General features: G+C 68.7%; 61 protein-coding genes and 1 pseudogene (2 of these 62 running past the window's edge). 15 read left to right on the top strand and 47 right to left on the bottom strand.

Annotated elements, in window-relative coordinates; genetic code table 11:
• The 4 genes from AB0L53_RS18825 to AB0L53_RS18810 form a co-directional block, all read right to left on the bottom strand.
• Window positions 1–427, bottom strand: partial view of a hypothetical protein gene (locus AB0L53_RS18825; protein WP_363995004.1) — the 5' portion only. It extends 284 nt beyond the left edge of the window; only the first 427 of its 711 coding nucleotides appear in the window; the start codon lies at window positions 425–427; the stop codon falls past the left edge of the window.
• 11 nt (window positions 428–438) lie between these two features.
• Window positions 439–1560 carry a glycosyltransferase gene (locus tag AB0L53_RS18820; RefSeq protein ID WP_363995001.1) on the bottom strand — a complete coding sequence of 374 codons (1122 nt, stop codon included), beginning with the start codon at window positions 1558–1560 and terminating at the stop codon, window positions 439–441.
• Between the two features lie 59 nt (window positions 1561–1619).
• The gene (locus AB0L53_RS18815; protein ID WP_363994998.1) at window positions 1620–2837 is read right to left on the bottom strand and encodes an FAD-dependent monooxygenase; all 1218 of its coding nucleotides are present in this window, start codon (window positions 2835–2837) and stop codon (window positions 1620–1622) included.
• 126 nt (window positions 2838–2963) lie between these two features.
• Window positions 2964–3419, bottom strand: coding sequence for a GyrI-like domain-containing protein (locus AB0L53_RS18810; RefSeq protein ID WP_357940082.1), 456 nt, complete (start codon window positions 3417–3419; stop codon window positions 2964–2966).
• Between the two features lie 94 nt (window positions 3420–3513).
• Here AB0L53_RS18810 and AB0L53_RS18805 point away from each other — a divergent pair, with 94 nt between their 5' ends.
• Window positions 3514–4953 carry a GuaB1 family IMP dehydrogenase-related protein gene (locus AB0L53_RS18805; protein WP_363994995.1) on the top strand — a complete coding sequence of 480 codons (1440 nt, stop codon included), beginning with the start codon at window positions 3514–3516 and terminating at the stop codon, window positions 4951–4953.
• A gap of 15 nt (window positions 4954–4968) precedes the next feature.
• On the opposite strand, the gene AB0L53_RS18800 is transcribed toward AB0L53_RS18805, so the two are convergent.
• The gene (locus AB0L53_RS18800) at window positions 4969–5724 is read right to left on the bottom strand and encodes an SDR family oxidoreductase (RefSeq protein WP_363994992.1); all 756 of its coding nucleotides are present in this window, start codon (window positions 5722–5724) and stop codon (window positions 4969–4971) included.
• A gap of 77 nt (window positions 5725–5801) precedes the next feature.
• Here AB0L53_RS18800 and AB0L53_RS18795 point away from each other — a divergent pair, with 77 nt between their 5' ends.
• From AB0L53_RS18795 to AB0L53_RS18780, 4 genes are all read left to right on the top strand, one after another.
• Entirely contained in the window at window positions 5802–6176 is a 375-nt protein-coding gene (locus AB0L53_RS18795) for an FKBP-type peptidyl-prolyl cis-trans isomerase (protein ID WP_363994989.1), read from the top strand.
• Window positions 6177–6287: 111 nt separating this feature from the next.
• Entirely contained in the window at window positions 6288–7814 is a 1527-nt protein-coding gene (locus tag AB0L53_RS18790; protein ID WP_363994986.1) for an ATP-dependent DNA ligase, read from the top strand.
• Between the two features lie 303 nt (window positions 7815–8117).
• Window positions 8118–8849, top strand: coding sequence for a septal ring lytic transglycosylase RlpA family protein (locus tag AB0L53_RS18785; protein ID WP_363994983.1), 732 nt, complete (start codon window positions 8118–8120; stop codon window positions 8847–8849).
• Between the two features lie 162 nt (window positions 8850–9011).
• Entirely contained in the window at window positions 9012–10256 is a 1245-nt protein-coding gene (locus AB0L53_RS18780; protein WP_363994980.1) for an MFS transporter, read from the top strand.
• Window positions 10257–10520: 264 nt separating this feature from the next.
• On the opposite strand, the gene AB0L53_RS18775 is transcribed toward AB0L53_RS18780, so the two are convergent.
• The 6 genes from AB0L53_RS18775 to AB0L53_RS18750 form a co-directional block, all read right to left on the bottom strand.
• Window positions 10521–11006 (bottom strand): Ohr family peroxiredoxin, encoded by a 486-nt coding sequence (locus tag AB0L53_RS18775; protein ID WP_363994977.1) that lies wholly within the window; start codon window positions 11004–11006, stop codon window positions 10521–10523.
• A 50-nt stretch (window positions 11007–11056) separates the two neighbouring features.
• Window positions 11057–11803, bottom strand: a complete 747-nt coding sequence (locus AB0L53_RS18770; RefSeq protein ID WP_363994974.1) for a hypothetical protein — start codon at window positions 11801–11803, stop codon at window positions 11057–11059.
• A 103-nt stretch (window positions 11804–11906) separates the two neighbouring features.
• A complete protein-coding gene (locus AB0L53_RS18765) occupies window positions 11907–12812 on the bottom strand; it encodes an RNA polymerase sigma-70 factor (RefSeq protein ID WP_363994971.1) in 906 nt (301 codons plus the stop codon).
• Between the two features lie 30 nt (window positions 12813–12842).
• The gene (locus tag AB0L53_RS18760; RefSeq protein WP_363994968.1) at window positions 12843–13076 is read right to left on the bottom strand and encodes a hypothetical protein; all 234 of its coding nucleotides are present in this window, start codon (window positions 13074–13076) and stop codon (window positions 12843–12845) included.
• Window positions 13077–13133: 57 nt separating this feature from the next.
• Window positions 13134–13886, bottom strand: a complete 753-nt coding sequence (locus AB0L53_RS18755) for an SDR family oxidoreductase (RefSeq protein WP_358557128.1) — start codon at window positions 13884–13886, stop codon at window positions 13134–13136.
• A gap of 135 nt (window positions 13887–14021) precedes the next feature.
• Window positions 14022–15752, bottom strand: a complete 1731-nt coding sequence (locus tag AB0L53_RS18750; RefSeq protein ID WP_363994965.1) for an FAD-dependent oxidoreductase — start codon at window positions 15750–15752, stop codon at window positions 14022–14024.
• Window positions 15753–15947: 195 nt separating this feature from the next.
• Here AB0L53_RS18750 and AB0L53_RS18745 point away from each other — a divergent pair, with 195 nt between their 5' ends.
• Window positions 15948–16745: a sigma-70 family RNA polymerase sigma factor gene (locus AB0L53_RS18745; protein WP_363994962.1), complete on the top strand. Its 798-nt coding sequence runs from the start codon at window positions 15948–15950 to the stop codon at window positions 16743–16745.
• Here the strand turns inward: AB0L53_RS18745 and AB0L53_RS18740 are convergent.
• The 4 genes and pseudogenes from AB0L53_RS18740 to AB0L53_RS18725 form a co-directional block, all read right to left on the bottom strand.
• Window positions 16737–17795 (bottom strand): annotated as a pseudogene (locus AB0L53_RS18740) (low temperature requirement protein A); the annotation flags it as partial. The gene AB0L53_RS18745 and the pseudogene AB0L53_RS18740 overlap by 9 nt on opposite strands.
• Before the next feature lie 194 nt (window positions 17796–17989).
• On the bottom strand, window positions 17990–18664 hold the full coding sequence (locus tag AB0L53_RS18735; protein WP_358557120.1) for a nitroreductase: 675 nt from the start codon (window positions 18662–18664) through the stop codon (window positions 17990–17992).
• Window positions 18665–18947: 283 nt separating this feature from the next.
• A complete protein-coding gene (locus tag AB0L53_RS18730; protein ID WP_363994959.1) occupies window positions 18948–19514 on the bottom strand; it encodes an NADPH-dependent FMN reductase in 567 nt (188 codons plus the stop codon).
• 116 nt (window positions 19515–19630) lie between these two features.
• Entirely contained in the window at window positions 19631–20296 is a 666-nt protein-coding gene (locus AB0L53_RS18725) for a nitroreductase (protein WP_363994956.1), read from the bottom strand.
• Between the two features lie 142 nt (window positions 20297–20438).
• On the opposite strand from AB0L53_RS18725, the gene AB0L53_RS18720 reads away from it, so the two are divergent.
• On the top strand, window positions 20439–20642 hold the full coding sequence (locus tag AB0L53_RS18720; protein WP_363994953.1) for a hypothetical protein: 204 nt from the start codon (window positions 20439–20441) through the stop codon (window positions 20640–20642).
• Window positions 20643–20659: 17 nt separating this feature from the next.
• Here AB0L53_RS18720 and AB0L53_RS18715 read toward each other — a convergent pair whose 3' ends face one another.
• The 3 genes from AB0L53_RS18715 to AB0L53_RS18705 form a co-directional block, all read right to left on the bottom strand.
• Window positions 20660–21064: a MarR family transcriptional regulator gene (locus AB0L53_RS18715; protein WP_363994950.1), complete on the bottom strand. Its 405-nt coding sequence runs from the start codon at window positions 21062–21064 to the stop codon at window positions 20660–20662.
• Between the two features lie 157 nt (window positions 21065–21221).
• The gene (locus tag AB0L53_RS18710; protein ID WP_363994947.1) at window positions 21222–21554 is read right to left on the bottom strand and encodes a putative quinol monooxygenase; all 333 of its coding nucleotides are present in this window, start codon (window positions 21552–21554) and stop codon (window positions 21222–21224) included.
• A 188-nt stretch (window positions 21555–21742) separates the two neighbouring features.
• Window positions 21743–22336, bottom strand: coding sequence for a DUF1707 and DUF4870 domain-containing protein (locus AB0L53_RS18705; RefSeq protein ID WP_363994944.1), 594 nt, complete (start codon window positions 22334–22336; stop codon window positions 21743–21745).
• 132 nt (window positions 22337–22468) lie between these two features.
• Here AB0L53_RS18705 and AB0L53_RS18700 point away from each other — a divergent pair, with 132 nt between their 5' ends.
• Window positions 22469–22810 (top strand): hypothetical protein, encoded by a 342-nt coding sequence (locus AB0L53_RS18700; RefSeq protein ID WP_357940043.1) that lies wholly within the window; start codon window positions 22469–22471, stop codon window positions 22808–22810.
• Window positions 22811–22829: 19 nt separating this feature from the next.
• Here AB0L53_RS18700 and AB0L53_RS18695 read toward each other — a convergent pair whose 3' ends face one another.
• The 6 genes from AB0L53_RS18695 to AB0L53_RS18670 all read right to left on the bottom strand — a co-directional run bounded on the left by AB0L53_RS18695 (window position 22830) and on the right by AB0L53_RS18670 (window position 28986).
• Complete coding sequence (locus AB0L53_RS18695) at window positions 22830–23960, bottom strand: Gfo/Idh/MocA family oxidoreductase (protein WP_363994941.1); 1131 nt, start codon at window positions 23958–23960, stop codon at window positions 22830–22832.
• Window positions 23957–24736 (bottom strand): ThuA domain-containing protein, encoded by a 780-nt coding sequence (locus AB0L53_RS18690; protein WP_363994938.1) that lies wholly within the window; start codon window positions 24734–24736, stop codon window positions 23957–23959. Before AB0L53_RS18690 ends, AB0L53_RS18695 begins: the two co-directional genes overlap by 4 nt.
• A gap of 24 nt (window positions 24737–24760) precedes the next feature.
• The gene (locus AB0L53_RS18685) at window positions 24761–25585 is read right to left on the bottom strand and encodes a carbohydrate ABC transporter permease (RefSeq protein WP_363994935.1); all 825 of its coding nucleotides are present in this window, start codon (window positions 25583–25585) and stop codon (window positions 24761–24763) included.
• 7 nt (window positions 25586–25592) lie between these two features.
• On the bottom strand, window positions 25593–26558 hold the full coding sequence (locus AB0L53_RS18680; protein WP_363994932.1) for a sugar ABC transporter permease: 966 nt from the start codon (window positions 26556–26558) through the stop codon (window positions 25593–25595).
• Window positions 26559–26577: 19 nt separating this feature from the next.
• Window positions 26578–27828 (bottom strand): sugar ABC transporter substrate-binding protein, encoded by a 1251-nt coding sequence (locus tag AB0L53_RS18675; RefSeq protein ID WP_363994930.1) that lies wholly within the window; start codon window positions 27826–27828, stop codon window positions 26578–26580.
• Window positions 27829–27960: 132 nt separating this feature from the next.
• On the bottom strand, window positions 27961–28986 hold the full coding sequence (locus tag AB0L53_RS18670; protein ID WP_363994927.1) for a LacI family DNA-binding transcriptional regulator: 1026 nt from the start codon (window positions 28984–28986) through the stop codon (window positions 27961–27963).
• A 965-nt stretch (window positions 28987–29951) separates the two neighbouring features.
• Here AB0L53_RS18670 and AB0L53_RS18665 point away from each other — a divergent pair.
• Complete coding sequence (locus AB0L53_RS18665) at window positions 29952–30365, top strand: GntR family transcriptional regulator (RefSeq protein ID WP_363994924.1); 414 nt, start codon at window positions 29952–29954, stop codon at window positions 30363–30365.
• A gap of 376 nt (window positions 30366–30741) precedes the next feature.
• Here the strand turns inward: AB0L53_RS18665 and AB0L53_RS18660 are convergent, their stop codons facing one another.
• Entirely contained in the window at window positions 30742–31170 is a 429-nt protein-coding gene (locus AB0L53_RS18660) for a hypothetical protein (RefSeq protein ID WP_363994921.1), read from the bottom strand.
• A gap of 32 nt (window positions 31171–31202) precedes the next feature.
• On the bottom strand, window positions 31203–31517 hold the full coding sequence (locus AB0L53_RS18655) for a hypothetical protein (RefSeq protein ID WP_363994918.1): 315 nt from the start codon (window positions 31515–31517) through the stop codon (window positions 31203–31205).
• A gap of 56 nt (window positions 31518–31573) precedes the next feature.
• On the opposite strand from AB0L53_RS18655, the gene AB0L53_RS18650 reads away from it, so the two are divergent.
• The gene (locus AB0L53_RS18650) at window positions 31574–31867 is read left to right on the top strand and encodes a hypothetical protein (RefSeq protein WP_363994915.1); all 294 of its coding nucleotides are present in this window, start codon (window positions 31574–31576) and stop codon (window positions 31865–31867) included.
• Between the two features lie 256 nt (window positions 31868–32123).
• Here the strand turns inward: AB0L53_RS18650 and AB0L53_RS18645 are convergent, their stop codons facing one another.
• From AB0L53_RS18645 to AB0L53_RS18610, 8 genes are all read right to left on the bottom strand, one after another.
• On the bottom strand, window positions 32124–32531 hold the full coding sequence (locus tag AB0L53_RS18645) for a PIN domain-containing protein (protein WP_358442050.1): 408 nt from the start codon (window positions 32529–32531) through the stop codon (window positions 32124–32126).
• On the bottom strand, window positions 32516–32776 hold the full coding sequence (locus tag AB0L53_RS18640; protein ID WP_358442051.1) for a type II toxin-antitoxin system prevent-host-death family antitoxin: 261 nt from the start codon (window positions 32774–32776) through the stop codon (window positions 32516–32518). The genes AB0L53_RS18645 and AB0L53_RS18640 overlap by 16 nt, the downstream gene beginning before the upstream one ends.
• Window positions 32777–32863: 87 nt before the next feature.
• The gene (locus AB0L53_RS18635; RefSeq protein ID WP_363994910.1) at window positions 32864–33934 is read right to left on the bottom strand and encodes a DUF4192 domain-containing protein; all 1071 of its coding nucleotides are present in this window, start codon (window positions 33932–33934) and stop codon (window positions 32864–32866) included.
• Window positions 33935–34004: 70 nt separating this feature from the next.
• Window positions 34005–34745, bottom strand: coding sequence for an EI24 domain-containing protein (locus tag AB0L53_RS18630; RefSeq protein WP_363994907.1), 741 nt, complete (start codon window positions 34743–34745; stop codon window positions 34005–34007).
• A 10-nt stretch (window positions 34746–34755) separates the two neighbouring features.
• Window positions 34756–35337: a nucleoside triphosphate pyrophosphatase gene (locus AB0L53_RS18625; protein WP_363994904.1), complete on the bottom strand. Its 582-nt coding sequence runs from the start codon at window positions 35335–35337 to the stop codon at window positions 34756–34758.
• Between the two features lie 16 nt (window positions 35338–35353).
• Window positions 35354–35896 carry a DUF937 domain-containing protein gene (locus AB0L53_RS18620; RefSeq protein ID WP_363994901.1) on the bottom strand — a complete coding sequence of 181 codons (543 nt, stop codon included), beginning with the start codon at window positions 35894–35896 and terminating at the stop codon, window positions 35354–35356.
• Between the two features lie 29 nt (window positions 35897–35925).
• The gene (gene ftsH, locus AB0L53_RS18615; protein WP_363994898.1) at window positions 35926–37887 is read right to left on the bottom strand and encodes an ATP-dependent zinc metalloprotease FtsH; all 1962 of its coding nucleotides are present in this window, start codon (window positions 37885–37887) and stop codon (window positions 35926–35928) included.
• 34 nt (window positions 37888–37921) lie between these two features.
• Window positions 37922–38713: a hypothetical protein gene (locus AB0L53_RS18610; RefSeq protein WP_363994895.1), complete on the bottom strand. Its 792-nt coding sequence runs from the start codon at window positions 38711–38713 to the stop codon at window positions 37922–37924.
• A 171-nt stretch (window positions 38714–38884) separates the two neighbouring features.
• Between AB0L53_RS18610 and AB0L53_RS18605 the strand changes: the two genes are divergently transcribed.
• Window positions 38885–39853, top strand: a complete 969-nt coding sequence (locus tag AB0L53_RS18605; RefSeq protein ID WP_363994893.1) for a DUF3616 domain-containing protein — start codon at window positions 38885–38887, stop codon at window positions 39851–39853.
• Between the two features lie 65 nt (window positions 39854–39918).
• On the opposite strand, the gene AB0L53_RS18600 is transcribed toward AB0L53_RS18605, so the two are convergent.
• Entirely contained in the window at window positions 39919–40578 is a 660-nt protein-coding gene (locus tag AB0L53_RS18600; RefSeq protein WP_363994890.1) for a peptidyl-tRNA hydrolase, read from the bottom strand.
• A complete protein-coding gene (locus AB0L53_RS18595) occupies window positions 40575–41837 on the bottom strand; it encodes an MFS transporter (protein WP_363994887.1) in 1263 nt (420 codons plus the stop codon). Before AB0L53_RS18595 ends, AB0L53_RS18600 begins: the two co-directional genes overlap by 4 nt.
• A 71-nt stretch (window positions 41838–41908) precedes the next feature.
• Between AB0L53_RS18595 and AB0L53_RS18590 the strand changes: the two genes are divergently transcribed.
• Window positions 41909–42856 carry a DJ-1/PfpI family protein gene (locus AB0L53_RS18590; protein WP_363994884.1) on the top strand — a complete coding sequence of 316 codons (948 nt, stop codon included), beginning with the start codon at window positions 41909–41911 and terminating at the stop codon, window positions 42854–42856.
• Window positions 42857–43148: 292 nt separating this feature from the next.
• On the opposite strand, the gene AB0L53_RS18585 is transcribed toward AB0L53_RS18590, so the two are convergent.
• From AB0L53_RS18585 to AB0L53_RS18575, 3 genes are read right to left on the bottom strand one after another with little or no spacing between them, the layout of a single operon-like run.
• A complete protein-coding gene (locus AB0L53_RS18585; RefSeq protein ID WP_363994881.1) occupies window positions 43149–43913 on the bottom strand; it encodes a class II aldolase/adducin family protein in 765 nt (254 codons plus the stop codon).
• A 27-nt stretch (window positions 43914–43940) separates the two neighbouring features.
• Window positions 43941–45425 carry an FAD-dependent monooxygenase gene (locus AB0L53_RS18580; RefSeq protein WP_363994878.1) on the bottom strand — a complete coding sequence of 495 codons (1485 nt, stop codon included), beginning with the start codon at window positions 45423–45425 and terminating at the stop codon, window positions 43941–43943.
• 11 nt (window positions 45426–45436) lie between these two features.
• The gene (locus AB0L53_RS18575; protein ID WP_363994875.1) at window positions 45437–46045 is read right to left on the bottom strand and encodes a TetR family transcriptional regulator; all 609 of its coding nucleotides are present in this window, start codon (window positions 46043–46045) and stop codon (window positions 45437–45439) included.
• Window positions 46046–46634: 589 nt separating this feature from the next.
• On the opposite strand from AB0L53_RS18575, the gene AB0L53_RS18570 reads away from it, so the two are divergent.
• A complete protein-coding gene (locus AB0L53_RS18570; RefSeq protein ID WP_363994872.1) occupies window positions 46635–47267 on the top strand; it encodes a hypothetical protein in 633 nt (210 codons plus the stop codon).
• A gap of 76 nt (window positions 47268–47343) precedes the next feature.
• On the opposite strand, the gene AB0L53_RS18565 is transcribed toward AB0L53_RS18570, so the two are convergent.
• The 5 genes from AB0L53_RS18565 to AB0L53_RS18545 all read right to left on the bottom strand — a co-directional run bounded on the left by AB0L53_RS18565 (window position 47344) and on the right by AB0L53_RS18545 (window position 50862).
• On the bottom strand, window positions 47344–47790 hold the full coding sequence (locus AB0L53_RS18565) for a group II truncated hemoglobin (RefSeq protein ID WP_363994869.1): 447 nt from the start codon (window positions 47788–47790) through the stop codon (window positions 47344–47346).
• A 65-nt stretch (window positions 47791–47855) separates the two neighbouring features.
• Entirely contained in the window at window positions 47856–48380 is a 525-nt protein-coding gene (locus AB0L53_RS18560; RefSeq protein ID WP_363994867.1) for a flavin reductase, read from the bottom strand.
• A gap of 117 nt (window positions 48381–48497) precedes the next feature.
• Window positions 48498–49244, bottom strand: a complete 747-nt coding sequence (locus tag AB0L53_RS18555; RefSeq protein WP_363994865.1) for an SDR family NAD(P)-dependent oxidoreductase — start codon at window positions 49242–49244, stop codon at window positions 48498–48500.
• A gap of 61 nt (window positions 49245–49305) precedes the next feature.
• Window positions 49306–49692, bottom strand: coding sequence for a hypothetical protein (locus tag AB0L53_RS18550; RefSeq protein WP_363994863.1), 387 nt, complete (start codon window positions 49690–49692; stop codon window positions 49306–49308).
• A 9-nt stretch (window positions 49693–49701) separates the two neighbouring features.
• Complete coding sequence (locus tag AB0L53_RS18545; RefSeq protein ID WP_363994861.1) at window positions 49702–50862, bottom strand: acyl-CoA dehydrogenase family protein; 1161 nt, start codon at window positions 50860–50862, stop codon at window positions 49702–49704.
• 268 nt (window positions 50863–51130) lie between these two features.
• On the opposite strand from AB0L53_RS18545, the gene AB0L53_RS18540 reads away from it, so the two are divergent.
• Entirely contained in the window at window positions 51131–51379 is a 249-nt protein-coding gene (locus AB0L53_RS18540) for a hypothetical protein (RefSeq protein WP_363994859.1), read from the top strand.
• An 18-nt stretch (window positions 51380–51397) separates the two neighbouring features.
• Window positions 51398–52357 (top strand): sigma-70 family RNA polymerase sigma factor, encoded by a 960-nt coding sequence (locus tag AB0L53_RS18535; RefSeq protein WP_363994857.1) that lies wholly within the window; start codon window positions 51398–51400, stop codon window positions 52355–52357.
• A 128-nt stretch (window positions 52358–52485) separates the two neighbouring features.
• Here AB0L53_RS18535 and AB0L53_RS18530 read toward each other — a convergent pair whose 3' ends face one another.
• The 3 genes from AB0L53_RS18530 to AB0L53_RS18520 all read right to left on the bottom strand — a co-directional run.
• Window positions 52486–52683 (bottom strand): (4Fe-4S)-binding protein, encoded by a 198-nt coding sequence (locus AB0L53_RS18530; protein ID WP_363994854.1) that lies wholly within the window; start codon window positions 52681–52683, stop codon window positions 52486–52488.
• Window positions 52684–52691: 8 nt separating this feature from the next.
• Window positions 52692–53915, bottom strand: coding sequence for a cytochrome P450 (locus tag AB0L53_RS18525; RefSeq protein WP_363994851.1), 1224 nt, complete (start codon window positions 53913–53915; stop codon window positions 52692–52694).
• A gap of 270 nt (window positions 53916–54185) precedes the next feature.
• Window positions 54186–54789, bottom strand: the final stretch of a protein-coding gene (locus tag AB0L53_RS18520; protein WP_363994848.1) for a PAS domain-containing protein. 893 nt of this gene lie beyond the right edge of the window; only the last 604 of its 1497 coding nucleotides appear in the window; its start codon lies off the right edge, out of view; its stop codon occupies window positions 54186–54188.

Raw genomic sequence — 54789 nt, 5'->3', positions numbered from 1 at the left:
GGCGCCTGACCAGGTCGGTGACAGCGAGCGTGAGCACGCTGCCGTCGCGTAACTCCGAGCGGACGCTGAGCCACGGATCGCGCACCCACCACTCCTCGGCCCGGCGCACGGGTCGTACGACCGGCAGGGACCGGCGCGGGCTCTCCTTGCCCGGGACGCCGTGGCCGCGCAGATCGGCGGTGATGCCGACCACGCCGCCGCCGACGTCTTCACAGAGCACCCTGATCAGCGGCACGAGCAGGCTCTCCGTACGCGCGGGCAGCCGCCACTTGGGCCGCCGGACGAGCCCGCGATGCCGGGAGAGGCTGGCCAGCAGCGCCGCCCATTCCGCCTTGGGCAGCGTGGCCGAGAGCGTGTGCTCCCAGATGAGGGTCTGGTGCAGCGGGTGGAACCCGGCGATCGCCGCCCGTGTCTTCCGCCAGAACATGGCTCGAAACACTACACACGGCGATAAACCTCGGCGAGCCTCGCCCGGGAATCAGCCCAGCTGGGCACCCTGCCCCTGGCCCGCTCCGCCATCACCCGCGCCTGTTCGGGGTACTCCAGGAGGGTCCGGATCGCGCGAGCCAGCTCGGCGGGCCGATCGGGCGCGACCAGCCGCCCGTCCTCCCCCAGGATCTCTCGTACGGCCGGCAGGTCCGAGGCCACCACCGGCGTGCCGGCCGCCATCGACTCCAGGATCTTGAGCGGGGCGCAGCCCTGGTCGAGGTTGCGCGGGCAGGCGGTGAGCGGGGCGGCGGACACGGCCGCGCCGGCCAGCCAGCCGGCCACCTCGTCGTGGGGCAGCGTGAACCGCCACACGATCCGCTCGGCCACCCCCAGGCGGTCGGCGAGGCGCTGGAGAGGTTTGGCGCGGCGTTCCGGGACGGAGGAGCAGACGACCAGCCGCAGCTCGGTCAGGTCGGCCAACCTGGCGAAGGCACGGAGCAGCACGTCCACGCCCTGCCAGCGCTGGAGGGCGCCTACGTAGATCAGGTAGTGCTCGGGCGCGGCGGTCGGTGCGGTCGGTGCCGGGGTGACGGGGTTGGCGGCGTTCGGAACGAGGAACACCTTTTCCGGATTTATCCCCATTTTGCGGATGGCGTCCCCGATGACGCTCGATGGCACGACAATCGCGTTCGCCTGTTCCAGGCAGTGCGCCTCCAGCCGCCGCAACTTGGCCACCGTGGCGGGGGCCGCCTGGGGCCAGGTGTGCGGCAGCTCGATGGACGGCAGCCCGTTCACCTCGTACACCACCTTGTGCCGGTGGCCGAGCACCGGCAGCGCGCTCCAGGGGTCGCGCACGTGGACCAGTTCCAGCGTCTCCAGGTGCGGCGCGAGGTGGCGGGCGACCCAGTGCGAGTACGCCTCGGCCCGGTCGATCAAGTTGGGGATCTGCTCGTCGAACCTGGCGATCTGGACATCGCCCTCGCGCTGGTAACGCGGCAGCCCGCCCCCGCCCAGCACCCCCAGCAGCCCGCCCCCGAACCGGTCGAACAACTCGGCGGCCATCTGTCCGATGTGCACCGCCGACCCCTTGCTCGAAGGGAACCGGTCAAAGGCGAAATAGGCGGCACGCACGGCGCGCAGTCTATTCGCGCCGTTTCCACTGGCGCACAGCTTCTACAGCCGCACGGTTTCTACTGCCGCACGCCCTCGTACGCCGAGTAGTCCTTCAACGCGATCGAGTCGTGCAGCCGCATGCCCTTGCTGCCCAGCTTGGTAGCGGCCTTGGTCACCGCGACCGGCAGGTGGCCGATCAGCCGCGCGGCCTGGGTGAGCGTCCACAGGTCGAACCGGTTGCCGGGCACGATCCGCTTGGCCGCCCCGACCGCGAACGTGCGGCTCCGCCGTACGTACTCACCGATCTCGGCCTCGTAGGCCGGGAAGGCGCGCTCGTGGTCGCCGTGTGCGGCGGCCAGCTCGCCCGCGAGGATGTACGCCCCGACGACGGCCAGGCTCGTGCTGCCGCCCACGGCCGGTCCCGGGCAGTAGCCCGCGTCGCCGACCAGCGTGACGCGGCCACGCGACCAGTTGTCGAGGTGCAGCTGGGTGATCGAGTCGAAGTAGAAGGCCGGGGTGCGGTCGAGCTCGGCCAGCAGCCGGGGAACCTGCCAGCCCATCCCCGCGAACCGCTCGCGCAGCAGCTCCTTCTGCCGGGCGACGTCGCGGTGGTGATACTGGAGCTGCTCCGGCGTCCTGAACAGGAACACCGCCCGCGCGTCGGACATGTGCGCCGCCCCGTACATACCGGCCATCCGCCCGATGCCGGACAGCCCCTCCATACGGCCGTCGAGGTCGAGGTAGTTGGGCACCGAGAAGACGGCCAGGTACGCGCCGATCCAGGTGGAGAAGCCCGACTCGGGGCCGAAGACCAGGCCGCGCACGTTCGAGTGCAGCCCGTCGGCGCCGACGACCAGGTCGAACCGCCTGGCCGCCCCGCGCTCGAAGGTCACCGTGCCGTCCTCGGCGATGGCGGTGATGGAGTCGTCGAAGACGTACTCGACGTCGGCGCGGGTGGCGTCGTAGAAGATCTCGCTGAGGTCGTCGCGCATGATCTCGACGTGCCGGTCCGACACGGCCGTGAAGACGCGCCGGAGGTCCAGCTCCACGGCCCCCTCCTGGCCTTCGCGATACATGGTGAGCCAGTTCGTGCCGGTCTTCTTGGCGGTGATCGGGTCGATCAGGCCCATCTTCTCGACGATGTCCATCGCGGGCCTGAACAGGTCGATCGCGTGGCCGCCCGTCTTGCGGAGCGACGGGGCGCGCTCCACGACGGTGACGTCGAAACCGTACCTGTTGAGCCAGTACGCCAGCGCGGGTCCGGCGACACTCGCGCCGGAGATCAGGATCTGCATGGTGACCCCCCTTACCTAACGGATGGTAAGCGATCCGGCGCGACATCCGCAAGAGATTACTTAACGATAGGTAAGGGAGATTCCATGAGGCCACGACCCGAGCCCGAACGGGCCCGGGTTCAGCGATCAGTAGACGGCGATGTAGAGGTCCGCGCCACCGGGGTGGTGCACCTCAAGGTCCGTCCTGAACGCCCGCGCGGGCGTGCCGCCCGACTCGGTGTGCTTCCACACCTGCTGCCAGGCGTCGACGATCGCCTGCGGCATCTGGCCGCGCGCCTCGACCCGCAGGGCCGGGCCCGCGGGCACCCGTACGGCGACCATGCCCTCGGGCAGCCTGGGAACCGTCCGCACGCCGATGCCGACGATCTGCGTGTAGGCGCCGTGATGGTCGCCCTCGTAGTCGGTCAGCACCGCGTAAAGGTTCTCGTCGACGCGTCCCGGAATGTGCGCGAACGCCCCGGGGGCGCCCGCCCGCTGCCACAGCACGGGCAGCTTCGCCCTGGCGGGGTCGATCTCGTCGGCGTTCGAGGTGCGTACGGCGATACCGACGACTGTCAGCTCGTTTCTCTCAGTGACCTCCACAGGCCCTCCATCCCCCTAAGTATCCCGGCCGATCATATGGCCATAACAATCGGGAAACTCCTCATTAGCCACCCAGCGCATAAGATGGACGAACGTGAAGTTCCTTAACGGCCTCGAGCCGCAATACGACCTGACGTACAGCGACGTGTTCATGGTCCCGTCGCGTTCCTCGGTCGGTTCCCGGCTCGCGGTCGATCTTTCGACGAACGACGGCACGGGCACCACCCTTCCGATCGTCGTGGCGAACATGACCGCGGTCGCCGGCCGGCGCATGGCCGAGACGATCGCCCGCCGGGGCGGCATCACCGTGATCCCCCAGGACATTCCCATCGACGTCGTGACGGAGGTCGTCGACTGGGTCAAGAAGCGCGACCTGGTCCACGACACTCCGCTCACGCTGACGCCGCACGACACGGTCGGCGAGGCCATGCAGCTGCTGCCCAAGCGCGCCCACGGCGCGGTCATCGTCGTCGACTGGGACAACCGGCCGACCGGCGTGGTGACCGAGGCCGACTGCCAGGGCGTCGACATGTACACGCAGCTGTCGCAGGTGATGTCGAGCGAGCTGCTGACGCTGCCGGCAGGTCTTGAGCCGCGCGCGGCGTTCGACCGGCTGCACGGGGGCCGTCACCGCCTGGCGCCCATCGTGGACGCCGAGGGCCGGCTGGTCGGCATCCTGACCCGCACGGGCGCCCTGCGCGCCACGCTCTACCAGCCCGCGCTCGACGCCGCCGGCCGGCTGCGCATCGCGGCCGCCGTCGGCGTGAACGGCGACGTCGCGGCCAAGGCCAAGGAGCTGCTCGATGCCGGGATCGACTGCCTGGTGGTCGACACCGCGCACGGGCATCAGGAGAAGATGGTCTCCGCCCTGCGCGCGGTCCGGGCCCTGGACCCGGGGGTGCCGGTGGCGGCGGGCAACGTGGTGACCGCCGAGGGCGTGCGCGACCTGGTGGACGCGGGCGCGGACATCCTCAAGGTGGGGGTCGGCCCCGGCGCCATGTGCACGACGCGGATGATGACCGGGGTGGGGCGGCCGCAGTTCTCGGCCGTGCTCGAATGCTCGGCGGAGGCGCGGCGGCTCGGGCGGCACGTGTGGGCCGACGGCGGTGTCCGGCACCCGCGTGACGTGGCGCTCGCCCTGGCCGCGGGCGCGGCCAACGTGATGATCGGCTCGTGGTTCGCCGGGACGTACGAGTCTCCCGGCGACGCGCGCACCGACGCCGACGGGCGCAGGTACAAGGAGAACTTCGGCATGGCGTCCGCGCGGGCCGTGCGGCTGCGCACGGCGGAGGACAGCCCGTTCGATCGGGCCAGGAAGGCGCTGTTCGAGGAGGGGATCTCGACCTCGCGCATGTACCTGGATCCGCGGCGGCCGAGCGTGGAGGACCAGATCGACGCGATCGTGGCCGGGCTGCGGTCCTCGTGCACGTACGCGGGGGCGGCGAACCTGGAGGAGCTGCACGAGCGCGCGGTGGTCGGCATCCAGAGCGCCTCCGGCTACACCGAGGGCATGCCACTGCACCAGAGCTGGTAGGGCGGGTAGGGCGGTTCAGGTTCGGCGCCAGCCGCCTGCCGCGTGGATCCCGCCGTCGACGTGCAGCGTCGTGCCGGTCACGAACCTGGCCAGCTCACTGGCCAGGAACACCGCCGCGCCCGCCGCGTCAGCCGGCTCCCCGAGGTGCCCGAGCGGCGGCAGGCGTACCGGCTCGAAGGGTCCGTCCGCCATCCGCTCCTGTACCTGTGTCTCGCCCTCGGTGGGGAGCCCGTCGGGCGCGATGGCGTTCACCCTGATGCCCAGGGGCGCGAACTCAAGCGCGAGCGACTTCGTCAGGCTCTCCAGCCCCGCCTTCATCGCCGCGTAGACCGCGAACCCCGGCGCCGCCTGGTGCGCCTCGCTGGAGGTCACGTTGATGATCGACGCCCCGGCGCCCATCATCGGCAGCATCCGGCGGATCATGCCGGTGACCTGCGTGAAGTTCTCCTCGATCAGGGTCCGCTCGCCGCGGGCCGTCGTGTCGGCGAACGCGGCGTGGAAGGTCCCGCCCGCGTTGTTCACCAGGATGTCCACACGCCCCCACCGCTCGTGCACGGCCTGCGCGAACACCTCCACGGCCACCGGATCCCGTACGTCCAGGGTCATCGCGAGCTCGCTGCTCTGCTGAGGCTTGTCGCGGTCGCAGATCGCGACATGAGCCCCGAATGCCGCGAACGTCTCCGCGATCGCCCGCCCGATCCCCCGCGCCGCCCCGGTGATCACGGCGACGCGCCCGGTGAGCAGGATCGCATCGGCGGAAAGGGCGGCCATGAACGATGACCATATCCCGACCGCATAGAGTCGTCGGGTCCATTCCTGATCGCCAATACTCGTAACAGGAGCAATTCGTGGCACTCGAGAAGCCGGAAATCGACTTCCCGGAGGGTAACCCGCCCACCGACCTGGAGATCGTCGACATCGTCGAGGGGAACGGCCCCGAGGCCAAGCCCGGCCAGAACGTCAGCGTCCACTACGTGGGTGTCGCGTTCTCGACCGGCGAGGAGTTCGACGCGTCGTGGAACCGCGGCGAGGCGTTCGAGTTCCCGCTCGGCGGCGGGCGTGTCATCGCCGGCTGGGACCAGGGCGTGGCCGGGATGAAGGTGGGCGGTCGCCGCAAGCTGGTGATCCCCGCGCACCTCGGCTACGGCAACCGCGGCGCCGGCGCCCGCATCAAGCCGGGAGAGACGCTCATCTTCGTCGTCGACCTCCTGGGCGTCAGCTAACACCCTGGGGCGGGCCGCACACCCGCCCCACCCCTCAGGGGGCCCATCGCCGGGCAAAATGCTGGTCTTGGCGCGGCGGATTTGTCGGCGAAGTACGGCAACATAGGGCATGTGCTGTTGATCGACGTGGTACGGGTTTCGGAGGCTGTGACGCGCACGTCCGCCCGGCTCGGCAAGGTCGGCCATCTGGCCGAACTGCTCGGCAGGGTCGGTGCCGACGAGGCGGAGATCGCCATCTCCTACCTGTCGGGTGAGCTCCCGCAGCGTCAAGTGGGCGTGGGCTGGCGGACCCTTCAGGATCCGCCTCCCGCCAAGCTCGCCGCCACCGCCACCCTGACCCACGTCGACGCCCTGCTGTCGAAGATCAAGTCCGTCTCCGGCCAGGGCTCGCAGGCGGCCCGCAAGGCGCTGGTCACCGAGCTGTTCGCCGGGCTGACCAGCCAGGAGCAGGCGTTCATGCTTCGGCTGCTCGGCGGCGAGCTGCGCCAGGGCGCCCTCGACGGCGTGATGATCGAGGCGATCGCCAAAGCGTCGGGCGCGCCGTCCGCCGACGTGCGGCGGGCGCTCACGCTGCGCGGCTGGCTGCCCGCCGTGGGCGCGGCGGCGCTGACCGGTGGCGTGGCGGCGTTGCACGCCTTCAAGCTGGAGGTGGGCCGGGCGGTCTCGCCCATGCTCGCCGGCAGCGCCCCGAACGTCGCCGCCGCGCTGGAGAAGGCGGGCACCCCGGCCGCGCTGGAGTGGAAGCTCGACGGCGTACGCGTGCAGGCGCACCGCTCCGGCGACCAGGTCCGCGTGTTCACCCGCACACTCGACGACATCACCGCGCAGGTGCCCGAACTCGTGGAAGCCGTGCTCGGCCTGGCCTGCGACGATCTCGTGCTCGACGGCGAGGTGATCGCGCTGCGGCCCGACGGGCGGCCGCACCCGTTCCAGGTGACGGCCAGCAGGGTGACCACCAAGACCGGCGTCCCGCGACTGCGGGAGGACACGCCGCTGAGCGTGTTCTTCTTCGACGCGCTGCGGGTGGACGGGGCCGACCTGCTCGACCTGCCCTACGCCCAGCGCCAGGAGGTCCTCGGCCGGACCGTCACGCCCGGTCTGCGCACGCCACGGCTCATCACGGGCGAGGTGCCGGAAGCGGAGAAGTACTTCATCGACGTGATCAAGGCCGGTCACGAGGGCCTGGTCGTCAAGTCGCTGGCCTCCCCCTACGCGGCCGGCCGCCGGGGCGCCGGGTGGATCAAGGTCAAGCCGCGGCACACGCTCGACTTGGTCGTCCTCGCGGCCGAATGGGGTCACGGCCGCCGCGAAGGCAAGCTGTCCAACCTCCACCTCGGCGCCCGCGACCCGGAGAGCGGCGGGTTCGTGATGCTGGGCAAGACGTTCAAGGGGCTGACCGACGAGCTGCTCGCCTGGCAGACCGAACGCTTCCTGGAGCTGGCCGAGGGGCCCACCGACGAGTGGACCGTCAGTCTGCGGCCCGAGCTGGTCGTGGAGATCGCCTTCGACGGGGTGCAGCGGTCGCCGCGCTATCCCGGGGGGATGGCACTGCGGTTCGCGCGGGTGCTGAGGTACCGACCCGACAAGCGGGCTGCGGACGCCGACACGGTGGAGACTGTCCGCTCGCTCATGCTCTGACCCTTTTGGTACGGCTCTACTCCTGTTGGGATGCCCTCACCTATCCCCAAGGTGACAGAGTCGGCGTTTTCCGGCTGCCCCAAGATCCCCGGCGTACGCTCAGCGTCCTGGTCGACTCGTGACCAAAGTGAGATATTTCACTGAATGTCCCATTAAGTTGTCTTTACTCGCTGTTTGTCGCATATGTTCGACCACGTTCGCGGGGCACCCGCCCCGAGCGAGGGATCGGCCGACGCGCGCCCCCATATCCGCCCCGACCTGGCCTTTCCCTGTCCTGTCCCCTAGCTAGGACTGTGGTTTACCTTGGGCCAGCACTCCTACAACCCGAGCCGTCCGAACCCGGAGAGCCAGAAGAAGGCTCCAGGCAAGCGCCGTTGGGTCACCGTCGCAGCCGGTGCGGCCGTCGTAGCCGCCGCCTCGACCACCGCCTGGGCGGCCGTCGCCAACGACGACGCCCCCAAGCCCACCGCCGCGCTGGACGTGTCGCCGTCCCCCACGTACACCAGGGCCGACACCCCTTCCCCCGCCCCCAAAACCCCCGAGCCGAACAAGCCCAGCACCAAGCCGGCCGCCCCCAAGCCCTCATCCAGCCCCAAGGCCACTTCTCTCCCGAAGGCCGAAGCCGCCCAGCCGCCGACCGCAAGGCCGGTCGACAAGCCAGTCGAGAAGGCGAAGACCGAGCCGGTTCGCAAGGTGCCGGTACGCAAGGCGGAGACCGAGGCCGCCAAGCTGAAGACCCGCGTCCTCAGTTCGGGCACCTGCGGCGCGTCCTACTACGACGAAGGGCAGATGACCGCCAGCGGCGAACGCTTCGACCCGTCGGCCATGACCGCCGCCCACAAGACGCTCCCGCTCGGCAGCAAGGTCCGCGTCACCAACCCGGCGAACGGCGACTCGGTCACGGTCCGCATCAACGACCGCGGTCCGTACGTGGGCGGACGCTGCCTAGACCTCTCGGCGGCCGCCTTCTCCGCCATCGGCGACACAGGGTCCGGGGTCATGAGGGTCAAGTACGAGGTCCTCGCCCGCTCCTGACGCCGAGCCCCGCGGTGCGTTAACCTCCACCCATGCCACACCTCTGTGACTGATCAGCAGCCGCCCGGCCCATGACCGGCCGGGCACCCCCGCGAAGCGATCCCCCTCTTCGCCCGTCCGGCCCAGGACCGGCCGGACGGCTTGGCTGCTTGGAGTCACCAGGTGTCATCCGTTCCTCCCCGCCTGCCCGGAAACTCGCTGCTCGCGCTGCTGCGCGGCAACCCCGACTTCCGCCGCCTCTTCCTCGCCTCCGCCCTCAGCCTGACCGGCGACTGGTTCACCTTCGTCGCCCTGAACGCCTTCGTCTACCACCGCACCGGCTCGGCCGGGCTGACGGCCCTGCTGTTCGCCGTCGAGTCGCTGCCCGGCATCCTGCTGATGCCGCTCATCGGCTCGCTGACCGACCGCCTGGACCGCCGCCGCCTGCGCATCGCCTGCGACCTGGCCGCCATCGTCCCCCTCGCGGGCCTGCTCGCCGCCTTCCACCTGGAGTCGGTCCCCATGGCGCTGGTCTCGCTGGCCGTGCTGTCGGTGTCGGCCGCGGTGTCGAGCCCGATCCCCGAGGTCGTACTCCCCAACCTCGTCGCCCCCGACCGGCTGCCCACCGCGCAGGCCGCGCTCGGCAGCCTCTACTCCTCCGGCCTGCTGCTCGGCGCCGGGCTGGGCGGCCTGGCCACGGCCGCCTGGGGCAGCACGGCCACGCTGCTGGTCGACGCCGCCTCCTTCGCCGCGTCCGCCGTCCTGATCGCCCGCATCCGCCGGCCCTTCTCCACGGCGACGGAGGCCCGCCGGACGCGCGTACGTACCGACACCGCCGAACTGTGGCGCTTCATCCGCGCCACTCCCACCGTGGCGGCCCTGCTCCTGCTGACGGCGGGCCTGCGGCTGTGCTACGGCGTGGTCGGTCTCCTGCCCGTCTACGCGCTCGAACGGTTCGGCACCACCGAAGCCGGAGTCGGCGTCCTCTACATGGCACAGGGGGTGGGCGCCGTGCTCGGGCCGTTCGTGGGCCGACGGCTGATCGGGGCGTCAGCACGGCGGCGGTTGATCGTGTCGGGTGGCGCTCTGGCGGTGTTCGGGCTCGGCTACCTCGCCCTGGCCCAGGCCGGTGGGCTGTGGTCGGGCGTACCCGCCGCCATGGCCGGCCATCTCGGGGTGGGCGCGTGCGCCATCCTGGCCATCAACGGGCTGCAACTGGCCAGCCCCGACCACATCCGCGGCCGCGTGATGGTCACCGCCTTCGGGCTGTCGTCGGGGCTGCAGGGGGTGTCGTCGCTGGCGGTGGCCCCGCTGACCGTCGCATTGGGCATGGCGGGGGCCACGCGCGCGCTCGGCGTACTCGCGGTCGGCTTCGCCCTGGTCTGGCTCTTGTACGCGCTTCGACTGCCTGAACCAGAGGCTCACTGATCGGCGACAGGGCGGAGGGTGGGCGTAAGGACATGCGTCCGCAAAGCATCGGCCCTATGCGCTCAAACCCGGCCTGACCAGCGTGTACGCGGGTAAACAGGCATTGGCCGCCAGGCCACGCTCCGCAGCGGACCCCGCGTCTTTACGTGGCGGCCGGAGAGCCGGACATCGGCTCTCCGGCCGCCGAGCTGTCGGACGTCCTGTGGATCGGTGATCAGGCGCGCACGCGGGTGCGTACGGACGGCAATGCCGTGGCACATGTGCTCAAGGGGCGAGGTTGATGGTGCCTGGGATGCCCTGGCGGGTCATCTTGGCGTACGGGGACAGCGCGGTCGCCTGGGCGAGCAGCGGGGTGGCCGTGTCACGTTCGACTCCGGGCCAGGTCACGACCAGGTCGGCGCGTAGCTCGTAGCCGCCGTCGGCGGGGTCGCGGCCGAACGCGACGGTCACCTCCACGTTGATCGATCCGGGGTCGAGGAGGTGCCGGCGGGCCAGCAGGCTGAGGGCGCCGTGGAAGCAGGCGGCGTACCCGGCGGCGAAGAGCTGCTCAGGGTTCGGGCCGGTGGCGTCGCCGCCCAGCTCCTCGGGCATCCGCACCTCCAGGTCGAGCACGCCGTCGGCGGAGCGGGCCCGGCCGGTGGCCCGGCCGTGGGCGGAACTGCCGCCGCTCACCGCGACGCGCGTGACGTAGAGCGGTTTGAACGCGGAGCCGCGGTAGTCGTGCTCCGTGGAGAATGTCGGTTCGTTCACCGGTACGCCTTTCAGCGGCACACGGGGCGCCTGCAGTCGGGGGAGGCTGGTCATGGGCGGTGCCAGCGCTGCAACTTGTCGGGGTTCAGCACGATCCACACTGCGGTGACCTCGGCTGCGGCGACGCTCACGTCGGCCACCGCCACGGCTCGGCCCGCCTGGCGCAGGACCAGGCCCGTCCGGCCGTTCACGGACTCGACGGCCACCTCGGTGCCGGGCTGGCCGGTCAGCAAGGCCGTGACGAACCGGGCTACCGCGTCCGCGCCGTAGGTGGGGCGTACGGCGGCGCGCAGTTTGCCGCCACCATCGCTCACGACCATCGCGTCGGCGGCCAGGACCGCCCGCAGGGCCGCCGGGTCCCCCGTGTCGCAGGCCGCGGCGAACCGGCGCGCGACACGATCGTGTCTGGCGAGCATCGCTCGGTCCGGCCTGGGCGGCTGGAGTACCGGACCGGTGCCGGGCTCGGGCCAGCGTGCCAGACCGGCAGCGGGCACGGGCCGGTGTGCCGGACCGGCGGTGGTGAACGCTCCGGGTCGCGGTGTGCCGCCGGGAGCGTGGCTCGGGGCGGGAGTGGCGAGCAATTCCAGGCAGAGACCTCCGGCGACCCGCGTCAGCCAGGCGCGCGGCACCGCGATGGCGGCGCGTTCTTCGTCGTCGAGGGCGTACCAGCGGCGATAGGTGTCTTGGACGATCCGGTCGGCCGTCATCTCCGAGCCGAACATCCACAAGGCGATCTCGAGGAGGTGCTGCCGTTCGTCGAGCATCTCCGCCAGCGTCCTGGCGCTCACTTCGGTCATGTCCTGCCGCCCTGTTCTTTTGGTGTCGGCAGTTAAGACCAGGCAGCCGGTCTTGTTGTGACACCACGAGAGGCGAACGTACTGGGCGGCGGCGGACGGTCTGTCAGATCAGGTGGTGTGACCGTTCGAAGGCGCCGAGTTTGGCCGGGTTGACGATCCACATGACGTGGTGGATGCCCTGCGGCGAGGCCTCGATGGTGAGCAGGACGACATCGGTGTGGTTGCGAGGGACGAGCACGCCGGCGCGCCCGTTCGCTTCGACCCACGTCATCTCGGCGCCCGGCCAGAAGCGTGGCGCGTACGCGGCCAGGAACTTCGCCACGCGGTTGCTGCCCAGCAGCGGGAATCGCGCCGCCCCTCTGATGCCGCCGCCGTCCGAGGAGCTGACGACGTCCGCGGCGAAGAGGTCTTCGAGAGCGGCGACGTTCCCCGTCTGGGCGGCGTCGAGGAAAACGGCCAGGAGACGCCGATGCTCCATCTTGTCGATGGGCTCGCGTCGGGCGGCGGTCAAGCGTTTGCGGGCGCGGCTCACGAGCTGACGGGCGTTGACCGGGGTGAGCTGAAGGATCTCCGCGATCTGCGCGTACGGGTAGACGAAGGCCTCGCGCAGCACATAGGCGGCCCGCTCGGTGGGGGCAAGCCTCTCCAGCAGCAGCAGGAAGGCGAGTTCGAGAGCTTCGCCCCGTTCAGCGCCCAGTGTGGGGTCGAGGCTGGTGTCGACCGGTTCGGGGAGCCAGGGCCCTATATAGGTTTCGCGTCGCGAATGAGCGGAGCGAGCGACGTTGATGGCCAGGCGAGTGGTGATCAACGCCAGGAAGGCCGAGGGGTTCTCGATGGTCACGCGGTCGGTGTTCTGCCAGCGCAGCCAGACTTCCTGAAGGATGTCCTCGGCTTCCACCGCGCTGCCGAGCATCCGATAGGCGATGCCGAACAGGCGCGGGCGCAACTCGACGAAATCGGATGCGGCCTGATCGAGTGCGCTCACCCGTTCCAGGGATTCCGCAGGCATACCTACCCCCGTTTCCGCGGCATCGGCGGCTCACGCACCCTGATCGCCGCGCCGGGAGTCGTCCTCCAGCGCCTCGACCGCGTCGAGCAGACCCCGCAGGCCGATCTCCTCACGCTCGGCGTCCGTCGGATCGAAGAGCCATTCGGTGACCGGCAGCTCGGCGGCCTCCTCCGGACGGCTCGTCTCGGCCAGGATCACCTCTTCCTCGACCTCGACCTGGAGTTCGTACAGGAAGCCGTCCTCACCGTTCGGAGCGCTCATCATTCCTCCCATGTATGGCTTGGGTGTGCGGTCAAGGCGATCTGGAGTGAAGACGCGCGGCTACTGGGCGGCGCTCTGCGCGAGCCAGTCGCGGTAGCGGATCTTGCCCAGGGTCGCGCCCTCACCCGGCACCAGTGTCCGCTCGCCCGGCACACTGCCGTAGTAGCGCGCCTGCGGGTCGGCGACCACCGTACGCGGGTCGCCCCAGGCGGCCAGGGCGTCGCGGAAGAACTCGTCCATCCGTGACTGCTCGGGCCCGGCCACCTCGGCCCGGCCGTTCAGCGGCTGCCCCACCGCGACCCGGCCGACCGCCTGCGCGACCTCTTCACCCGCGATGGGCTGGAACCGCACGGGCGCGATCCGTACCTGGTCGCCGTCCGTGGACTGGTCCGCGATGCTCCGGATGAACTGGAAGAACTGGGTCGCGTGCACGAGCGAGAACGGGATCCCCGACTTCTCGATCAGCTGCTCCTGAGCGATCTTCGCCGCGAAGTAGTCGTTCTCCGGCATCCGCTCCGTCCCCACCACCGACAGCGCGACATGATGCCCGACCCCGGCCGCCGCCTCGGCGGCGAGCAGGTTGCGGGTGGAGGTCTCGAAGAACTCCATCACCGCGGCGGCCTCGAACGACGGCGAGTTCGACACGTCGATCACCACCTGCGCGCCCGCCAGCACCTCCGCCAGCCCTTCACCGGTGAGCGTGTTGACGCCGGTGCTCGGCGCCGCCGCCACCGCCTCGTGACCGTGCTCACCCAGCTTCGCCACCACGTTCGATCCGATGAGGCCAGTACCGCCGACCACGACGACCTTCATGGCACAGCCCTTTCCGTCCGCCGGGGCACCCATGTGCCAGCCGGTCCGCCAGCTAAGACAGGGCAGCCTCCGGGCTTGTGACAGCTGCGGCGAAATTTCTTTTCTCGGGCCGCGGGTAACGCCGTCCGTACGTCGCTACTCCACGAGTTTTCCGACGCTGGAGACCTCGCGCATGAGCGCGGCGATCTCGGCGGGAATCAGCGGGATGGCCTCCCGATCCACCGATCCGGGACCGGACCACACCAGGTTGACCTGCAGCGAGGGGTCGAGTTCTGGGTAGTCGGAGCGGTTGTGGCAGCCGCGGGTCTCGCGACGCTCAAGTGCGGTCTCGACCGTCGCGCGGGCGGCGAGCGCGGCGGACTTCAGATCGAAGGCGTGGGCCAGGTCCTGGAAGCCGGCGATGTCCGGATGTACGCCGACGTCGGCGATGCGCGCCTCCACCGCGGCGAGTTCGGCGAGACCTTTGCGCAGGCCGCCCTCGTCGCGTACCACGCCGGCATGCTCCGTCATGATGTCGCGGAGGGCTCGCTGCAGCGCGCGTACGTTCTCGGGGCCGTCCGCGGCGAGGAGTTCGTCCACCTCCGCCCGTGCCGCGTCGAGCGCCTCGGCCGAGCGGCGCTGGGCGTCGAGGCCCGCTGAATACTCGGCTGCCTCCTGTCCGACGATGCGGCCGAAGACGAGGAGCTCGATGAGGGAGTTGCCACCGAGGCGGTTGGCGCCGTGCAGGCCGCTGGCCGCCTCCCCGATCGCGTAGAGGCCGTCGACGCCCGTACCGTGGTCTTCGGGTCGCACCCAGACCCCGCCCATCGAGTAGTGCGCGGTCGGCGCGATCTCGATCGGCTGCTTGGTGATGTCGAGCATCTGCAGCTCCAGAAGCGTCTGGTAGACGCGCGGCAACCGCGTCATGATCGTCTCGCGTGGCAGATGCGACACATCCAGCCAAACGCCGCCGTTCGGGGTCCCACGGCCTTCTTTGATCTCTGTGTATGCGGCCAATGCGACGCGGTCGCGCGTGGACAACTCCATCCGCTCCGGGTCGTACTTGGACATGAACCGCTCGCCGAGCTGGTTGCGCAGGATTCCGCCCTCGCCCCGGGCCGCTTCGGAGACGAGGGTGCCGGCCGCGTTCTCGGGGGCGATGAGACCGGATGGGTGGAACTGCACCAGCTCGGGGTCGCGAATGCGGCAGCCGGCCAGGACGGCGAGACGGAAGGAGTCGCCCGTGTTCTCGTCCCTCCGGGAGGAGGTGCGCCGCCAGATCCGGGTGTGGCCGCCGGCGGCCAGGATCACCGCGTCGGCATGGATGACGTAACGGCTGCCATCGGTCAGGTCGAACCCGTACGCGCCGAAGACCGCGTTGTCGCGGACGAGAAGGCGGGTGATGTACACGGAGTCGAGGATGGGGACATCGAGCTGCGCCGCGCGGTTGATCAGGGTGCGCTGGATCTCGAGTCCGGTGTAGTCGCCGGCGTAGGCGGTGCGCCGGTAGGTGTGGGCGCCGAAGAAGCGCTGCGAGATTCGCCCGTCCTGTTCGCGGGCGAACGGCATGCCGTAATGCTGGAGGTCCTCGATGCCGCGTGCCGCCCCCTCGGTGACGATTTTCACCGTCTCCGGATTGGCCAGGAGATAGCTCTCTTTGAGGGTGTCCGCCGCGTGCTGTTGCCAGGTGTCCTCGGGGTCCATCGTGGCGAGCGCCGCGTTGATGCCGCCCGCCGCGAGCGAGGTGTGCGCGTCCGCCTTCGGCCGTTTGCCCACTGCGAGGACGCCGACTCCGCGCTCGGCGAGTTCGATGGCGGCCCGCAGGCCGGCTCCTCCCGTTCCGATGACCAGGACGGACGTGGCGATCCGCTTCTCCGGCACGTGCATGGTGCTCCTTTGACCGCATGGATGAAAGCCGTTACGGGAGCAAGACCGGGTAGCGGCGTGATTTGTGACATCCATCGAGGTGCTTCCTCGTCCCTGGCCTGTCCCCCCGCTGCCCAAGAGATAGGCGGCAGGTAATATGCCAGAAATATCCCAAAGCTCGCATTAGCCGACAAAAGGGATGCCGGAGCGGGGGCGATGGCAGTGACTGATCCTGGAGATCTCGAACAGGCGGCGGCGGTGTTCGTCAGTGTGCGGCCGCGCCTGTTCGGGATCGCGTACCGGATGCTGGGCGCGACCGAAGCCGAGGACCTGGTGCAGGACGTCTGGCTGCGCTGGCAGGCCTACGATCGCGCCACGGTGGGCAGCCCGGGCGGGTTCCTGGCGACGGTGACCATGCGGCTGGCGATCAACGCCGCCCAGTCCGTACGCATGCGCCGCGAGACCTGCGCCGGCCCGTGGCTGCCCGAACCCGTCGACACCAGCGCGGACCCGTACCTCGGCGCCGAGCGCGGTGAGGTCCTGGAGTTCGCGGTGCTGCTGCTCCTGGAGCGGCTCACGCCCACCGAACGGGCGGCCTACGTGCTGCGCGAGGCCTTCGACTACCCCTACCGGCAGATCGCCGACATCGTCCGGCTCACCGAGCCGGCCGTACGCCAGCTGGTCAGCAGGGCCCGCAAACACCTGCTCGTCGAACGCAGCACCCCCGTGGCCAGGGCCGAACAACGCAGACTGCTGACCGCCTTCGTCACCGCCGCCCGCTCCGGCGACCTGACCGCGCTGGAAGCGCTCTTCACCGCGGCCTGGTCGAGCACGAACGGGGGGTCTGCTTCACGAGTCGCCAGAGCAGGAAGGCAGCGGGACCTGGCGACGCGCTCCAGCGCGGGCCCCGACGGCCGCGGCCATGATCGTGACGGCGACCAGCAGCACGCACCCGGCCGCGATGGCCGCGACCACAGCGGCCACGCCGATCCGCGGTGTCGCGAGCGGCAGTGACAAGATGAGGGCGACACAACCCAGGACCGCCGCGGGATGGATGACGGGCTCGGTGGTGACCAGCGCGTGGACCGCCCACAGCGCGGCGAGATACACAGCGGCGGGGATGGCGACCGCGTAGCCGAGTGCCAGCGGTGACGCCGCGACGCCGCGCCCGCTCTGCTCGACCGCCACTTCGAGCCCGGCGCCGAGGGCCGCCAGGGCCGCGAAGATGCCGTAGTGGCCGTACCCCCACAGGTACGACCGATGACGGCGGTCGCTGAGCCCCTCCCCGGCTTCCACGAGGAAGTAGAGCCACCAAAGAGCGAACAGCAGAACGAGGCCGCACCCGGCGATGACGACCAAGGGTGCCCTGATCTCGCCCGTTGCGAGCGCCCCTTCGACTCCCCGGCTCGCGGCCAGGACGCTCTCACCGAGCAGGATGATCGTGAACAGGCCGTAGCGCTCGGCGATGTGGTGCGGATGCCAGTTGGTGGCCCTGGCCCGCTCCGCCCACAGGGGCACCGAAAGTTCCAGGACATCCAGGAGGACGAAGGACAGCAGCCCGGAGAACCAGGGAAAGACTCCCGTCTCCGCGATCAGGAAGCGAAGCGCCCAGCCCAGTGTCACGAGACTGATGGCGGCGGCGTAGCGCAGCGCGGTGCGGCGGCGCGCCCGGTCCTCGAGACCGGCTCGCAGCCATTGGCCGACGAGCCCGATCCTCATGATGACGTAGCCGAGGGTGACGATCCCGTAGTCGGAGTGACCGGCCGCGGCGGGCACACCGGCGGCGAGGGTCAGCACGCCGGCCATCTGCACCATGGTCAGCAGCCGGTAGGCGACATCGTCGGTGTCGTAGGACGAGGCGAACCAGGTGAAGTTCATCCACGCCCACCAGATCGCGAAGAACACCTGGAGGAACGGGACCAGCCCGGCGAGGCCGTGACCGGCGGCGATGCTGTGCGCGAGCTGGGCGGTGACACTGGCGACCGCGATCACGAAGGTGAGGTCGAACAGCAGCTCGAGCTGGCTCGAAGTGCGGTGCGGCTCGTCGATGGGACGAGCGCTCATCCGGACTCGGACTCGGATGATGCTGCCGGGTGGTGGCAAGGTCTCGCTCCTGTTAGCCGCACGACGTCCTGGTACGTCGGAAAAGACAGGGCAGCCGTCCGATCTGTGACAACCGGCTCTGAACTGTCCGGGAATCCACTCCTGCGACGACGTTGGGACGGAGACACCCCGTCACGCCGGATGCGATCGCCGTACTACCCGTCGACGAACGTGACCGTCTCGTCCAGCGGCGCCCGGCCTGTACGGATGTAATCCACGGTGACGTCCTCGAACCCGATCGACATGCCACAGAAGAGAATGAGCCCCTCCGGAGGCGACACGACCTCAGCGACGGTCTTGCGGAACACCGACCACGCCATCTGCGGACAACTGTTCAACCCCTCGGCGCGCAACAGCAGCATGACGGTCTGCAAGAACATGCCGAGATCGGCCCACTGAGGCCGGCCCATGTCACGGTCGATGTAGCAGAACAACGCGGCCGGCGCACCGAACGCCTGCCAGTTGCCGGCGGCGGCCCTCTGCCGCGCCTCCCAATCCCCCCGTGGAATACCGAGCGCGCCGTACCGCTCCTCCCCAAAAGCCGAGCGGCGCTCATAGTATGGAGACTTCAGCGCAGGCGGATACATCTCGTACTCCCGCTCATCCCAAGCATCACCCGCCGCCACCCGCTCACCGGCACGCTTCTTCAGCTCGGCCAACGGCCCACCCGTCACCACGTAGGCCCGCCACGGCTGCAGATTAGACCCGGACGGCGCCCAAGCCGCAGCCGACAGCACCCGCTCCAGCACCTCCCGAGGAACAGGCCGATCGGTGAACCCCCGCACCGCCCGCCGACTCGTGACTGCCTCATAGACGTCCAAGATCGCCATCTCCGCTCCTGCCCAACGTGTCTACACAATTGACAGTAGAGGAGCGAAAAATGTGACAAGTAGCGGTCAGGCATAGCGCCCCGCGTCGGTGATCGTTTCCAGGCTCGATCCCCCAGGGGATCCGCCGGGGGATCCGCCGCGCGGTCGGCGGCTGTGGGCCGGGCCGCTCGACGGGGGCGCTCAGCGGCAAGCGCAGAATGAAGCTCGCTCCGCCGATCGCGGCCTGGTGGACGTGCGGGGTGCTGGGGCGGGCGGTGGCGATGTCCCTAACTGTCAGTGTGGTCTACAGGTCCGCGATGTCGTGGTGGTGGCGTCGGATGTGCGCCGCGAAGGCCCGCATGTATCCGGTCAGAAATTCGGCGGTGGCCGGCACCTGGATGTCGCCCTTGTCGTCGATCAGTTCCTTGCTGAAGTGGATGTAGGCCTCGGGCTGCCCCAGCACCGGGGAGTTGGTGAAGGACAGGATGGTCTTGAGGTGCTGCTGTGCGACCGCGGTGGAGATCGGGCCGGGTGAGGTTCCGATGATCGCGGACGGCTTGCCGTTCAGCACGTTGGATCCATAGGGCCGGGTCGCCCAGTCGATGGCGTTCTTCAGCGCGCCGGGGATGGACCGGTTGTACTCCGGGGTGACGAACAGGAGGGCGTCGCAGGCCTTGATCGCGTCCTTGAACTCCAGGGCCACGGCGGGGTAGTTCGGGTCGTGGTCGTGGCTGTACAGGGGCAACTCGCCGATGGGGATCTCCGTGAGGCGGAGTTCCGGCGGCGCGAGACGGCTCAAGGCCACAGCGAGCTTCCTGTTGATCGACTTCTGGGACAGGCTCCCGACGATGTAGCCCACGGTGTAGCTCATTGCGTTTCCTCTCGATCTATTAACGTGCCGCCGTCGACATCGACGGTCTGGCCGGTGATGAAGTCGGCCCCGGAAGAGGCGATGAAGAACGGCGTTCGTGATCCTGCTTCGGCGGACTAACCGTCGACGAACATGACCGTCTCGTCGAGCGGCGCCCGCCCCGTACGGACGTAATCCACCGTGACGTCCTCGAACCCGATCGACATGCCGCAGAAGAGAATGAGCCCCTCCGGAGGCGACACGACCTCAGCGACGGTCTTGCGATACATCGACCACGCCATCTGCGGGCAACTGCTCAGGCCCTCGGCACGCAACAGCAGCATGACCGTCTGCAAGAACATGCCGAGATCGGCCCACTGAGGCCGGCCCATGTCACGGTCGATGTAGCAGAACAGGGCCGCGGGAGCACCGAAACACTGCCAGTTGTCGGCAGCGGTCCTCTGCCGCGCCTCCCAGTCATCCCGCGAAATACCAAGAGCACCGTAACGCTCCGCCCCGAAGGCGGATCGGCGCTCATAGTAGGGAGACTTCAGCGCGGGCGGATACGTCTCGTACTCGCGCTCATCCCAGGGATCACCCGTGGCCACCCGCTCCCCCGCACGCTTCTTCAGCTCGGCCAACGGCTCACCCGTCACCACGTAGGCCCGCCACGGCTGAAGATTCGACGCGGAGGGGGCCCAAGCCGCCGCCGACAGCACCCGCTCCAGCACCTCCCGAGGAACAGGCCGATCGGTGAACCCCCGCACCGCCCGTCGACTCGTGACCGCCTCATAGACGTCCAAGATCCCCACCTCCCATCTTTGTCACGTTCACGACGGTATCATTCAATACTATTCGATGACAAACGCGTCCGACACAAGTCAAAGCTGGGGTCGCGTCCGGGAGGCCGCGCCTGTACAAGCCGCGACCACCCACAACAACGTCGTGGGCAGGCCCTGGTTCGGTCGGCCGTTGTGGGAGATGGAGTCGGCCGACGCCGACGTCTACTTCGAGATGGCGGTGCGCGGCACCGCGAAGGGCACGCGGCTGCCACGGGCCCAGGCGCTCAGGCTCTGGAGCCGCCGTACGAGGTCGAGATCCGGCAAATGGCGGACCGCGATCAGGTCACCTAAGCGGGATTTGTCGTGACTTGCCGCACGGCGCGCTTACGCCTCGCCACCCGCGGGATAGGCGAACCGGGTCAGCAGCTCCCTCAGCTGCTCGGACTCGTCAGACCCCAGGTCGGCGACCAGGCGCTCAGCCAGCGGCTCCGCCGCCACGTGGGCCGCGTCGAAAAGCTCGACGCCCTGAGGAGTGATCTCCACGGCCCGCACCCGCCGGTCCCCCGGAACGCTCTTGCGTACGGCCAGCCCCTTACGCTCCAGGTCGTCCACGACCCGCATGATCCCCGCTTTGTCCGTCCCCGTCGCCGCCGCCAGGTCCCGCTGCACCGTGGGTCCGCGGTCGACCAGAACGATCAGCACGGCGAAGTGCCGCAACTCGATGCCGAGCGGCCGGAGCGCCTCTGACATGACCGTGGCCGCGCGCCAGTGCGCCTGACGCAGCAGCAAACCCAGAGCGAAAGGCGAGGCATCCCCGGGGCGGTCGGTCGCACGCGAAGCGGTGGCCCTACGAGGAACATCGGCGCTCATGAGGCCATGTTACCGGCCATCCTTTCATTCGATACCGTAGCAAATGAAATTAATCACGTGCCGACGGTGTGGGCGCTCAGTCCCGTCCGGGTACGGCCATCTCACCGAGTAGAGACCAGTCGTCCTGAGGAACGGTCGCGTTCACGATGCGCGGCGTCTCGGCGAGGTACGGCGGCAGGGTCCGCTGCGCCTGCTTGAAATGCTCGGACTGGACGTGCGCCGCCCCGGCCTCGTCATCGCGAAACGCCTCGACCAGCACATACTCGGTCGGATCCGCCACACTGCGCGACCAGTCGAACCACAGGCAGCCAGGCTCGTCGCGGGTCGCCTGGGTGAAGTCGCCGACGATCTCAATGAACCGGTCGGCGTGCTCAGGCAGGGCGCGGAACTTCGCGGTAATGAAGATCATGGAGGCCATTTCCTTCGGTGAGCTGCGTACAGGTCGAGATTAGCGTCAGCCCGCGCCAAATCGACGTACCCACCAGTGCTCTACGGCAGGCATAAGGGCGAAGGCTCGTACAGTCGGCTGGCGTCAACGCACGCATTGACGCCAGCCGGCGGCACGAGCCTCAAGCGACGACCGCTCAGGAGCCTGACCTACTTCACCAGACGAACCGTCATCGGATAGCGGAACGGGTTCTCCGAGAGCGCCGAAATGCCACCGGCAATGGACAGCACGACCGCCGCCACCCAAATGACGGGAAGAAGCACGACCCCGATGATGGTGAACGGCAGCAGGAACGTCGCCCCCACCACCGTGAGCTGGAAGTTCAGGGCCTCCAACGCGTGCCGCCGGATGTAGGGCGAGGTCTTGCCGCCCGTCAGCAGCAGGATCAACGGCCCGATGACCGGGAACCCCACCAGCGTCAGCAGATGAGCCGCCGAAGCCCCGAGCCGTTCGTTGCTCTCCGGCGACGCCTCGGGCCGAACCGGCGCGGACATGGGGCGAATCCTGGGGATGGCACTCGTGCCGTACAGCTCCGCCATGATGGGCATCAGATCACCGTGCGTACGCGCGGTCATCGCGCGCTCCAGCCGGTCGTCGAACTCGAGCTTGTCGAAACGCCCCTCCGCGTAAGCCGCCTGAACGTGCTCGACCACGTGCTCACGGTCCTGGTTGGTGACGCGCAGGTGAGCCGGCGGCACCTGTCCCGGGCCCCGGTGTGTGGGTACCCCAGCCATAACAGCCATGCCTCTCCTTAGATTCGTGCAGTCTCCCTCCATACTGACCGCCGCACGTCACCATGGCCATCGGGAGAATCCCCGATGTGTCCCCTAGATCACCCCGACGCGCGTGACCGTTTGGCGGTATAAAAAGGACTCATGAGATGGCGAGACCGCTACGGCATTCGGCGGCTGCGCGGTTCCAAAATCGCGAAGTTCGACCGGGAAGCCACTGACGCCGATATCGAGGCTCTCATCGCCTTCGCCAAATCGCGGCGAGGCGTCGAGTTCTTCGTCGAACCCGAAACCTTCGCGACCGACACCACGGCCGTCGCCGTGGCCGATGACGGCGAGTGGACCCGCCGCCGGGTCGGCTCCCCCGCCGTGATCCACAAGGTCGCCCGCGACCTGGCCCTGCCGGTGTACGACGTTCAGATCATGGGCTACCCACCCCGGATGCGCGCGTACAACGAACGGCGGCGTCGCGAGGAGAACCAGTAGCCGTCACAGGCCCCCGTCATCACGTCTCCACCCGCTCGGCGCCGGCCAGCACGTCACGCACCGAGGACCATCCGGCGAGAGCGTCCCGTACGTCCGTCCGGGTCTCCTCCCGCAGCGCCTGCGCGTGGGCCCGCTCGAGCACATCGTCCAGGCGCTCGATCCGCCCGCTCGTCGCCGACCGCACCGCCGCCTCCACCATCGCCAGGCTCATCACGTTCTCGTGCACCTCGCCGGACGGCGGCTCCCCGGTCCGGAGCGCCCGCGTGAACACCTGCAAGGCGCCGGCGATCCCGGAGTACGGCGGGCCGGCCGGTTCAGCGGCGTCCACCTCGGCGTCGAGGACCGGGGCGTGGTCGCCGTCCCAGAGCGCGGTGCCCTTTTCACCGCTGACCCGCCAGCTCCCGTTCCACGAGGTGATGTCGCCGGGACTGCACCAGCTGCCGTTGTAGACGTACCGGGTCCCGCCTTCCATCTCGAACACCACGGTCGCGTTGGCGTCCCCCTCGAACCAGCTCCACGGCGGGTTGTACGACTGGCAGTACGCCGTCACCGGCTCGGCCCGGAGCAGGAAGCGCGCCGAGTCGAAAGCGTGGATCGCCATGTCGATGAGCAGCGGGTACGCCATCAGATCGCGAAACCCGCCGAACCGCTCGGACCGGAAGAACGCCGTGCTCACCGTCCCGATCGCGCCGAGCCGCGCGGTCATCCCCCGCAGCGCGGCGAGCTGCGGGTTCCAGCGGCGGGATTGGCTGACCATGAACAGTTCGCCGGTGACCTCGGCCGCGGCGGCCATGGACAGCGCCCGGCTCACGTTCTCCGCGACCGGTTTCTCACCGAGCACCGGCAGACCGGCGAACAACGCCTCGGTGGTCACCGGGTGGTGCGCCTCGGGAATGGTCACGTTGATCAGCGCCTGGGCACCGGTCTGCCGGGCGAGGGCGACGGCGTCGGCGCCGACCGGGAGGTCCGGCAGGCCGGCCGAGTCGGCGACCTCCCGGGCCAGCGCCACGTTCAGGTCGGCGATGCCGGTGAGCAGCACCTCGGGCGAGTCGGTGACGGTGGACAGCCAGGCCCGGCCCATGCCGCCGGCGCCGACGATGACCACGCGGAGCGGATCGGCCGGGCTGGAGGGGATCGTCCGGAAGCTCACTGCAGCGGTCCCGTGTAGCCCTGGCCCTGGAAGAACTCCTCGGTCGCGTACCGCAGGAGCACGGGATGGCTCCGTTCCGGCCGGTCGGTGCGGGCCCAGGCGACGCCGTTCGCGATGACCCGGCGCACGTCCTTGTGATGGTAGGTGGGGTAGGCCTGGTCCCCCGGCCGGAAGTAGAAGATCTTGCCGTGACCGCGGCGGAAGGTGCAACCGCTGCGGAACACCTCCCCGCCGCTGAACGAGCTGACGAACACGAGCTCGTCCGGTGCCGGGATGTCGAAGAACTCCCCGTACATCTCATCCTCTTCGATGATCAACGGGTGCGGAACGCCCTTGGCGATGGGGTGCGTGGGGTCGACCGTCCAGATGAGCTCACGGTCGTGCTCGTCGCGCCAGCGCAGGGTGCAACTCGTACCCATGAGCTTGGTGAAGATCTTCGACCAGTGCCCGGAGTGCAGCACGACGAGCCCCATCCCGGACAGCACATGCCGGTGGACACGCTCGACGACCTCATCGGCCACCTCGTCGTGCGCCGCGTGACCCCACCAGGTGAGCACATCGGTGTCGGCCAGCACCTCCTCGGTCAGCCCGTGCTCCGGATCGTCCAGGGTGGCGGTACGGACGACGCAGCCGTCGGCGAGGTTCTCCTCGATGCCCTCCGCGATCGTCGTGTGCATGCCCTTCGGATAGATCTTCGCCACGTGCTCCTCGATCTGCTCGTGACGGTTCTCGCCCCACACCGTCACACGCAGCGGGCCGGCAGTTCCGTTTGTCATGTCGAACCTTTTCTGCTGGGGGATTTACTTGACCGCGCCTGCCGTCGTGCCCGCGGCGACGTAGCGCTGGGCGACGACGAGCAGGACGATGGCCGGGATGGAGGCGAGCACGGCGGTGGCCATGACCGAGCTCCAGTCGTTCACATATGTCCCGATGTAGGTGTAGAGCCCGAGCGTCACCGGGCGCACGTCCTCGGTCGTGGTGAGGGTGAGGGCGAACAGGAAGTCCGCCCAGGAGAAGAGGAAGGTGAACAGGGCCGCGGTGATGAGCGCGTTGCGGCTCATCGGCAGCACGATGGAGACGAACGTCCGGACGTGACCGGCCCCGTCGACCCGGCCGGCCTCCAGGACCGCCCGCGGGATGTTGATCATGAAGGCGCGGACGATCAGGATCGCGAACGGGATTCCCGCGGTCGAGTCGGCGAGGATCAGGCCCGGGATCGAGTTGAGCAGTCCCAGGTCGTTGTAGGCGGTGTAGAGCGCGTTCGCGATGACGATCCCCGGGATCATCTGCGAGATCAGGATCCCGAAGAGGAACGCGCCCACGAAGCGGATCTTGAACTGCGCCAGGGCGTAGGCCGCCGGCATCGCGATCAGCAGGCTGAACACGACCGAGCCGAGGGCGACGACCAGGCTCGTGACCAGGTTGCGGCCCTGTTGGCCGAGCGCGGTGGCGTAGCCGTCGAAGCTGAAGTCGAACGGCAGCCACGGGGTGCCGACCGCCGAGCCGCCCGGCTGCAGCGAGACGTTGACCATCCAATAGATCGGGAACAGCAGAACGGCGAGGATGCCGATCCCGACGACGGTGCTGCCCCAGCCGGCCCGGGTACGCCTTGTGGTGGTGGTCATGACGGCCTCACTCGTCCACGGCACGCCGGTTCGCGCGCAGGTAGAAGATGGCGAACACCAAGGAGATCGCGATCAGGATGTTGCCGAGCGCGGCACCCTGACCGAAGTCGAACTGCTGGAACGACAGGTGGTACGACTGCGTCGCGATGGTCTGGCTGGCGTTGGCCGGCCCGCCGCCGGTCAGCGCCAGGATCACGTCCAGCACCTTGATCGTGTAGACCACGCCGAGCACCAGCACGACGCTCACCACCGGGCGCAGCAAGGGCCAGGTCACAAACCGGAACCGCTGCCAGCCGCCCGCCCCGTCCAGCGCGGCCGCCTCGTACAGGTCCTCCGGGATGTCCTGGAGCCCGCCGTAGAGAATGGTCAGGTTGAACGGGATGCCGATCCAGATGTTCACCAGCATCACCGCCACCAGGGCCAGCGAGGTGCTGGTCAGCCAGCCGGGGTGGTCGCTCGCCACTCCGATGGCGGCCAGGAACCGGTTGAGCGCGCCGTTGTCCTTGTCGAGGATCCACCGCCAGACCGCGCCGGAGGCGATCAGCGGGATCAGCCACGGCAGCAGGATCAACGACCGGAGCACACCGTTGAGCGGGAAACGGCGCCGGAAGAACATCGCCAGGGCCAGACCGATGACGAACTGCGCGGCGATCGAGCCGGCGGTGAACAGGACGGTGTTCAGCATGGCCTTGCCGAACACCGGGGAGGACACCACCGCGGCGTAGTTGGCGAACCCGACCCACGGCGCCTCGCCGGTGTAGAAGGTGCTCGTCGAGTACTCCTGGAAGGCCATCAAGAAGTTCTTGACGATCGGGTAGCCGAAGAACGCCACCATGTAGATCACGGCCGGGGCCAGGAACAGCACCTGCGCGGCGCGGTTCTGGAAGTGGAGCGAGTGCCAGAAGGGGGGCCGGGCATCGATTCCGTCGTCCGCCACGATGGCCGGCGGTGGTGGATCTGTCTGACGCACCATGGTGGACTGTTGTGGGTGCTCAACCATTCTGGGCCGTTTCCAGGGCCTTGGCCGGTGTGGCCTGGCCGGTCAGCGCGGACTGGAACGCGGTGTAGATCTTCGTGGCCGCCTTCGGCCAGTCCGCGCCGAGCTCACCGGTACGGGCCCGTGCGGTCGGAATCTGGTCCACGAAACCGGCCATGTTCGGGTTGCTGGAGCTGAACTTCTCCAGCAGCGACTTTTTGGTGGGGATGGTCTGGGTGTCCTTGGCGAGGCTGAGCTGGTTGTCGTCCGAGTTGAGACAGGCGACGACCTTGGCGGCCTTGGCCTGCTTGTCCTTGTTCCCGGTCTGCGGCACGGCCCACGTCTCACCGCCGAGCGGCGCGACGATCGGTTTGCCGGCGACCGGTGCCGGGATCGGCGCCACCGCGTACTTGACGCTCTTGCCCTCGGCCAACGCGGGGAACTGCCACGGCCCGTTGATCGCCATCGCGGCCTTGCCCGCCCGGAACTGGTCGTTGACGTCCGCCTGGGTCCAGTTGAGGGCGGACTTCGACACCGAGCCGTCGTTCATCAGATCGACCCACAACTGCACGGCCTGCGCGGTCTCCGGCGTCGCGATGTTCTTCTCGTCGCCACCGTTGGACCACATGAACGGCAGGAACTGCCAGGTGCCCTCATAGTTCGCCGGTGCCGAGAACGCCAGCCCGTACGTGCCGCCGGAGGTCAGCTTCTTGGCCGCCGTCTTCAGCTCCGCCCAGGTCGTCGGCGGCGTCACGCCCGCCTTGTCGAGCAGGTCCTTGTTGTAGAACAGCCCGATGGTGTTGGTGATCGGCTGCAGGCCGTAGAGCTTGTCCTTGTACGTCGAGGCGCTGACCACGCCCTCCACGTACCCGTCGGCCTTGAGCCCGAGGTCGTTCAGCGGAGTGAGGGCGCCGGTCTGGGCGATCTGCTGCAGATCGGGGTTGTCCAGCATCAGGACGTCCGGAAGGGTCCGCGAGGACGCCTGCTGGAGCACCTTCTGGATCAGGGTCGCGCCGGGCACCGACTCGCGCTGGATGGTGACACCGGCCTGCTTGCCGCAGGCGTCGATGGCCTTCTGCCAGACCGTCTTGCTCGGTTCGTTGTTGTAATAGTCGAGCACCCGCAGGGTCGAGGAGTCGCCGCCGCTGTTCGAGCCACCGCCGTTCGAGCCGCCGCCACAGGCGGTGAGGGCGAGGGGCAGGGTGAGCATCGAGGCGAGCGCGGCCTGGGCGCGGCGGGATCGGGGGGCGCGGGGGGAGCGGATCATGTCGTGTCCTTTCGGATACGGAGGGTTCCGGGGTGAATCCAGCCGTCGATACGTATCGACTGCAGTGGTACAGATGTCCGTCGATACGCATCGACGATGCTTATCGGGGCCCCTGACCGGGGCCGTCGGTGATCAGTTGGAGGGAGTAGGCATCACGGTCGTGCGACGGGTGAGTCGTGGCGCGACCAGGTCGATTGCGGGACGTTCCACCCCGGAACTCGGATCGAGTAACCAGAACAGCGTCTCCATCGCACGCCGGGAGACGTCGCGCGGTTCCACGGAGATATTCGTGTACGGCGGATCGGGCTGTACGGCCCAACGGTCGGAACTGAGTCCGATGAGGGAGATGTCACGGCCCGGCACGACGTCCTTCTTCCGCAGTGCGTTCAACAGCGGCATGATCGCGTCGCTGTGCGGCACCACCACTCCGAGACGCCCGCCGGTCCGCCGGGCGAGGAGCTGATCAGCCGCGGCGGCCTCCTGGCCATGGTCGACCGGTTCGATCACCGTCAACGGAAGGCCGCGCACCTGCGCCTGCCGCCGCGCCGATCGCAGAAAGCGGCCGACGTAGTTCAGGCCACGCTCCATCGCCGCGGCCGGGTAACCCACTACGACGATCTCGTCGTGCCCGGTGTCGGCCAGCTCCTCGACGGCCATCCGGGCCGCCGCCTCGAAGTCGAGGTCGACGCAGTGCAGCCCAGCCGGGTCGGCCGGCACACCGATGAGCACCACCGGAACGGACAGCGCGGCGGCCACCGGGACCCGCTCGTCCCGCTCCTCGATGTCCATCATGATGATCGCGTCGCACAGGGCCCGTCCGGCGAGGCGCCGCAGACCCGCGGAGCCCTCGTCCGCGGTCACGAGCAGAACCTCGTGATCGTGGGCGCGGGCCGAGCTGGCGATGGTCTCGATGAACGGCAGCAACCCGAAGGCATCGCCCCCGGCCCCGAAGCGCACCACCAGCCCGACCACCCGGGTGCGGCGCCCCGCGAGAGCCCGGGCGCCGGAGTGCGGCTCGTAGGTGAGCTGTGCCATCGCGTCCAGGACCCGCTGCCGCGTGCGCTCGGAGATGGGTCGCTTGCCGGTCATCACATAGGACACGGTGCTCTGCGAAACACCGGCGATACGCGCGACGTCCTTGCTGGTGAACGCCGCCATGACACCTCCTGGAGGGAATCGTCGATGCGTATCAATCGCCAGTGCCGATACGCTACGACGGCGGTCGTCCGAGCCACAAGACATCACCCCGCAATATTTCTGGAATCCCGCTGTATCGTCCGGATACGCGGGGAATCGTGGCCGCCGGAGGGCATGTGCCCTGGATCGACGAAGGGCCGGTCTCGCCGTGGGCACCGCTGCGCCGGCAGACGGCTCTCTGGTTGTGGATCGGCTCTGGTTATGGATCGGCTCTGGTTGTGGATCGGCTCTGGTTGTGGATCGGCGTAGTGATCAGCAGCGTCAGCGCGTGGGCGTAGACGGTGAGCACGCTGGCTATTTGTCCGCGATCCATCCGGACGCCGCCACCATCGTCAGGCTGGTACAGACCGCCGGGGTGCCGTTCGAAGCGTTCGACCGCGTGCAGGCGTACCTCGTGGCGGTCGCGGTCCTGCTCAGACCCGGCATGGAGCGAGGCGGTCTTACCTGCCGTTCTCGGTTTAATTGGGGCCAGGCTCCGCCATAGGGCGACCAACGGGCCAGTGCCATCAGCGAGCCTCGCCCGTGAGGATCATCGTCCAAACGCGCTCTGCCACGGCCCGTGGCCATGGCCCGGCGTAGAAGACCTTGGGAGACGTGGTCTGGTGCGTGCGACGGATCATGTAGTGGCCGCCGCAGCTCAGCAGCTCATAGACGAGTGCGCGGCAGGAGCAGGTGTAGTCCACTATCCGCAGGCGGACTGGTTCCTCCTTGGTCCAGTCGATGTGCGTCGTGGTGGCGGCCGTGCTGCGACCTGGCGGGTGGGCGGCGAGCCTCGGACAAGGCCAGGCATCTGCCTCTAGACCTAGAAGCTCAGGTATAGCGGCAACCTTCCCTACCTTGATGTGGCAACGTTCCTGCTGCTCGTTCCTTATGAGCATATACCTACAAGCCCATATGAGGTAGTGGGGTTGTGATGATGACCTGTTGTGATCGACTTCGGTTCCGATCGACCCGTGCACCGCCAGCTCGCCGACATCATCCGCGCGGACATCGCAGCGGGACGGCTCACGCCTGGCCAGGCACTCCCGTCAGAGGGCCGGCTGATGCAGGAGTACGAGCTTGGCCGCGTCGCCGTACGGCAGGCGCTCGGGGTGCTGCGCAGCGAGGGACTGATCGTCACCGTGAAGCGTGAAGGCTCCTACGTCCGCCCACAGGCCCCCGTCGAACGGGTGATCGTGGAGGGGCCCGCAGAGGTCACCGCTCGCATGCCCTCCCCAGACGAGCGGAGGGAACTGGACATCCCCGAGGGGGTCCCGGTATTCGTCCTCAGCCAGCCGCACAAGCGCAACCGCATCCTGCCCGCCGACCGGACAGCCCTCGTTTGGGGTGCAGAGAGATGACACACGGCCTGACGGTTCAGACAACGAGCAAGCAAGGCCGACGATGCTAGCGGCGGCCAAAGCCAAGAATGCCGCCCCGATGCGGTCGTAGACCTGGCACACGGGGGTGATCAATTGGGCCCATCCCCGCGTGCTGCGGACGTGCCGGCGCCGCAGAGGTTCGGGGTGCCTCAGAACCCACCGGCACATCCTCAAGCCATCGTGATCATCAGCTCGATAGCTTCTCAGCACGACGGCAGGCCGCCTCAACGACACCAGCCGAGGAGAACAAGGGGCAGGCCCGCGGCGGCCATATCACCCTCTCAACCAATTCCAGAGATCGCAAGCTGGCGCAAATTAACATAGAGCAGCGTGAAAGTTTGGACTTCTGATCGAGTTATCCGCCCTGATAAACGTTGACTCGGACGATGGCAAAGGCTTCCGCCCTGACCGATTTGCCCTGTAGTGCTTTCAGAATTTTGGGATGGTACCGGAGAGATGCGGGATAGAATGAATCCACGGACAAGGATGCGTCCCATTTAGCGGATTTCATTGCCGCCCCTGTTGGGCTCTTTCCTAGAATCTCCCATCCCCGCCCGCTGAGAAGGTCGGCAGTTTTGTCGATCGCTTCCTTGTTGCTCGTGCTTCCGACATCAATGACGAACGTATTAGTGATCTCTACATCATCGTCGTAACTGTCTTCGATGCCATCCTCCGCCTGCACTATGCCGATGCGGCGTACATCATCGAGAGCGGCGGGAGATACCTGAGGAATGGGCGCAGAAAACAACCCACTTCGGAAGGCAAGGATAATTCCGATAAGCACGACGCCTAAAAGACCCCCTGCCAAAACTGCTCTTATCCACATAATGCTTTCTTCCCTCCGTCTTCAACGCATGACCAGAATGCCCTAACGGCGCCGTCACCGCCGCCCATGCTCAGCATCGCATCCAAATCCTTCCGCCCCTGTTTTGCGTTAGTCACATTCTTTTGAGTCCCGTCGAGAACTCCGGTTTTCATCCACGTATCGAATCTGTCATGTTTCGGCACAGGATAATACCAGTTCGTCCCATCCCATACCGTGACTCCAGAGCATCCGCAATAAGCATATGCGGCTTCGATGTCATTGATGGGGCGTCCATCGATCGTTACATTCTGCTTCAGATGCTGCATCCAGGCCGCAGTCAACTGTATGGCCCTGGCGGGTGGCAGATTGCCGCGTCCCTGCTGTGCGAGTCGATTCCTATGGCGCGTGCCAGCGGGACGACAGCACGCTGATGATGCACGGCGACAGCGCGTTCTGCGCCGCCGAGACGGTGGCCACATGCCGCGAGCACGGTGCCCGTTTCGCCACCACCGCCGAACTGGACCCCAAGCTCAAGGCAGCAATCGCCGCGATGCCGCCTTGCGCGACGACCTCCGCCGGTTACCGGTGCCGCTCCAGCGCCCGCCCTGCCCCCGACCCACTACGCATGAACAAGCCGCGACCCGAACACGGCGGGTCACCCGCGCCTCGAAACTAGGCCTTCACCTGCAGGAGCGGCCCCCCTCAAGGGCCGGACCGAGAAACGATCACGAGAATTCAAGCCGTGGAGCCAAGCTCAGCCGAGGCCGACGTGATCCGACGCCTGGGCGCCGTGCTGACACACTGACGAGTCGCCATGCCCTCGCCCTGCCGGAGTATGACGTCCACTCCACATCTTGGGCCATCCGCCTCAGATACGCGTGTACGACGAACGACTGCGTCGCGAGGAGCACCACCAGGCCACGTGGTACAGCTCAATGAGGAACGACTTGCGCCCTGACACCGGGGAGATCGTCGAATGCAGCGGACGAGTCCATCGTAATCACCGTTCTCGCGGTGGTCGCGGCCGTCGCAGCGATCAGCAGATCGTACGCTCCCCGCTTCTTTCCCTCTCGCCGAACATGCGCCATGAGACGAGCATGAACCCTGGCAATGTCCGTCGTGTATTCCTCGACCGGAATCAGCGCAAGAACCTCATCCACAAAAGCCTGCCGATTGGGGCGACGCGCAGCATCGGCCAGCTCCACACCGACCAGCAACTCAGCCACGGTGATGGCGGCGATCGCCACATCGTCGGCGTCTCCGATCACCGTGTCCACAGACGCCTTGCCTCGCTCCGCGGCGATGAGCACACCCGTGTCGAGGATCAGGCGTCGGGCCACGTGTTCCTCATCTCGTCGTCGACCGTCTCGCGGGCGGCCGCCACATCGCCCTCGAAGTCGGCGTCCAGGGTCCCCGCGCTTCTGGCCAAGAAGGCCTTGACCATCCGTCCTGGCGCAGTGGGCGCGGGACCGATCACCGCAATCCGCTTTCCACCGCGAGTCACCATGATTGTTTCACCTCGTTCTGCTTCGTCGAGAACCGTCGCGAAGCTCCGAGACGCCTCGGTGGCAGTCATCACCTTCATAAAATCAGATTATCTGATCTCGTGCCTCCAAAGGCTACCTTTAGGAGTCCGGGCGGTTGGGCTCGGCGTGGGGTTGAGGTATGCAGATCAAGCCGCCGTTTCGTGGTCTTCGTCGAGGATGTTGATCAGGGGGATCAGCCAGCCCGCGTGAACGGGGCCCATTGCGGAGTCCAGTTCGGCTGGGGTGGGGAGGCGGTCGAGCAGGGTCGCCGGGGACAGGAGTTGCTGAAGGGCGTGCATGAGAAGGTTGGCCATCGAGTAGGTCGGGTCGGTGGTCAGGGCGCGTTCGAGGGCGATGGTGGCCAGGACGCTGTCGCCGGTGCGCCAGGAGGCCATGGCCAGCAGGGACGCGGCCGGTGGGGTGAAGCGTGGCTCCAGGCGGCGGGTGAGGTCTTTCCAGAGGGCGGCGTGGGAGTCGCCGGCGAGGGTCCAGGCTTCGTCGCGGATTCTGATCACTGCCAGGTCGAGGCCGAGCCTGGCCGCTTCGGCGTCGTCCAGGCGGCCACCGGCGGCGTGGGTGGCCAGGGCGGCGCGGACTCTTACCAGGCCCCGGGTGACGAACTGCTGGGCGAACGCGTTCACGTCCGTCGCCTCCATCAGCCGGGTGCGGAACTCGGCGACGGCCTCCGTCGTGGCGCGGCGCATCGACACCCGGACGGGGCCGGTGAGCGGGGCGATGGTGCGTTCCAGGCTCTGGCGGTTGGGCAGGGCCACCAGGCCGTGCACGGTGGCCTCGGCGGCGATCTGGCTGGTCGAGGTGTCGTACGGAGTGCCTTCGGGAGGGCAGCACTGGGGCACGTCGCACACGTACGACCAGTAGCGGCCGCCCTCGGCTCTCAGGGCCTCGTCCACGCCGACACCTACCCGGGCGGCCAGTCGACGGGCCTCGTCCACGGCGGGGGTGACCCGCTCTCCAGGGCCGTAGCCGATCAGGATGATGTGGGTGATGGCCTCACGATCGAACAGCGCCGACAAAGGCTCCAGCGTGCCCGGCGGAAACGGTAGTGGCCAGCGGGTCGCCAGCTTGGCCTGTCCTCGGGCGAGGCCGAGCACGATGAGGCTGTCGACGGGGTGGAACCCCACGAGGTAGGGCACCGCGGCGAGGACGTCGGTGGGGCTGGTCAGGGTCAGGCAGGGCTCGGAGGCGTTGGTCGTCATGAGGCATGAGGGTGCCTGGACGGAGGGGGTCCCCGATGCGCCGAACCACGTTCTGGGGATAAAGGGAACGTCAGGGGGCGGGAGTTGGGGCCAGGCGGTTGCGGACGAACAGGGCCGCCCCCGCCACCCCCGCCGGCATCGCCACGACCGCCACAAAAGGCACCAAGAACAGCAAGAACACCACCACCCCGAACCCCAAGGCCCCCGCCTTGTTCCCCCGCAGCAGCGCGAACCGCTCCTTACGCCCCATCCCCCGCCGTTCCAGCGCCAGCGTGGTCAGCTCCACCGTCAGGAAGAACCCGGAGACCATGGCCCCCAGCACCGGCACCACCGTCTGCCCGACCACCGGCACGAATCCCAGGAAGAACAGCGGCACGGTGAAAAGCAGCACATAGCCCAGCGTCACCAGACTGTCCCGTAGAGACCGGGGCAGGGTCCGCCACCACGGCTGCTCCTCCACCCCCGGCAACGGATCCACCGTGGCGGACAGTTTCTCGTAGAACGGCTCCCCGATCGCCAGCGTGAGCGCCGTGAAGGTCAGCACCGCCAGCGCCAGCCCGCCGAGGACCAGCGCGATCCCGATCAGCGTACGGAAGAGGTCCCGCCACCCCCACGTGTCGGCGAACGGCGTAAGAAATTCCGCCATATCCGACGCGTTCGTGCCGAGGAAGACCAACGCCACCACGTACACGACAAAGGCCAGCAGCGCCGGGATCAACCCGAACAGCCACCATCGGCCATTCTTGGCGACCCAGCCCACACCCTGAAGGAAGAAGCCGACGCCCGCCAAGAAGTCGCGTACTGATCGCATGCCCGGCACGCTAGCGCCAGAACGACGTCACCGCGTAGCCCAGTTCGCCGAAAAGGTTGCGGATCAGCGGCAGCGAGATGCCGAGCACGTTGCCGTGGTCGCCCTCGATGCCCTCGACGAACCAGCCGCCCCGCCCCTCGATGCTGAACGCCCCGGCCAGGCCCAGCGGCTCGCCGGTGTCGGCGTAGGCGGCTATCTCCTCGTCGGACGGCATGCCGAAGCGGATCACGGTGCTGGCCACCTCGGCCACCTGCCGGTCGGCGGATACGTCGATGACGCAGTGACCGGTCACCAGACGTCCGGTCCGGCCACGCATGATCCGCCACCGCTCGACGACCTCCTCAGCCGTGGCCGGCTTGCCGTATGGCCTGCCGTCGAGCTCCAGGATCGAGTCGCAGCCGATGACCAGGCCCTCGTCGAGCCCGCTCGCGACCGCCGACGCCTTGGCCTTGGCGAGCTCAAGGGCGAGCGCGGCGGGCGAGTAGGCGGTGTATGACTCCTCGTCGACGCCGCTGACGATCACCTTGGGGTCGAGTCCGGCGCTGCGGAGCAGGGCCAGCCGGGCAGGGGACGCTGAAGCCAGGATGATCACCGCACCAGCTTACCGTTCAGCGGTCGAAGTTCGGCTGGCCGGGTACGTCCATGGAGTCCCCATCGAAGATCGCGCCGAGCAGCTCGGCCAGCTCGGCGGGGAGGGTGGCGCTCTCCTGGTTCAGGGCGTCGGCGACGGCCCCGGCCTCCATCCGCCCGCGAGTCGCCCGCCCGGCCAGCAACGACATGATCATGGGCGCGATCAGCGGCAGCAACCTCATGATTGTGCGGCCGTCGACCCCCACCAGCCGTGACAACCCGTCGGCCGCCTGCTCGGTGCCCTGCCCGCCGAGTACGTGCCCCAGGATGCTCTGCCCGTCGCGCGACAGCGACGCCACGTCGCCGTTGAACGGGTCGGCGTCCACGTGATCATCGAGAGCAGCGCGCAGCGCCTCCGCACCTTCAGGGTGCGTGGCGTTGCGCGCCAGGCCGCCGATGATGGTGCCGGACACCGTCGTGAGCACGATGCGGGCCGTTTCGGTGTCCGTGCCGAGCAGCCCGGCGACCTCCTCCAGCCCGGCATCGCCGAGCTCTGCGAGAAGCTCGTCGTTGAGTGTCACATCGGAGACCTGCCCGGCGCGGCCTCAATTTACGTTACGGGCTTGCCCAAGTCCCCGGAAAGCCCGGCGGCGGCGTAGGCGCTCGCCTCGTCCAGCGTCTCGTGCTCCAGCAGGGCCGCGACGATGGCGTCGAGCTTGTCGCGGTTCTCGCTGAGGACGCGCAGCGCGCGCTCGTAGCACTCGTCCACGATCCGCCGCGCCTCCTCGTCGACGGTGGCGAGCATGGCGGGCGAGGCCTGCGGCGGCTGACCGTCGCTGGGCAGGATGGTCAGCGGCCCGACCTTCTCCGACATGCCCCAGCGCCCGACCATGCCGCGGGCGATCATCGTGACCTGCTCCAGGTCGTTCTCGGCGCCGGTGGTGATCACGCCGAACACCACCTGCTCGGCCGCCATCCCGCCGAGCGCGCCGGTGATGCGCCCGCGGAGATACTGCTCGTCGTACGCGTAACGATCGGTGTCAGGCGTGGACAGTGTGACGCCCAGCGCCCGCCCGCGCGGGATGATCGAGATCTTCCTGACCGGGTCGGCGCCCGGCTGCAGCATGCCGAGCAGCGCGTGGCCGGCCTCGTGGAAGGCGGTCCTGGTGCGCTCCTCCTCCGGCATCACGATGCTGCGCGCCGCGCCGAGCTGCAGCTTCTCCAGCGCGTCGGCGAAGTCGGCGATGCCGACCTTCTCCTTGCCGCGCTTGGCGGCCAGGAGCGCGCCCTCGTTGACCAGGTTCGCCAGGTCGGCGCCGGTCATGCCGGGCGTGGTCTTGGCGATCTGGTCGAGGCTGACCTCGCCGTCCAGCGGCACGCTCCTGCTGTGTACGGCCAGGATCGCGGTACGGCCGGCCGCGTCGGGCAACCCCACCTGGACCGTACGGTCGAACCGGCCGGGCCGCAGCAACGCCGGGTCGAGGATCTCCGGCCGGTTCGTGGCCCCGATGACGATGACGCCCTCGACGCCGGAGAAGCCGTCCATCTCGGTGAGGATCTGGTTGAGCGTCTGCTCGCGCTCGTCGTGCCCGCCGATGCCGCCGGCGCCGCCCCTGGCCCGGCCGATGGCGTCGATCTCGTCGATGAACACGATCGAGGGGGCGACCTTGCGCGCCTCCTCGAACAGGTCGCGTACCCGTGACGCGCCCACGCCGACGATCATCTCGATGAACTCCGACGCGCTGGCGGAGAAGAACGGCACGTTGGCCTCACCGGCCACGGCGCGGGCCAGCAGCGTCTTGCCGGTGCCGGGCGGCCCGGCGAGCAGGACGCCCTTGGGCAGCTTGGCGCCGAGCCTGCGGTATTTGTCGGGGTCCTTCAGGTAGTCGACGACCTCGACGAGTTCGTTCTCGACCTCGTCGATGCCCGCCACGTCCGCGAACGTGGCCCGCATCTGACCCGCTTCGACCGGCTTGGCCGCCTTGGACCGGCCGAGGCCGCTCAGCCCGCCGCCGCCCATCATGCTGGCGCCGCGCCGCATGACCCAGATCCAGAGCCCGGCCAGCAGCAGAACGGGGAGCAGGGAGAGCAGCAGGTTGAGGAAGAAGCCGCGCCCGCCGTTGATCGGGTCGGCCTTGATGTTGACCCCGGAGCTCTCCAACTGCTGGTAGAGCTGGTCGTTGTTGGCGAAGGCGGGGATCTCCGTCTTGAACTTCGTGTACGACTTGTTGCCGCTGTCGGGGTCCTTGGCCGCGGCCCGCAGATCGCCCTCGACCGACAGGCCCGTGGCGTAGATGTCCTTGACGTTCTTCGAGGTCACCTGCTTGGTGAACTCGGTGTAGGACACCGTCTCGACCGAGCCGGAGTCGAAGAAGGACGAGACCAGGAAGAACGCCGCGTACACGACGAGCAGCGTGACGACGAAGCGCCACCAGTTGATCTTCGGGCGACCACCGCCGGACGAGCCGGGCAGCCCTTCCGCGCGCCAGGGCGGCTTGGGCTTGTCTCTGTCAGGCGCCTGCGGCTGTCCTGAGCGTTTGTCAGGCGCCTTCGGCTGACCTGGGCGTTCCACGGCGTCACTCCCCCATATCGCCGTACATGATCTTCTAGCCTAGAACACGCACCCCGGAAACCACGCGCGTGATGTCACGCCACCTGGCCCGCTGCGACTCCGGCACTGTCACGAACGCCAGCCCCGGCTTGGCCATTCCCCCGTCGAGCACGACCACGGCCGCCCGCGAGACGTGCTTGCCGTACCTGACCTGGTAGGCGAGCAGCCAGCCGCGCTTGATCGGCTGGGAGACCAGCCAGCGGATCCGGGCGCCCTTGGGGTGGTGGTTGAGCGTCCAGCGGGCGGCGAGCAGCGCGGTGTCACGCGCCGACTTCTGCTCCTCGATCGGGAGCGGGCAGGTGACGAGCATGCCCCGCTGGTTCGAGCCGCGCTTGAGCGGGAGCACCTGCTTGCTGGTGAACGGCGCCGCGCGATGCGCCTTCCACGGCTTGCCGAGCCTGGGCACGACCAGGCCGGTCCGCCGGTCCTTGATCACTCCCTTGCCGGGCTTGGTCATCTTCAGCCGCGCGACCTTCTTCGGCAGCTTGGGGACCCGGGGGTCGGCGTACAGGGCCTCCATGGCGGTGTATCCGGGCGCGATGGTCGAGCCGGGAGTCGGCGTGGCGCGGGGAGCGGCCGCCTCGGCGGAGTCCACCGGCGAGGGGGACACCGACGGCTCGGACGACACTGTGGCAGAGGGCGGCGCGGACGAGGTCGGCACGGTCGATGGCGCGGCAACCGGCCGTGCGGCGACCTCGTCCGGCCGCGACGGGAGCAGCATGACCAGCGTGACAGTGACGACCGCCACCGCGGTCACGACTGCGAGCCCCCGGTATACATCCCGCATCCGCAGATCGCCGATACGGGATCGCCTGGGTGAAGAAACAGGGGTTCCCGGCCTGGCAGCAGTTCTCACACGGGAACCTTCGGTCCCATCATCCCCATCGAGCACGATCGGGAGCGTACGACAAATCCCGCCATTCCGCTTATGAAGCGGCCGAAGTGTCATCATGGCTTCGTGGAACAGGTGGAGCTCCGATTCGACCCGGCCTCGCAAGCCTCCCAAACGCACACGAACCTCTCCGCGTTACGGCACGACGGCAGCGGCCTGTGGGTGGCCGGGGACGAGACCGCCACCATCGAGCATCTGGCCTGGACCGGCATGAACTACGCGGGTCAGCGCACCTTCCGGCTGGCCGACTACGTACCGCTGCCCGCGGGCCCCGACGACGAGGCGGACATCGAGGGCCTGGCCAGGGCCGACGGCCACCTGTGGGCCGTCGGCTCGCACAGTCTCAAGCGCCGCCGGATCAAGTCGGCCAAGGACCCGGCCAAGGCCGTCAAACGGCTCGCGACCGTGGTCCGCGAGGAGAACCGTTTCATCCTGGTACGCCTGCCGCTCGACCCCGCCACCAACGCCCCGCTGCCGGGCGCGATCCTCTCGGGCCGGGACAACATCGCCGCCCATCTGGAGGACGACCCGCACCTCGCGCCGTTCCTCGCGCTGCCCGGCAAGGACAACGGCCTCGACATCGAGGGCATCGCGGTGCTGGACGAGCGGGTCTACCTGGGACTCCGCGGCCCGGTGCTGCGCGGCTGGGCGGTGGTCCTGGAGATCAGGCCCGTCGAGGCCCACCCGGGCCGGCTGCGGCTGCGCGAGCCGTACCGCAAGCACTTCCTGGACCTGGGCGGGCTGGGCGTGCGGGACCTGTGCCCGTACGGCCGTGACGTGCTGCTGCTGGCCGGGCCGAGCATGAGCCTCGACGGGCCGGTGCGCGTGCTGCGCTGGCGGGTCCACAGGGCGGGCGAGGTGGTCGCGGCGGACGAGCTGGAGACGGTCGCCGAGCTGCCGTACGGCATCGGCTGCGACCACCCCGAAGGGCTGGCCGTGCTGGCGGACGGCAGGCTGATGATCGTCTACGACAGCCCGTCGCCCGCCCGGATCACCCCGGCGGGCGGCGTCCTGGCCGACGTGATCGAGATCTAGCACCCGTCACGACCGACTGAGATCTGGCGTCCGTCGCGACCGACCTGATCGAGATCTAGCACCGGTCACGACTGGGCGACCCGCCCGTACAGCCACGGCGCGTCGGCGACGAACGTACACGAACCCGGCTCGATCTCGGTGAACCCGGCGTCCCGCACCACGGGCAGCCCCGCGGCCACCTTCGCCTGGAAGTCGCCCGCCGCCGCGGTGCGCACCGTCACGGCCAGCCCGGCCGCCCGCCACGCGGCGCGTTCGGCCTCGTCGCTGGCCCACCAGGCGAGCTGGGCGGCGTGCCCGGCCTGGGCCATGGCCTTGCCCGCCGACATGGCGAGCCCGGGGTTGGCCCACAGGATCGGCGGCTCGGCGGGCGCGAGGTCGCCGGTGTCGGTCAGCTCGGTGCCCGACACCTGCAACCGGGCGAGGTCTCGGGGCCAGTCGTCGAGCGGCACGGGCGGGTGCACGCGCACCTCGGCCGTACGGTGCTCGATGGTACGGCCGGGCAGCGCCAGCGCCCTGCGCCATTCGGCGCCCCTGGCCCGGCGCACGACCTTGCGGATCTTGCCGGTGGACTGCCAGGCGTGCAGTTCCTCGCCCCACTCGCCGGGGTCGTCGAGCAGGCTCAGCACCGCCATCGCGGCCGCCTCCAAAGCGTCGGTACGCTCCGGCGGCGTCGCTCTCTCGATCCTGACCACCAGCGGCAGGACCATCAACTCTGCGTCACTCATCGCCCTTTAGCATGCCCGATGGCCAGGGACATGCCGGCGGCCAGGAGGCAGAGGGCGCCCGAGACGTACCAGGCCAGGTCGTAAGCGCCCAGGTGGTCGCGGGTGAGCCCGGCGCCCACGGCGGCGAACGCGGCGCCGATCTGGTGCGAGCCGAACACCCAGCCGAACACGACCGCGCCGTCCGCCCCGTAGATCCGCCGGCACAGCGCGACGGTCGGCGGCACGGTCGCCACCCAGTCGAGCCCGTAGAACACGATGAAGATCAGCATGCTGGGCTGGGTCGTGGCCGCGAACAGCCCCGGCAGCACCATCAACGACAGCCCGCGCAGCCCGTAGTAGACGCCGAGCAGGATCTTCGGATCCACCTTGTCGCTGAGCCAGCCGGAGGCGACCGTACCCGCGATGTCGAAGATCCCGATGACCGCGAGCAGCCCCGCCGCGACCGGCTCGGCCATCCCGTGGTCGTGCGCGGCGGGAATGAAGTGGGTGCCGACCAGGCCGTTCGTGCTGGCGCCGCAGATGGCGAAGCCGCCCGCCAGGAACCAGAACGCCCGGGTCCGCGCCGCCGACCTGAGCACCGTGAGCGCCCGCACGGCGGCGTTCTGCTGGACGGGCAGGGTACGGACCGTGCCGGGCTCCGCCCCCAGCGCCGTGGTGCCCACGTCCTCCGGATGGTCGCGCAGCAGCCACCACACGAACGGCACCACCGCCAGCGCGGCCCCCGCCACGGTCAGCGAGGCCACCCGCCACCCCGGTCCCTCGGCCAGCCGGGCGAGCACCGGCAGGAAGATCAACTGACCGGTGGCGCCGGCCGCGGTGAGCAGGCCGGTGACGACACCACGGTGCTTGACGAACCACCGGTCGGTCACCGTCGCCACGAACACCAGCGCCATGGACCCCGTGCCAAGCCCGACGAACACGCCCCAGAACAGCAGCAACTGCCAGCTCGCCGTCATCAGCACCGTGAGCCCGCTGCCGATGGCCACCAGCAGCAGCGCGAGCGACACCACCCGCCGCATCCCGAACCGGTCCATCAGGGCGGCCGCGAACGGCGCGGTCAGGCCGTAGAGCACCAGGTTGACCGACACCGCGAGCGAGATCGTGCCCTTGGTCCAGCCGAACTCCTCCTGGAGCGGCGTGATCAACACGCCGGGAGTGGCACGGAACCCGGCCGCGCCGAGAATGGCCACGAACGCGACGGCCGCGACGAACCAGGCCCGATGCAGCCGCCTGGACCGGGTGGTGGTGCTTATGGTCATCCGCTAATCCTGATTTATCCGCACCTATGGCCGCGAGTGGCCGGATAGCCAATATGTGAAAGAATTCGGCCATGGCCCATCGCGTCGCGGTCCTCGTTCTCGACCACTTCGCCCCTCTCGACCTGGGCGTTCCCGGCCAGGTCTTCTGGTCGGCGGAGTCAGCGACCGGCGAGAAGCTCTACGAGGTCGTCACCTGCTCCCCCGGCCGCCGGCCCGTGCGCTGCTCGGCCGGATACAGCGTCCTGCCCGACCACGACCTGGACGTCCTGGACACGGCCGACACGGTCCTGGTCCCCGGCATCCACGCGGGCCGCACGATGAAGGACGGCACGATCCAGCCCTACCTGCGCGACGCCCTGCACGGCCACAAGCGGATCATGTCGATCTGTACGGGGGCGTTCGTCCTGGCCGCCGCGGGCCTGCTGGACGGCCGCCCCGCCACCACGCACTGGCGCGAGGCCGCCCACTTCGCCGAACTGTTCCCCAAGGTCGACCTGGATCCCTCGGTGCTGTTCATCGACGACGGCGACGTTCTCACCTCGGCGGGCGTGGCGGCCGGACTGGACCTCTGCCTCCACGTGATCAGACGCGACTACGGCACCGAGGTGGCCAATCGGGCGGCCCGCCGCTGCGTCATGCCTCCCTGGCGCGACGGCGGCCAAGCCCAGTACATCGACCGCCCCTTCCCCGACCCGACGGGCACCAGCACCGCCCCGACCCGCACATGGATGCTCTCCCACCTGGACGAGCCACTCGACCTGGACGCCCTGGCCGGGCACGCGAAGATGAGCGTCCGCACCTTCACCAGACGCTTCCGCGAGGAGACCGGCCTGAGCCCGTCACGCTGGCTGACCAAGCAACGAGTCGACCACGCCAGACACCTCTTGGAGACAACGGACGCGGGAGTGGAGGAGGTAGCCCGCCGGGCGGGCTTCACCACCACGGTCTCCCTCCGCCAACACCTCCACGCCGCAGTCGGCGTCGCCCCACTGACCTATCGCCACACTTTCCGCCGCTAGGGCGGCGCCCGTTCTGGGCCCCTTCATTGGGCCCCAGCCACCACGGACGCGTTCTTCCCCATCCCCCGAAGGGGGTATCTCCCCAAGGACCCCAGCCACCACGGACCGTCACAGAGGCCGAGACGGCTGCCCGCAACGGAAGCCACAGCCAACAAGACGCACGTATCGGCGCCCGGCCCTGTGCGGGATCAGCGGGCGTTTTCCTGGAGGCCCTCAGCCACGTGCGGCGGGTGGCGGTGGGTGCGGCTTGCCGTAACGGATGGAAGGGTTTGTCCGGACCGCAAAAAGCGGGTCAGTCGAACAGGTCCGGTTGCTCGCGGGTGATCTGGTCGTGGAGGGGCTGGTAGTTGATCCAGCCGACCAGGTCGTTGCCGATCTGCTGGTGGGTCAGGGCCGCGTTGTCCGGCGAGATGGGCACCACCTGCCCGGCCGCCTGCGCGACGAGCTGCACCTGCGCCGAGCGTTCCATCGTGATGAACCACCACGCCGCCGCGTCCACGGTTTCACCCACCGTCAGCAGCCCGTGGTTGCGCAGCACGACGGCTTTGTTGCCGCCCAGCGCGGCGGCGATGCGCTTGCCCTCCTCCAGGTCCGTCACCACGCCCGTGTAGTCGTCGAAGAGCGAGACGTCCTCATAGAAGGCGCAGGCGTCCTGCGTGATCGGCTCGATGACCCGTCCGAGCGCCGACAGCGCGCGCCCGTAGACCGAGTGGCTGTGCGCGGCCGCCACCACGCCGGGCCGCGCCTGGTGCACCTGCGAGTGGATCGCGAAGGCCGCCTCGTTGACGGGGTAGCGGCCCTCGACCACCTTGCCCTCGTGGTTGACGAGGATCAGGTCGCTCACGCGCACGTGCTTGAACGACATGCCGAACGGGTTGACCCAGAAATGGTCGGTCAGCTCGGGGTCGCGGGCTGTGATGTGCCCCGCGACGCCCTCCTCGAAGCCCAGCTTGCCGAAGATACGCAGCGCGGCGGCGAGCCGCTCCTTGCGATGGCGCCGTTCCTCCTCGACCGTCTCGAACGTCGGCGGCAGGCGAAAGATCAGGTTCTCCGGCATGAGCCCTCCTCAGAGTCCGGGATCAGGTTAGCCGAACCAGGTTCTGACAGCCTCGTCCAGCGAGTCGTCCGGGGTGCCCGCCCAGGCCACGTACCCGTCCGGGCGGATCAGCAACGCATCGGCGGGCGGCGCCACGCACGTGGCCGTGACCACGTCGATCCGGCCGTCCCACACGTCCTTCCGAACGCTGCCCGCGAGGTCGAGCAGCAGCGGCCGCCCCTCCCGCATGAGCGTGGCGAGAGGCACCGGCTCCAGCTCCAGGTCGGGTACGAAGTGGCCGGTCAGCGGATGTGCCGGGGCGGCCATGGGATAGACGACATCCGCGCCCGACATGAGAGCAGATATCCGGCCACGTGCGCTCTTGTCGTGGAGCAACTCGCCGAACACCTCGCGCAGCGCCGTCACCTCCGGCCCCGGCGACATGAGCGCGAGCTGAGCCTTGCTGTGCATGGTGACCCGCTCGGCGGCCAGCCGGCGCTCCCGGTCGTAGCTGTCGAGCAGGCCGGGCGGCGCCGTGCCGCGTATCGTGGCCGCCAGCTTCCAGCCGAGGTTGGCCGCGTCCTGGAGACCCAGGTTCAGCCCAGGCGCCCCGACCGCGGAGTGCACGTGGGCGGCGTCCCCGGCCAGCAGCACCCGGCCCGCCCGGAAGCGGTCGGCCATCCGGGTGTTGCGCCCGCTGAGGCGGCGCAGCAGGTGCGGCCCCGGACCGGGCGGGGTGGCCAGCGCGATGTCGACGCCCAGCACTCTGGACAGGCTCTCGCGCAGCTCGCCGAGCGTCATCTCGACGTCCTCACCGGGATCGTCGCTGTCCCACTCGACGCAGCTGATCGTCAGGACCTCGGGGCTCACGGGCAGCAGGGCGTACGCGCCGCGCTCGGTGCGGTGCCAGGCGTAGAGTGCGGTCGTGCCCACGCCGGGCAGCTCCAGCTCGGCCCGGTCCATCCGGATCGTCGCCTCAGGTAGGACGACGTGGGCGGCCCGCGAGATGACGGAGAAGGCGTTCACACCGGGGAAGCCGATGCCGGCCTGCTTCCTGACCGTGCTGTGGGCTCCGTCGCAGCCGACCAGGTAGCGGGTGCGCAGTTGCTCGCCGCCATCCAGTCTGAGCGTCACGCCCGCCTCGTCCTGGGTGAACGAGGTCAGCTCCCGCCCCCGTCTGATCTCCACGCCCAGCTCGCGGGCCCGATCCTCGAACAGCTCCTCCAGGCGGGCCTGCTTGATGCCCATGGCGTACAGCGTGTTGCCCTCGATCTCGGCCAGGTCGAGCGGCAGCGCGCCGAACAGGAACATCGGGATCGGCCGCGGCGGCTCGGCGACATCCAGAAAGCGCCGGTAGAGGCCACGCTGGTCGAGCAGCCTGACGACCTGCCCGACGATGCCGTTGGCCTTGGGCGCCTGGCTCCGCTCCGGCAGCCGCTCCAGCACGATCGGCCGGACTCCGGCCAGGGCCAGCTCACTGGCCAGCATCAGCCCGTTGGGGCCACCACCGGCGATGACGACGTCTGCGGTCATTGGGGCTCTCCTTACGCGGTTGGGTCGGGCAGGCCGGTGGCGAGTTGTCGCATCGCCTCTTCGATCAGGGGGAGGAGCGGCACTGCGGGCTCGACGAGCAGCCAGTGGCGGACGGCGGTCTGCGTGGCCGTGATCACCGCCGTGGCGACCAGCTGCGGGTAGAGGTCGCGTTCGTGGTCGGTGCCGGTGCGCTCGGCGACGGCCGCGGCCAGCTCGGCGTCGGCGGAGAAGAGCACCCGCAGCGACTCACCCTCCATGGCGGGCGCGCTGGTCAGCAGCCGCAGGGCGGCCCGCATCTCGGGGCTGGGCGCCTGCGTGGTCCGCTCCGCGTTCTCCCACGGCGCCAGCATGGCCCGCGTCACCGCCTCCCACAGCGGCTCGCCCGGCGGCCTGTCGCGCAGCACCTGTGCCGAGTGCCTGGTCCGGTCGACGTGGCGGGCGGCGAGGGCCTCCCACTTGCTGGAGAAGTAGTTGTTGAACGTCCGCGGCGACACCCCCGCCGCCTCGGCGATGTCCTCGACCCGCACGTTGTCCAGGCCGCGCTCCATGGCGAGCTGGAGCGCGGCGGCCATCAGAGCGTCGCGGGTCGCCTGCTTCTTTCGTTCGCGTAGCCCGGTCATGCCCCCAGACTACAGAATTTTGCCGACTCAGCAAGTTTTCGCGCTCCGCAATTTTCTGTCGCCCCTCCAGCACGGCGGAGTGCCTGCCGATCAACACCCCAAGCCCTGAGCCAAAGGCCCATCTTCCGCCACAAAGGATTCGGGAAAGGGCCTTCCCGAACACCAACGTGAATAAATCTCACCGCCACCGTCCATGTCACACTCGGCACTCCCGGCATTCCCAAGGACATAACCACCCACCTACCTCGTCCTTTGGCAAACGCGAAGAGAACACGCAATACTCTTGCGATCTTCAGCTAGGATCAGGTGACGGTTCATTAAACCGCCCCGAGTTACGCTTTATAAGCACATGGGCGAACTATGCACACATTGCCTTGATGTCCATTTTGTTCGCATGTGCAGGCGATCGACAGAAGAATGAGACAGGCGCGCTAACCAGCTCGGCCGCTTCGGAGTTGGCGCCTGGGGCCCGAACAGCCAGTCAGTACCACTACGAAGATCGAAAGGCAGCCTAGTGGCCATCACCCCCCGATGCCTTGGGACACCAAGGAAAGAGAATCTCGGGCCGACAAAGCTCCACCGCGAGCAGTTGACGCAGCTCGCCAAGATATTCGAGCAGACCGGCGTCTATTTCAGCATCTGGACCGACAGCAACTACCTCGTGTACGAGTCCGACTCGTCAGCGGACATCGCCGACCTCGGCTCGAAGATGACCCCGACGCTGAAGATGGTGCGAATGGTCCGGCGCGACCCCGTGAACAGCGACAAGATCATGGAGTTGACCCTCTCCTCGGGGACGGCTCTGCTGCTCCGCTACCGAGTGGACGAGACGGCGAACGACGCGGCCAGGATCAGGGAGATCTGCAACGAGAAGAAGCGGACCTGGGCACAGTTCGCCCATATCCCCGGCCTGGCCGTCGGCACCCTCGCGGCCATCGTCGGCGCGGCCATCGCGGGCCGCTTCCTCGGCTCGTTCTCGGGCCCGGTGTGGTGGAGTCTGCTCCCGGTCACGATGGTCCCGCTGGTCCTCGGCCTGGGCTTCAAGTACCTGTGGAAACGGCTCGGCGCCGGCCTGACTCAGGCGGTCATCGTCAACGTTCCGGAGGGCTCGCAGGGCGGGCTGCTGTCACGGAAGCGCGATGACCTGATCGTCGCGGTGACCATGTTCGCGCTCAGTACGACCACCAACGTGCTGTTCACCCTGCTGTTGCAGCACAAGTAGGGCTCCCGGAACTTCCCGCCCGGGCGAGGGCCCTGGGCGGGAAGTGCCGGGAGCTCCGATTGACGTGGCGGGGAAACTAGCCCGGCTCGGACCATCCCCACTGCGGCACCTCTCGGAGCGGGTGGAGTTGGTCGTCGGTTTCGGCATGGGAGTTCTGCATCGCCACCTTCGACCCGAACTCCACATGCGACCGCAACGCCTCCCGGAAAGGCGCGTCTTCCGGGAGTCCGGCCTGATCGGCGGCCGCCATGTACAGCTCGACGAACCGCTGCCGCTGCGCCTCGCTGATCCCCAGCCCACGGTGCGCGTCGATCAGCCTGGAAAATCCACCCATTTCCCTGGAGAATGTGTCGGGACCGCCGAAGGTCTCGGCCGTGAAAGCCGTCAGATGTGTCACGTGATGGGGAAGTCCTTCGCCGAACAATGGCTGGAGCAGCGGGTCGGACAAGACACTTCCATAGAAGATGTCGATGAACCTGTGGAGCCCTTCTTGGCCGCCTGCGTGCTCAAAGAGAGTTTCCATGATTACATCATTACACCATCAATCGCCCAAGCGCTAGGTAGCTCCCGACGCCGGGGCGCGATCCCTCAGCAGGCCATCGGCGAGACGGAGTCCAGGCGATGGAAGCTCCGGTTGAAGTAGACGAGACTCGGGCCGCCCTTCCGGGTACGGACCTGCTCGATCTCCACGAACAGCACGCTGTGCGACCCCATCGGCTTGCAGTCCTTCACCACGCCGATGACGGCCACTAACGCGTCCTTGAGCACCGGCACGCGCTGTCCGCGATCCCAGACGTTCCAGGTGAACCGTTCGGCCATGGAGACCTCCGTCGCTCCGGCGAAGTGCAGCGCCAAGTCCTGCTGGTCACCGCCCAGAACGTTCACGCAGACCCGGCCGTTGGCCCAGAACACGTCGTGCATGGCGCTGCTGCGGTTGAGGCAGACCAGGATGGTCGGCGGGTCGTCGGTCACCGAGCAGACCGCGCTGACCGTGATGCCGCAGCGGCCGTTCGGACCGTCGGTCGTCATGATGTTGACGGCCGCGGGCAGATGCGCCATCGCCTCCCGGAAGTCGGCCTGCGAGGGGGTCTGATCGGGTTCTCTGACGGTCACGGCTTTGCTCCTCTCCGCCTTCGTCTTCCGTCTTCCGTCTTCCGTCTTCGGATGAGTCCGCGCATGTGGTGGGTCAGCGCATGTACAGGCCCGCTGTTGGCATCCCATTCGGGTGAGTCAGCGCATGTAGAGGCCGCCGTTGGCGTCCCAGCACGCGCCGGTGACCGTGTCCGCCCGCTCGGAGGCCAGCAGCGCCACCATGTCGGCGATGAACTCGGGGCGGCCGAGCCGCCCGACCGGGATCGTCGCCTCGATCCGCGCGAGCTTGTCCGGGGCGACGCTCTCGCGGACCACGGGCAGGTCGAGGATGCCCGGCGAGACGGCGTTCACCGTCACGCCGCGCGGGGCCAGCTCGCGGGCGAACACCTTGGTGAGCGTGGCCACGCCGCCCTTGGCCGCCGCGTAGTGCGCGCCCGTCGCGGTGCCGCCGTTCTGCCCGGCGAGCGAGGCGATGTTGACGATGCGTCCATGGCCACGCTCGGCGAAGTAGGCGCCGAGGACCTGGCAGCCGAAAAATGTCCCGTCGAGGTTGGCGGCGACCACCGAGGAGAAGCCGTCCGGCTCGATGTCCATGAGCGGCTCGACCTTGGAGAATCCGGCATTGTTGACCAGGACGTGGATCGCACCCCAGCGCTCGACGAGAGCGTCGCGCGCCCGTACGAAGGCGTTCTTGTCGCGTACGTCCAGGCCGAGCCCGATCGCCGACCCTTCGTCCGGGGAGAGCGTGGCCGCGATCTTGGCCGCCGAACGCTGGTCGAGATCGGTCACCGCCACGCGGTATCCGTCGCCGTGCATACGGGCCGCGATGCACGCGCCCAAACCGCGCGCCGCTCCCGTCACCAGCGCCACACGAGGAGAGCTCACACCAGCCGTCCCGACGCCGTCGCACTGTCCTGGCCACCGCCGAAGCGGCCGATCTTCCCGGTCATCGCGCGTCCCACTCGACGACGTCGGAGGGAACGGGCAGCGGGCGGCCGAGACGCGCCTCGATCTTCATGTACCGCCAGAGGCCGTGCTCGCCGACCTGCACGGTACGGAACAGGTTGCAGGCCGCGGCGACCGTCGCCTGCTCGGGCACGTCGGCCAGAACGTAGGAGGTCCAGGGCCAGGACGCGGACGGACCGACCATGTGCCGATCGTCATCGAAGGTGCCGAGAACGGTCACACCAGGCAGCTCCGACAATTGCCTCAGCATGCTGACGAAGCCATCCCAGACCGGGCCGGCCTGTCCGGTCGGCAGGTCGAAGAAGTTCTGGTTGACGCCGATGCAGAAGAGCACCCGCAGGCTTTCCGGGGTGGTGGGCTGGGCCATGAGGATTCCTTAGAGATAGCCGGGAAAGGGCGGTACGCCCATGAGGACCGCGCCGGCGCCGTCGTACATGCCTTCCTGGAGGAAGGCGTGCTGCGGGACCACCGAGGCGTCGCGCAGGTAGCGCTGCATCGGGCTGCCGTCGGCGATGGCCGGGATGCCGCTCAGTTGATAGGCCGTACGCACGACCTCGAAGGAGGTTCTGGCCAGGTGGGCGGAGGCCAGGCGTAGCAGGCTGGCCTGGTTCGCGGTAGCCGGGTCGCCGGCCAGAACTGTCTCGTACACCTCGTGGGTGATCTCGTAGAAGAAGGCGCGCGCGGATCGCAGGTCGGCCTCCGCCCTGCCGACCGAGATGCGGTAGGTGGCGCGATCGGCCGGCTTCGGGGCGCCTGTGTAGCCGCCGCGGCCGCCATTGCGGATGACGTGGTCGAGGGCGGCGCGGGCGACGCCGAGGCCGACGACCGCGAGCACCTGGGACGCGTACGGGACGGTCGGGTAGCGGTACAACGGCTCGTCCACGGTCGATCGGCCCCCGCGCACGAACGTCCACTCAGGGGGGACGACGACGCCGTCGACCTTGAGGTCGTGGCTGCCGGTGCCGCGCAGTCCGATGACGTCCCAGTTGTCGACGATCTCCACCTGTCCGGGGCGCAGCAGGGCCGTCAGGGGACGGCCGGCCTGCTGCTCGCCCGCGGTGATGCCCACGCCGAGGATGTCGGCGCCCATGCAGCCGCTGGCGAACTTCCAGCGGCCCGAGACCTGATACCCGCCCTCGACGATGGCGGCGGGCTGCACCGGGAACAGGCCGCCCGCGAAGACGACGTCCGGCCCATCGGCGTACAGCTCGGCCTGCGTCTCCAGCGGCAGCGCGGCCAGGTAGACCAGCGCGGACCCGAAGCTGGCGACCCACCCCGCCGAGCCGTCGATCATCGAGATCCGCTCGATACGGGCGAGAAAGTCGGCCGGCGGCAGCGCGTCGCCGCCGAAGCGCCTGGGGGTGCTCGCCCGGTAGATTCCCGCGCGCTTGAACTCGGCGATGATGTCGCCAGGAACGTGGCGTTTCTCATCGAATTCCGCTCGCCGTTCGGCCACTTTGACCAGGACCTCGTCAAAGGCGAGTTCTTTCGCCGAATGTGGACCGGCAGAGGCCGGGGAATCCAACGTCCGCGCCATGGTAATTTCTCCTCGCATTGCCGGTCAGCAGGGCCTTCCGCAGTGATCTCACGCTATGCGCGCCGAGATCGGCCGACAATTGGGAATTGGTTGGACGCCCTAGGGGATTTCCTTAGTCCACGCGCGGGGCGTTCCATCCAGCGCCGCAGGGGAGGCTGCCGCCGGGCGGCACCCCGATCAATATATGACCCACATCACACTCAAGTCCTGTCAGGAACCGGGGCGCTGTCTCGCTCAAGAGGCACAAGCGAACCGACAGGAGCAACACATGAAGCACCGCATCGTCGTCCTCGGCGCCGGCTATGCCGGGGCCTACGCGGCCGGGAACCTGGCCCGCCGCCTGTCCCCCGCGGACACCGAGATCACCGTGGTCAACGCTGAGCCGGACTTCGTCCAGCGGCTGCGGCTGCACCAGTTCGCGGCCGGCCACGAGATCGAGACCCGGAAGCTCGCCGACGTCTTCGCGGGCACGCCTGGACACCCTGGGCAGGCGGGGCGAAGGCGGGAGTTCGCGTAGCCGCCTAGGGTGGTCCGCGTGGACAGCAGCGCCACTGATCGCTTCGACACCAGCCGGTTCGAGGCCAGCCGGAACCGGCTGGCCTCGCTGGCGTACCGGCTGCTGGGCTCCGCCGCCGACGCCGAAGACGCCGTGCAGGACGCGTTCCTGCACTGGCAGGCCGCCGACCGGCAGCGGATCAAGGTGCCGGAAGCATGGCTGACCAAGGTCGTCACCAACCTGTGCCTCGACCGGCTCCGCTCGGCACAAGCCCGCCGCGAACGCACCGTCGGCGCCTGGCTGCCCGAACCACTCCTCGACGGCGACCCGATGCTCGGTCCGGCCGACACTTTCGAGCAGCGCGAATCGGTCTCCCTGGCCGTACTGACTCTCATGGAGCGCCTGTCACCCTTCGAGCGGGCCGTCTACCTCCTGCGTGAAGTGTTCTCCTACAGCCACGCCGAGATCGCCGAGATCCTCGACATCACCGAGCCCGCAAGCCAGCAGCACCTCCACCGGGCCCGGCGCCGCATCACCGCCGCGCGCCGCCGCGGCGGCGGCGTCGAAGTCGACCAGGTATCCGCCCGCAGGATCGTCGAGGAATTCCTCGCCGCTGCCTCCTCGGGCCGCACCGAACGGCTGGTGGCGCTGCTCACCGACGACGCGATCGCGGTCTCCGACGGCGCCGGCCTGACCGCGAGGCTGCTGCAGTACGACACTCCGCAGCGCATCGCCGCCGTCGCACGGGCCGGCTTCAAACCCACACCCGCGAAACGGCGATTCGCCGGCGGCACGCCGGCCATCCACTACGCGCTCGTCAACGGCGCCCCCGCCATCCTCGTCGTGGTCGGCGACCAGGTCGTCGGCACCGTGACGTTCGACATCACCAACGGCAAGATCGCAACCGTGCGCGGCATCGCCGCCCCCACCCGCCTCGCCCGCCTAACCGAAGCCTGGCGGCAGCACGAACCGGACACGCCGCTCATCACCCAGTGGTGACCCGACACCGACCGCGGCCCGGCGTCGGCGCAGTAGGTCTCGTGGCGGGCGGCATCGTAGGACAGCGGCCCGCCGACGCTCCTTGGTCACCCCCGGCGGCCTGCCCTGACCTCCCACCCGGATTGTGCTTACTCCTGCAGGATGGACAGGGCTCGGGACGAGCACAGGATGACGGCTTCGCGCGCCTGTACCGCAGTTTCGTCGTCGGGGTGGTCGGTCAGCAGGGCCACGATGCCGTCGTCGTCTTGGTCGAATACGGCCGGCTCGGCCAGGACGCACTGGCCGGAGCCGACGCAGAGGCCGGTGTCCGCTTTGATCCGCATCATTGTCATCCTCACCAGGTGACCGGGAGCTCGTGAACGCCGTAGATGACGGCGTCCCTCTTGAACGGCAGGTCCTCGACCCCTGCGGCGAACCGCAGGGTGGGGATGCGGCGGAACAGCGTGTCGAAGACGATCTGCAGTTCCATCCGGGCCAGGTTCTGGCCAAGGCACTGGTGCGGGCCGAACCCGAAGGCGACGTGGTGGCGAGCCCCGCGCTCGACGTCCAGTTCGGCCGGGTTCTCGAACACCGCCGGGTCCCAGTTGGCCGACAGGCCCGAGACGATGACGCCCTCGCCGGCCTTGATGCTCACCCCGCCGATCTCCACGTCTTCGGTGGCCAGCCGGGAGGTGACCCCGTCGGCGATGGTGAAGTAGCGCAGCAGTTCCTCCACGGCCATGGGCGTCTTGTCCGGGTCGTTCGTGATCAGAGCCAGTTGCTCCGGGTGGGTGAGCAGCCCGACCACGCCGAGCGAGATCATGTTCGCCGTGGTCTCGTGTCCGGCGGTCAGCAGCAGGAAGGCCAGGCTCACCAGGCCCGCGTGGTCGGCGGTGCCCTCCTGGCGTTGCCGGGCGATCTGCCGGCCGAACAGATCGTCGCCGGGCTCGGACTCCTTGCGGGTGACCAGGTCGTCGATGTAGGCGCGCAGTTCGGCGAAGGCTCGCTGGCGGTCTTCCACCGAGCCCCGGCGCACCAACGCGGTGGTGCGGGTTTGGAAGAAGTCGTGGTCGGCGTACGGGACGCCGAGCAGTTCGCAGATCACCAGCGAGGGCACCGGCAGGGACAGCGCCTGCACCAGGTCGACCGGGTGCTGGTCGGCGGCGAGCATGTCGTCGATGAAGTGGTCGACGATGTCCTGGATCCGCGGGCGTAGCGCGGCCAGGCGCCTCACGGTGAACTCGCCGATCACCGAGCGGCGGGCCGCGCAGTGTTCCGCGCCGTCCATGCCGAGCATCAACGGCGGCTGGCTGCGCAACTGCTGCAGGGTCGCCGCATCGAGGGTGAAGAGCGGCCAGCCGTCCTTGCGCTTGTCGGAGGAGAAGCGGGGGTCGGCGAGGATGGCACGGGCCTCCTCATGCTCGGACACCCACCACGCCTCGCCACCGCTGGTCATGCGGATCTTGCTGACCGGCGCCTGCTCGCGCAGTTGCTCGTAGGCGGCGGGCGGGGCGAACGGACAGCCACGCTCGACCGGCAGCTCCAGGCCGGCGAGTTCGCCGGCAACGCTGTTCGTCATGAAAGACCTCCCATGAGATGTGTTCTGCGCTCCTCGGCCATGTCCGGCACGGTGAGCAGTGGCTCTGCTCGGGCAGCCAGAGGCCGGCATACGCCTCCTTGCGGCGCTTCCTGCGCTCCAGGCACAAGACGCCGGCCCTCACCGCTGTGTGACACCCATTGGTCGGTGGTGTAGGTCACATGACCGCGGGACTTCCGCTCGACGTGACCGACAAAGCCGCCGCCTTCGAGAGCGTGAAGCGAGCCAGGGAGCACTTCGGCCAGCTGGACGTCAGCGGCGCAGCGGCGGCACTTCGTCGAGCAGGGGCAGCCGAAGAGCGAACACCGCGCCCTGGGGCGTGTTCTCAGCCGCGTGGACGGTGCCGCCGTGACGTGTGACGATGCGGCGGCTGAGGGCGAGACCGATGCCGTTTCCGTTCCGCTTCGAGGTGAACGCGCCGTCGAAGATCCGGCCGTGGGGGAAGGCCGCCAAGCCCTGTCCCCGGTCGCGCACCTCGATCTCGCCGAACGCGTCGTCGCGGCGGGTCGCGATCGTCACGACGCGCCGCTCCGCGGGCCAGCGGGCCATTTCGTCGATCGCGTTGAAGGTGAGGTTCATCACGACCTGCCCGATAAGGACTTTCTCGCAGCGCACGACAAGCGGTTCCACCGCTGACTCCCATTCCAGTGCGACCGCGTTCTGCTGGGCCCGCACGTCGATGAGATGAGCGCAGTCGGCGACGATCTCGTTCAGGTCGGCGAGTTGTTCCGACTGTTCGAGGCCGACGACGTACCGGCGCAGGCTGGCCATGATCTGCGCCGCCCGGTCGATCTGCGCGGTCGCGTTGTCCAGCCCCCAGTCCAGCGACGCGGCGTCAACGCCGTTCCCCGCGAGT

The organism is Nonomuraea sp. NPDC052129 (genome assembly GCF_040680095.1).
Lineage (GTDB): Bacteria > Actinomycetota > Actinomycetes > Streptosporangiales > Streptosporangiaceae > Nonomuraea.
The sequence above is the reverse complement of the archived record's forward strand: the minus strand, read 5'-3'. Positions and strand labels throughout refer to the sequence as shown.

Bases quoted from the DNA above. Each gene is read 5' to 3' on its own strand.
- AB0L53_RS18735 (WP_358557120.1), bottom strand. From the start codon at position 18,664: ATGGCGATCTTGGACGTCTATGAGGCAGTCACGAGTCGGCGGGCGGTG.
- AB0L53_RS18730 (WP_363994959.1), bottom strand. From the start codon at position 19,514: ATGAGCTACACCGTGGGCTACATCGTCGGGAGCCTGTCCCAGAAGTCG.
- AB0L53_RS18640 (WP_358442051.1), bottom strand. From the start codon at position 32,776: ATGAAGGTGATGACTGCCACCGAGGCGTCTCGGAGCTTCGCGACGGTT.
- AB0L53_RS18675 (WP_363994930.1), bottom strand. From the start codon at position 27,828: ATGATCCGCTCCCCCCGCGCCCCCCGATCCCGCCGCGCCCAGGCCGCG.
- AB0L53_RS18745 (WP_363994962.1), top strand. From the start codon at position 15,948: ATGGCAGTGACTGATCCTGGAGATCTCGAACAGGCGGCGGCGGTGTTC.
- AB0L53_RS18525 (WP_363994851.1), bottom strand. From the start codon at position 53,915: ATGACGAACAGCGTTGCCGGCGAACTCGCCGGCCTGGAGCTGCCGGTC.
- AB0L53_RS18575 (WP_363994875.1), bottom strand. From the start codon at position 46,045: ATGACCGGGCTACGCGAACGAAAGAAGCAGGCGACCCGCGACGCTCTG.
- AB0L53_RS18595 (WP_363994887.1), bottom strand. From the start codon at position 41,837: ATGACCATAAGCACCACCACCCGGTCCAGGCGGCTGCATCGGGCCTGG.
- AB0L53_RS18705 (WP_363994944.1), bottom strand. From the start codon at position 22,336: ATGGCTGTTATGGCTGGGGTACCCACACACCGGGGCCCGGGACAGGTG.
- AB0L53_RS18550 (WP_363994863.1), bottom strand. From the start codon at position 49,692: ATGGCCCAGCCCACCACCCCGGAAAGCCTGCGGGTGCTCTTCTGCATC.
- AB0L53_RS18565 (WP_363994869.1), bottom strand. From the start codon at position 47,790: ATGGAAACTCTCTTTGAGCACGCAGGCGGCCAAGAAGGGCTCCACAGG.
- AB0L53_RS18765 (WP_363994971.1), bottom strand. From the start codon at position 12,812: ATGCCTGCGGAATCCCTGGAACGGGTGAGCGCACTCGATCAGGCCGCA.
- AB0L53_RS18545 (WP_363994861.1), bottom strand. From the start codon at position 50,862: ATGGCGCGGACGTTGGATTCCCCGGCCTCTGCCGGTCCACATTCGGCG.
- AB0L53_RS18760 (WP_363994968.1), bottom strand. From the start codon at position 13,076: ATGATGAGCGCTCCGAACGGTGAGGACGGCTTCCTGTACGAACTCCAG.
- AB0L53_RS18685 (WP_363994935.1), bottom strand. From the start codon at position 25,585: ATGACCACCACCACAAGGCGTACCCGGGCCGGCTGGGGCAGCACCGTC.
- AB0L53_RS18700 (WP_357940043.1), top strand. From the start codon at position 22,469: ATGAGATGGCGAGACCGCTACGGCATTCGGCGGCTGCGCGGTTCCAAA.
- AB0L53_RS18540 (WP_363994859.1), top strand. From the start codon at position 51,131: ATGAAGCACCGCATCGTCGTCCTCGGCGCCGGCTATGCCGGGGCCTAC.
- AB0L53_RS18800 (WP_363994992.1), bottom strand. From the start codon at position 5,724: ATGGCCGCCCTTTCCGCCGATGCGATCCTGCTCACCGGGCGCGTCGCC.
- AB0L53_RS18670 (WP_363994927.1), bottom strand. From the start codon at position 28,986: ATGGCGGCGTTCACCAGCAAGGACGTCGCGCGTATCGCCGGTGTTTCG.
- AB0L53_RS18755 (WP_358557128.1), bottom strand. From the start codon at position 13,886: ATGAAGGTCGTCGTGGTCGGCGGTACTGGCCTCATCGGATCGAACGTG.
- AB0L53_RS18680 (WP_363994932.1), bottom strand. From the start codon at position 26,558: ATGGTGCGTCAGACAGATCCACCACCGCCGGCCATCGTGGCGGACGAC.
- AB0L53_RS18690 (WP_363994938.1), bottom strand. From the start codon at position 24,736: ATGACAAACGGAACTGCCGGCCCGCTGCGTGTGACGGTGTGGGGCGAG.
- AB0L53_RS18585 (WP_363994881.1), bottom strand. From the start codon at position 43,913: ATGCCGGAGAACCTGATCTTTCGCCTGCCGCCGACGTTCGAGACGGTC.
- AB0L53_RS18750 (WP_363994965.1), bottom strand. From the start codon at position 15,752: ATGCACGTGCCGGAGAAGCGGATCGCCACGTCCGTCCTGGTCATCGGA.
- AB0L53_RS18635 (WP_363994910.1), bottom strand. From the start codon at position 33,934: ATGACGACCAACGCCTCCGAGCCCTGCCTGACCCTGACCAGCCCCACC.
- AB0L53_RS18655 (WP_363994918.1), bottom strand. From the start codon at position 31,517: ATGCAGCATCTGAAGCAGAATGTAACGATCGATGGACGCCCCATCAAT.
- AB0L53_RS18580 (WP_363994878.1), bottom strand. From the start codon at position 45,425: ATGACCGCAGACGTCGTCATCGCCGGTGGTGGCCCCAACGGGCTGATG.
- AB0L53_RS18530 (WP_363994854.1), bottom strand. From the start codon at position 52,683: ATGATGCGGATCAAAGCGGACACCGGCCTCTGCGTCGGCTCCGGCCAG.
- AB0L53_RS18815 (WP_363994998.1), bottom strand. From the start codon at position 2,837: ATGCAGATCCTGATCTCCGGCGCGAGTGTCGCCGGACCCGCGCTGGCG.
- AB0L53_RS18630 (WP_363994907.1), bottom strand. From the start codon at position 34,745: ATGCGATCAGTACGCGACTTCTTGGCGGGCGTCGGCTTCTTCCTTCAG.
- AB0L53_RS18770 (WP_363994974.1), bottom strand. From the start codon at position 11,803: ATGACCGAAGTGAGCGCCAGGACGCTGGCGGAGATGCTCGACGAACGG.
- AB0L53_RS18590 (WP_363994884.1), top strand. From the start codon at position 41,909: ATGGCCCATCGCGTCGCGGTCCTCGTTCTCGACCACTTCGCCCCTCTC.
- AB0L53_RS18600 (WP_363994890.1), bottom strand. From the start codon at position 40,578: ATGAGTGACGCAGAGTTGATGGTCCTGCCGCTGGTGGTCAGGATCGAG.
- AB0L53_RS18610 (WP_363994895.1), bottom strand. From the start codon at position 38,713: ATGCGGGATGTATACCGGGGGCTCGCAGTCGTGACCGCGGTGGCGGTC.
- AB0L53_RS18710 (WP_363994947.1), bottom strand. From the start codon at position 21,554: ATGATCTTCATTACCGCGAAGTTCCGCGCCCTGCCTGAGCACGCCGAC.